The organism is Vibrio sp. HENC-03, from assembly GCF_000305755.2.
GTDB lineage: Bacteria > Pseudomonadota > Gammaproteobacteria > Enterobacterales > Vibrionaceae > Vibrio > Vibrio owensii.
The window spans coordinates 288357-346027 of record NZ_JH976064.1; the positions used below are offsets into that span (position 1 = coordinate 288357).

Annotated in this window: 46 protein-coding genes, 1 tRNA gene and 1 pseudogene (2 of these 48 cut by a window edge); 30 read left to right on the forward strand and 18 right to left on the reverse strand. The window is 44.0% G+C overall.

Going from position 1 to position 57671, the window contains the following annotated elements; genetic code table 11:
* Positions 1 to 1205, reverse strand: the 5' portion of a protein-coding gene (locus tag VCHENC03_RS21860; protein ID WP_009704656.1) for a CoA-acylating methylmalonate-semialdehyde dehydrogenase. Its footprint begins 289 nt before the window's first position; only the first 1205 of its 1494 coding nucleotides appear in the window; the start codon lies at positions 1203 to 1205; its stop codon lies off the left edge, out of view.
* A 36-nt stretch (positions 1206 to 1241) separates the two neighbouring features.
* Positions 1242 to 2453, reverse strand: coding sequence for a thiolase family protein (locus tag VCHENC03_RS21855; RefSeq protein WP_009704657.1), 1212 nt, complete (start codon positions 2451 to 2453; stop codon positions 1242 to 1244).
* Positions 2454 to 2743: 290 nt separating this feature from the next.
* Here VCHENC03_RS21855 and VCHENC03_RS21850 point away from each other — a divergent pair, with 290 nt between their 5' ends.
* The 5 genes from VCHENC03_RS21850 (at position 2744) to VCHENC03_RS21830 (ending at position 7818) form a co-directional block, all read left to right on the forward strand.
* Complete coding sequence (locus VCHENC03_RS21850; protein ID WP_009704658.1) at positions 2744 to 3127, forward strand: MerR family transcriptional regulator; 384 nt, start codon at positions 2744 to 2746, stop codon at positions 3125 to 3127.
* Between the two features lie 115 nt (positions 3128 to 3242).
* Entirely contained in the window at positions 3243 to 4412 is a 1170-nt protein-coding gene (locus VCHENC03_RS21845; protein ID WP_009704659.1) for an isovaleryl-CoA dehydrogenase, read from the forward strand.
* Positions 4413 to 4433: 21 nt separating this feature from the next.
* The gene (locus VCHENC03_RS21840) at positions 4434 to 6038 is read left to right on the forward strand and encodes a carboxyl transferase domain-containing protein (protein WP_009704660.1); all 1605 of its coding nucleotides are present in this window, start codon (positions 4434 to 4436) and stop codon (positions 6036 to 6038) included.
* A gap of 41 nt (positions 6039 to 6079) precedes the next feature.
* A complete protein-coding gene (locus tag VCHENC03_RS21835) occupies positions 6080 to 6925 on the forward strand; it encodes an enoyl-CoA hydratase-related protein (protein WP_009704661.1) in 846 nt (281 codons plus the stop codon).
* Entirely contained in the window at positions 6922 to 7818 is an 897-nt protein-coding gene (locus VCHENC03_RS21830) for a hydroxymethylglutaryl-CoA lyase (RefSeq protein WP_009704662.1), read from the forward strand. Before VCHENC03_RS21835 ends, VCHENC03_RS21830 begins: the two co-directional genes overlap by 4 nt.
* Here VCHENC03_RS21830 and VCHENC03_RS21825 read toward each other — a convergent pair.
* Positions 7815 to 8366 (reverse strand): DUF2301 domain-containing membrane protein, encoded by a 552-nt coding sequence (locus tag VCHENC03_RS21825; RefSeq protein ID WP_009704663.1) that lies wholly within the window; start codon positions 8364 to 8366, stop codon positions 7815 to 7817. The genes VCHENC03_RS21830 and VCHENC03_RS21825 overlap by 4 nt on opposite strands.
* A gap of 74 nt (positions 8367 to 8440) precedes the next feature.
* Complete coding sequence (locus tag VCHENC03_RS21820; RefSeq protein ID WP_005440674.1) at positions 8441 to 9319, reverse strand: DMT family transporter; 879 nt, start codon at positions 9317 to 9319, stop codon at positions 8441 to 8443.
* Between the two features lie 343 nt (positions 9320 to 9662).
* On the opposite strand from VCHENC03_RS21820, the gene VCHENC03_RS27705 reads away from it, so the two are divergent.
* From VCHENC03_RS27705 to VCHENC03_RS21800, 5 genes are all read left to right on the forward strand, one after another.
* On the forward strand, positions 9663 to 9833 hold the full coding sequence (locus tag VCHENC03_RS27705; protein WP_009704664.1) for a hypothetical protein: 171 nt from the start codon (positions 9663 to 9665) through the stop codon (positions 9831 to 9833).
* Between the two features lie 386 nt (positions 9834 to 10219).
* On the forward strand, positions 10220 to 10582 hold the full coding sequence (locus VCHENC03_RS21815; RefSeq protein WP_009704665.1) for a c-type cytochrome: 363 nt from the start codon (positions 10220 to 10222) through the stop codon (positions 10580 to 10582).
* Positions 10583 to 10597: 15 nt separating this feature from the next.
* Positions 10598 to 12007, forward strand: a complete 1410-nt coding sequence (gene ccoN / locus VCHENC03_RS21810) for a cytochrome-c oxidase, cbb3-type subunit I (RefSeq protein WP_005440667.1) — start codon at positions 10598 to 10600, stop codon at positions 12005 to 12007.
* 1 nt (position 12008) lies between these two features.
* On the forward strand, positions 12009 to 12620 hold the full coding sequence (locus tag VCHENC03_RS21805; RefSeq protein WP_009704666.1) for a cbb3-type cytochrome c oxidase subunit II: 612 nt from the start codon (positions 12009 to 12011) through the stop codon (positions 12618 to 12620).
* Complete coding sequence (locus VCHENC03_RS21800) at positions 12617 to 14773, forward strand: c-type cytochrome (protein WP_009704667.1); 2157 nt, start codon at positions 12617 to 12619, stop codon at positions 14771 to 14773. Before VCHENC03_RS21805 ends, VCHENC03_RS21800 begins: the two co-directional genes overlap by 4 nt.
* Before the next feature lie 95 nt (positions 14774 to 14868).
* Here the strand turns inward: VCHENC03_RS21800 and VCHENC03_RS21795 are convergent, their stop codons facing one another.
* Positions 14869 to 16062, reverse strand: a complete 1194-nt coding sequence (locus VCHENC03_RS21795) for an acetate/propionate family kinase (protein ID WP_005440661.1) — start codon at positions 16060 to 16062, stop codon at positions 14869 to 14871.
* 363 nt (positions 16063 to 16425) lie between these two features.
* Between VCHENC03_RS21795 and VCHENC03_RS21790 the strand changes: the two genes are divergently transcribed.
* Positions 16426 to 17964 (forward strand): putative bifunctional diguanylate cyclase/phosphodiesterase, encoded by a 1539-nt coding sequence (locus tag VCHENC03_RS21790; RefSeq protein WP_009704668.1) that lies wholly within the window; start codon positions 16426 to 16428, stop codon positions 17962 to 17964.
* A gap of 50 nt (positions 17965 to 18014) precedes the next feature.
* Here VCHENC03_RS21790 and VCHENC03_RS21785 read toward each other — a convergent pair whose 3' ends face one another.
* A complete protein-coding gene (locus VCHENC03_RS21785) occupies positions 18015 to 19949 on the reverse strand; it encodes a DEAD/DEAH box helicase (protein WP_009704669.1) in 1935 nt (644 codons plus the stop codon).
* 380 nt (positions 19950 to 20329) lie between these two features.
* Here VCHENC03_RS21785 and rnb point away from each other — a divergent pair, with 380 nt between their 5' ends.
* Together rnb and VCHENC03_RS21775 are read left to right on the forward strand one after the other, a co-directional pair.
* Positions 20330 to 22333 carry an exoribonuclease II gene (rnb, locus tag VCHENC03_RS21780; RefSeq protein ID WP_009704670.1) on the forward strand — a complete coding sequence of 668 codons (2004 nt, stop codon included), beginning with the start codon at positions 20330 to 20332 and terminating at the stop codon, positions 22331 to 22333.
* Positions 22334 to 22405: 72 nt separating this feature from the next.
* Positions 22406 to 23200: an AraC family transcriptional regulator gene (locus VCHENC03_RS21775; RefSeq protein ID WP_009704671.1), complete on the forward strand. Its 795-nt coding sequence runs from the start codon at positions 22406 to 22408 to the stop codon at positions 23198 to 23200.
* 38 nt (positions 23201 to 23238) lie between these two features.
* On the opposite strand, the gene VCHENC03_RS21770 is transcribed toward VCHENC03_RS21775, so the two are convergent.
* The gene (locus tag VCHENC03_RS21770) at positions 23239 to 23595 is read right to left on the reverse strand and encodes a DUF3024 domain-containing protein (protein WP_009704672.1); all 357 of its coding nucleotides are present in this window, start codon (positions 23593 to 23595) and stop codon (positions 23239 to 23241) included.
* A gap of 299 nt (positions 23596 to 23894) precedes the next feature.
* Between VCHENC03_RS21770 and VCHENC03_RS21765 the strand changes: the two genes are divergently transcribed.
* Positions 23895 to 24722: a phosphate ABC transporter substrate-binding protein gene (locus VCHENC03_RS21765; protein WP_009704673.1), complete on the forward strand. Its 828-nt coding sequence runs from the start codon at positions 23895 to 23897 to the stop codon at positions 24720 to 24722.
* Between the two features lie 64 nt (positions 24723 to 24786).
* Here VCHENC03_RS21765 and VCHENC03_RS21760 read toward each other — a convergent pair whose 3' ends face one another.
* Positions 24787 to 25467 (reverse strand): MaoC family dehydratase, encoded by a 681-nt coding sequence (locus VCHENC03_RS21760; protein WP_005440645.1) that lies wholly within the window; start codon positions 25465 to 25467, stop codon positions 24787 to 24789.
* 330 nt (positions 25468 to 25797) lie between these two features.
* Here VCHENC03_RS21760 and VCHENC03_RS21755 point away from each other — a divergent pair.
* The 8 genes from VCHENC03_RS21755 (at position 25798) to VCHENC03_RS21725 (ending at position 36679) form a co-directional block, all read left to right on the forward strand.
* Positions 25798 to 25888, forward strand: a tRNA-Ser gene (locus VCHENC03_RS21755).
* Between the two features lie 84 nt (positions 25889 to 25972).
* A complete protein-coding gene (locus VCHENC03_RS21750; protein WP_009704674.1) occupies positions 25973 to 27235 on the forward strand; it encodes a tyrosine-type recombinase/integrase in 1263 nt (420 codons plus the stop codon).
* Between the two features lie 190 nt (positions 27236 to 27425).
* Complete coding sequence (locus tag VCHENC03_RS21745) at positions 27426 to 28577, forward strand: hypothetical protein (protein ID WP_009704675.1); 1152 nt, start codon at positions 27426 to 27428, stop codon at positions 28575 to 28577.
* Positions 28578 to 28867: 290 nt separating this feature from the next.
* A complete protein-coding gene (locus tag VCHENC03_RS21740) occupies positions 28868 to 30028 on the forward strand; it encodes a tyrosine-type recombinase/integrase (RefSeq protein WP_232310312.1) in 1161 nt (386 codons plus the stop codon).
* A 217-nt stretch (positions 30029 to 30245) separates the two neighbouring features.
* Complete coding sequence (locus VCHENC03_RS21735; RefSeq protein WP_009704677.1) at positions 30246 to 31736, forward strand: hypothetical protein; 1491 nt, start codon at positions 30246 to 30248, stop codon at positions 31734 to 31736.
* Positions 31737 to 31804: 68 nt separating this feature from the next.
* The gene (locus tag VCHENC03_RS0125365; RefSeq protein ID WP_232310313.1) at positions 31805 to 32719 is read left to right on the forward strand and encodes a hypothetical protein; all 915 of its coding nucleotides are present in this window, start codon (positions 31805 to 31807) and stop codon (positions 32717 to 32719) included.
* A gap of 339 nt (positions 32720 to 33058) precedes the next feature.
* Positions 33059 to 33391 (forward strand): GapS6a family protein, encoded by a 333-nt coding sequence (gene gapS6a / locus VCHENC03_RS21730; RefSeq protein WP_009704679.1) that lies wholly within the window; start codon positions 33059 to 33061, stop codon positions 33389 to 33391.
* Between the two features lie 12 nt (positions 33392 to 33403).
* The gene (locus tag VCHENC03_RS21725) at positions 33404 to 36679 is read left to right on the forward strand and encodes a tetratricopeptide repeat protein (protein WP_009704680.1); all 3276 of its coding nucleotides are present in this window, start codon (positions 33404 to 33406) and stop codon (positions 36677 to 36679) included.
* 144 nt (positions 36680 to 36823) lie between these two features.
* Here the strand turns inward: VCHENC03_RS21725 and VCHENC03_RS21720 are convergent, their stop codons facing one another.
* A complete protein-coding gene (locus tag VCHENC03_RS21720; protein WP_009704681.1) occupies positions 36824 to 38998 on the reverse strand; it encodes a hypothetical protein in 2175 nt (724 codons plus the stop codon).
* Between the two features lie 717 nt (positions 38999 to 39715).
* Here VCHENC03_RS21720 and modF point away from each other — a divergent pair.
* Positions 39716 to 41164 (forward strand): molybdate ABC transporter ATP-binding protein ModF, encoded by a 1449-nt coding sequence (gene modF, locus VCHENC03_RS21715; RefSeq protein WP_009704682.1) that lies wholly within the window; start codon positions 39716 to 39718, stop codon positions 41162 to 41164.
* Positions 41165 to 41168: 4 nt separating this feature from the next.
* On the opposite strand, the gene VCHENC03_RS21710 is transcribed toward modF, so the two are convergent.
* Positions 41169 to 42635: an EAL domain-containing protein gene (locus VCHENC03_RS21710; RefSeq protein ID WP_009704683.1), complete on the reverse strand. Its 1467-nt coding sequence runs from the start codon at positions 42633 to 42635 to the stop codon at positions 41169 to 41171.
* A 447-nt stretch (positions 42636 to 43082) separates the two neighbouring features.
* Between VCHENC03_RS21710 and VCHENC03_RS21705 the strand changes: the two genes are divergently transcribed.
* The 3 genes from VCHENC03_RS21705 to VCHENC03_RS21695 all read left to right on the forward strand — a co-directional run bounded on the left by VCHENC03_RS21705 (position 43083) and on the right by VCHENC03_RS21695 (position 47963).
* Entirely contained in the window at positions 43083 to 43817 is a 735-nt protein-coding gene (locus tag VCHENC03_RS21705; RefSeq protein WP_005442559.1) for an IclR family transcriptional regulator, read from the forward strand.
* Positions 43818 to 43823: 6 nt separating this feature from the next.
* Positions 43824 to 44663, forward strand: coding sequence for an arginase (locus VCHENC03_RS21700; protein WP_009704684.1), 840 nt, complete (start codon positions 43824 to 43826; stop codon positions 44661 to 44663).
* 327 nt (positions 44664 to 44990) lie between these two features.
* Positions 44991 to 47963, forward strand: a complete 2973-nt coding sequence (locus VCHENC03_RS21695) for a DUF6701 domain-containing protein (RefSeq protein WP_032802075.1) — start codon at positions 44991 to 44993, stop codon at positions 47961 to 47963.
* 60 nt (positions 47964 to 48023) lie between these two features.
* Here VCHENC03_RS21695 and VCHENC03_RS21690 read toward each other — a convergent pair whose 3' ends face one another.
* On the reverse strand, positions 48024 to 49316 hold the full coding sequence (locus tag VCHENC03_RS21690; RefSeq protein ID WP_009704686.1) for a DEAD/DEAH box helicase: 1293 nt from the start codon (positions 49314 to 49316) through the stop codon (positions 48024 to 48026).
* Between the two features lie 289 nt (positions 49317 to 49605).
* On the opposite strand from VCHENC03_RS21690, the gene VCHENC03_RS0125370 reads away from it, so the two are divergent.
* On the forward strand, positions 49606 to 49848 hold the full coding sequence (locus VCHENC03_RS0125370) for a hypothetical protein (RefSeq protein WP_032802076.1): 243 nt from the start codon (positions 49606 to 49608) through the stop codon (positions 49846 to 49848).
* A gap of 209 nt (positions 49849 to 50057) precedes the next feature.
* Positions 50058 to 50321 (forward strand): hypothetical protein, encoded by a 264-nt coding sequence (locus VCHENC03_RS21685; protein ID WP_009704687.1) that lies wholly within the window; start codon positions 50058 to 50060, stop codon positions 50319 to 50321.
* 78 nt (positions 50322 to 50399) lie between these two features.
* Here VCHENC03_RS21685 and VCHENC03_RS21680 read toward each other — a convergent pair whose 3' ends face one another.
* The 4 genes from VCHENC03_RS21680 to pcp form a co-directional block, all read right to left on the reverse strand.
* Complete coding sequence (locus VCHENC03_RS21680; protein WP_009704688.1) at positions 50400 to 52016, reverse strand: sensor domain-containing diguanylate cyclase; 1617 nt, start codon at positions 52014 to 52016, stop codon at positions 50400 to 50402.
* A 165-nt stretch (positions 52017 to 52181) separates the two neighbouring features.
* Entirely contained in the window at positions 52182 to 53168 is a 987-nt protein-coding gene (locus VCHENC03_RS21675; RefSeq protein ID WP_009704689.1) for a CobW family GTP-binding protein, read from the reverse strand.
* Between the two features lie 64 nt (positions 53169 to 53232).
* Positions 53233 to 53496 carry a hypothetical protein gene (locus VCHENC03_RS21670; protein WP_009704690.1) on the reverse strand — a complete coding sequence of 88 codons (264 nt, stop codon included), beginning with the start codon at positions 53494 to 53496 and terminating at the stop codon, positions 53233 to 53235.
* A 176-nt stretch (positions 53497 to 53672) separates the two neighbouring features.
* Entirely contained in the window at positions 53673 to 54311 is a 639-nt protein-coding gene (gene pcp, locus VCHENC03_RS21665) for a pyroglutamyl-peptidase I (protein WP_009704691.1), read from the reverse strand.
* 172 nt (positions 54312 to 54483) lie between these two features.
* Here pcp and VCHENC03_RS21660 point away from each other — a divergent pair, with 172 nt between their 5' ends.
* Positions 54484 to 54732: a hypothetical protein gene (locus tag VCHENC03_RS21660; RefSeq protein ID WP_005442576.1), complete on the forward strand. Its 249-nt coding sequence runs from the start codon at positions 54484 to 54486 to the stop codon at positions 54730 to 54732.
* A gap of 510 nt (positions 54733 to 55242) precedes the next feature.
* Entirely contained in the window at positions 55243 to 55581 is a 339-nt protein-coding gene (locus VCHENC03_RS21655; protein WP_009704692.1) for a hypothetical protein, read from the forward strand.
* A gap of 162 nt (positions 55582 to 55743) precedes the next feature.
* Here the strand turns inward: VCHENC03_RS21655 and VCHENC03_RS21650 are convergent, their stop codons facing one another.
* The 3 genes and pseudogenes from VCHENC03_RS21650 to VCHENC03_RS0125385 form a co-directional block, all read right to left on the reverse strand.
* On the reverse strand, positions 55744 to 55986 hold the full coding sequence (locus VCHENC03_RS21650; protein ID WP_009704693.1) for a hypothetical protein: 243 nt from the start codon (positions 55984 to 55986) through the stop codon (positions 55744 to 55746).
* 41 nt (positions 55987 to 56027) lie between these two features.
* Positions 56028 to 56141 (reverse strand): annotated as a pseudogene (locus tag VCHENC03_RS26620) (putative quorum-sensing-regulated virulence factor); the annotation flags it as partial.
* A 1172-nt stretch (positions 56142 to 57313) separates the two neighbouring features.
* Positions 57314 to 57671: the 3' portion of a hypothetical protein gene (locus VCHENC03_RS0125385; RefSeq protein ID WP_032802080.1), read on the reverse strand. Its footprint extends 44 nt past the window's final position; only the last 358 of its 402 coding nucleotides appear in the window; its start codon lies beyond the right edge, outside the window; its stop codon occupies positions 57314 to 57316.

The window sequence follows — 57671 nt, forward strand, 5'->3', positions numbered from 1 at the left end:
AGATCTATCGCTTCTTGTAACGTGTCGACCTCAATACACACCAAAACAGGTCCGAAGATTTCTTGGGTGTAAATCGACATCTCGGTGGTGACGCCACTGAATAAGGTTGGACCAACCCAGTTACCCTCTGGGAAGCCTTCGACTTTGCATTGGCTACCATCAAGTTCACACACCGCACCCTGTTGTTTGCCTTCTTCAATCAAACCGAGCACACGCTGTTTTGCTTGTGCGCTGATCAAAGGACCATACGCGGCATTCTCGTCATCCCAAGCACCCGGATGCACTTTCGCCATTTCTTGTTTTAAATCGGCAATCCACTCTTTCGAACTGCCTACAAACACAGCGACGGATATCGCCATACAACGTTGCCCTGCCGCACCAACCGAAGAGCCAACTAAGTTGTTCACCACTTGGTTTTTGTTCGCATCTGGCATTACTACCATGTGATTTTTCGCGCCAGCAAAGGCTTGAACACGCTTGAAGTTCTGTGTGCCTGTGGTGTAAATGTATTGCGCTACAGGAACAGAACCAACGAAAGAAACGGCTTGGATATCGGGATGCTTCAGCAACAAGTCGACCTGCTCTTTACGACCGTGCACGATTTGCAGCACACCTTTTGGCGCACCCGCTTCTTCAAACAACTCAGCCAAGCGAATGGACGTGAGAGGCACTTGCTCAGAAGGTTTAAGGACAAAGGTATTTCCGCTCGCAATCGCGATTGGGAACATCCACAAAGGGATCATGGCAGGGAAGTTAAACGGCGTAATACCGCAGCACACCCCAAGCGGTTGAATCAGCGAATAGCTGTCGATATCGGTCGCAACGTTCTCGACGGTTTCTCCCATCATGTTACTGGCGATGTTGGCAGCTTGCTCGACGACTTCGATACCACGCCACACATCCCCTTTTGCATCCGCAAAGATCTTGCCCGTCTCGTGAGAAAGTAACGTCGCCAATTCATCATGATGTTCTTTGAGTAGATGTTGGTAGCGCAGCATTAAACGCGCACGCTCAGACACGGCGACATCTTTCCAACAGGTAAAAGTGGCTTTTGCACTCTCAATTGCCGCGTGCATCTCTTCATCCGTTGCGCATGGCAAGCGCGCAATCACGTCACTGGTGGCAGGGTTTGTCACTTCTACCCAATCCGTTGCTTGAGATTCACGAAACTCACCATCGATGAATAAGGGAACCGTGCGAGTCATAATCTAGTCCTTTGTTAACGTTTGTCGTAATTGGAATTAAAGCGGTATCTCGATACCAATAGCAGTGGCTTCACCACCACCGATACAAAGTGATGCAACACCTCGCATCACTTTTTTATTGTTGTTGTCACCATCTACACCAAGCGATTGCAGTTGGCGCAGGCTATGAATGAGGGTCACAAAAATACGAGCGCCACTTGCGCCAATTGGATGCCCAAGCGCACACGCGCCGCCTTTGATGTTTACTTTGTCTTTATCGATGCCTAATTGGCGTACCGCGATTTGCGTGACAACGGCGAACGCTTCGTTGATCTCCCAAAGATCAACCTCGTCTACTGACCAATCGAGTTGAGATAACAACTGCTCTATTGCAAATACTGGCGCGAGGGTAAATTCGGCAGGCTTTCTGGCATGGGTTGAGTGTCCTTTGATGATTGCTAATGGCGTTAAACCTTGATGCTGTGCCACCTGCGAGTCCATTAACACCAAGGCTGCAGCACCATCGGATATCGCACTTGAGTTTGCAGCCGTCACCGAGCCGTTCTTATCGAACGCGGGTTTGAGTTGGGGGATCTTGTCGAGCTTGATGGAGCGCGGATGCTCGTCATAATCCAATGTTGAAGTGCTATGACGAGTCGTGATTTCTATCGGCGAGATTTCGTCGTCAAACAGACGCTGCTCTTGCGCTTCCAATGCTCTTGTCGCGGATAGGATTGCCCATTCATCCATTTGTTCACGAGTAAACTCAGAGCGGTCAGCCGTTTGCTGCGCATAGACTCCCATCAAGTGCCCTTCATACGCATCTTGAAGACCGTCGAGAAACATGTGGTCGTGAGTAGATTGGTGACCCATTCGCATGCCGTTACGCGCTTCTTTAAGCAGATACGGCGCATTTGTCATGCTTTCCATACCACCAGCGATGGCACTGCGAATGCTGCCCGCTTTGATAAGGTCGTGAGCCAGCATGACGCTTTTCATGCCAGAGCCACACACTTTGTTGATGGTGGTACAGCCTGTCGTCAGTGGAAGATCTGCACCTAGCGCTGCTTGTCTGGCTGGTGCTTGTCCGCACCCCGCAGGTAATACGCAGCCCATATAGACTTCGTCGACTTCGTTAACGCCGCTCGCATCCATTGCCGCTTTGATAGCAAATGCCCCTAATTGAGGCGCTGAATAACCTTGTAACTGACCTTGAAAGCGCCCGATTGGCGTTCGCTTTGCACTGACAATCCAGATGTCGTTTCCCATGATCTCGTCCCTTCTGACGATAATTCACAGTTCACAAACTCATCCCTCACACCTGCTACCACGGAGCTTTCACACAGAATGTGGTGTCACTCCAGCCTCTCATAAAACGATGAATTTTCGCACTGTGATTTCTTGACGTTTACGTAAGCATAGCACTAACATTTACGTTAACGTAAAGAAACACATTAATAACAACACAAATTTACTCTCATGCTTTTAGCTAGCCCGTTTAGTTCAAGGCTTGAAGGGATTTTAAGAAGCCAAAACTATTCATTAGAGGGAAAAACCGAGTGGATAAATTCAAGATAAGTGACCTCGCCAAAGAGTTCGACATCACGACCCGAAGCATTCGTTTTTATGAGGATGTGGGGCTGATAGAGCCGGAACGAAAAGGCAACATTCGCGTATACCAACGCAGAGATAAGATCCGCCTCAAGTTGATTTTACGTGGAAAGCGATTGGGCTTTTCGCTTGCAGAAATTCGGGAATTGTTCGAGCTGTACGATACCCAACAAAGCGATGGTCAGCTCCTTAAAATGCTAACCATCATTGATGAAAAACAAGCGCACTTACAGCAGCAACTGGATGATATTAGCGTTGTAATGAACGAGCTAGAAACCGCCAAAGAGCGATGCAAACAAGCGCTAAGCGACAATAAAACTAACAGCCAATAACTAAAAACTTATAACGACTAAAACAAACAAGAACAACCATAGTTTCCAAGCCCAAGCAGTGTAACTCGAACCTTATCCGTACTAATAACCGCAGTACTTTCAACAGGGAAATGTTATGAAAAGCAGCTACACCCCACTCAACTTTGGGCTTGGTGAAACCATCGATATGCTCCGAGACCACGTCAACGCGTTTGCCACCGAGCATATCGCCCCCATCGCCGCAGACATCGACCGTGACAACCAATTCCCCAATCATTTGTGGTCCAAGTTTGGTGAAATGGGTTTGCTCGGCGTAACCGTCGACGAAGAGTTTGGCGGTGCAGGCATGGGCTATCTTGCTCATGTTGTTGCGATGGAAGAGATCAGCCGAGCTTCGGCGTCTGTCGCACTCAGTTACGGCGCACATTCCAATCTTTGTGTTAACCAAATCTTTCGCAATGGCTCCCCTGCTCAACGAGAAAAGTACCTACCTAAACTCATCGATGGTTCTCACGTCGGCGCACTAGCCATGAGTGAGCCGAACTCAGGTTCTGATGTGGTTAGTATGCAGCTACGAGCTGAAGACAAAGGTGACCACTTTCTGATGAACGGCAACAAAATGTGGATTACCAATGGTCCTGATGCCGATACCTTAGTGGTTTACGCGAAAACCGCTCCCAATAGTGGATCTCGCGGCATCACCGCTTTCATTATTGAGCGGGAGTTTGAAGGCTTTAGCCATGCGCAGAAGCTCGACAAACTTGGTATGCGCGGCTCCAATACCTGTGAATTGGTGTTCCAAAATTGTGTCGTTCCAAAAGAGAATGTTTTGGGAGAACTAAACCGTGGTGTCGAAGTGTTGATGAGCGGTTTGGATTACGAACGCGTGGTATTAGCAGCCGGTCCACTTGGCATCATGCAAGCCTGTATGGACGAAGTGGTTCCGTATGTTCATGACCGCAAACAGTTCGGCAAATCCATCGGTGAATTCCAACTCGTGCAAGGAAAGCTCGCTGACATGTATTCACGAATGAACGCTGCCAAAGCTTATGTTTATGCTGTTGCAGCCGCCTGTGACCGAGGTGAATGTACACGTAAAGATGCCGCTGGCGTGATCCTTTACAGCGCCGAACTTGCCACACAAATGTCGCTCGATGCTATTCAACTTTTAGGCGGCAATGGCTACATCAACGAATACGCGACCGGGCGTTTACTCCGCGACGCCAAACTGTATGAGATTGGCGCTGGCACATCTGAAATTCGCCGCATGTTAATTGGACGAGAGCTGTTCGAAGAGTCTCGCTAACCCACCGACAAGGAAGTCACTATGGCAATCATTAAAAGTAAAACCAAGCCAACCGACGAGCTGTTTTTGTCGAATAAAGCGGTCATGACCGAGTTGGTAAACAACCTTAATGCCAATATTAAAGCCATCAAGCAAGGTGGCGGACAAAAAGCCATTGACCGCCAACGTCTGAAAGGAAAACTGCCCGTTCGTGAACGTGTTATGCATCTTTTAGATGAAGGCAGCGAGTTTCTTGAAGTCGGACAATTCGCCGCGTGGAACGTCTACGAAGAGTCTATTCCATGCGCAGGTGTCGTCGCGGGCATTGGCACCATTGAAGGTATTCAATGCATGGTGATCGCCAACGATCCTTCCGTCAAAGGCGGCACCTACTACCCGCTCACCGTGAAAAAGCATCTACGCGCGCAAGAGATCGCCCAACGTTGTCAACTGCCTTGCGTCTATTTGGTGGACTCTGGTGGCGCGAACCTTCCTCATCAATCTGAAGTCTTTCCTGATAAAGAGCACTTTGGGCGGATCTTCTTCAACCAAGCCAGAATGTCTGCGCAAGGCATTCCTCAAGTCGCTGTTGTGATGGGGCTTTGTACCGCAGGCGGCGCTTATGTACCTGCGATGGCAGACGTTTCCATCATGGTTAAAGAGCAAGGCACCATCTTCTTGGCAGGTCCACCGCTAGTAAAAGCCGCTACGGGAGAAATCGTCACCGATGAAGAATTAGGCGGTGCCGACGTGCATTGTCGCAAGTCTGGCGTTGCCGATTATTACGCAGAAAACGACCAACATGCATTACAGCTTGCTCGCGAAGCTGTCTCCAATACCAATCAATCACTCCCCATTCAAAGTGACAAACCGGTTTTACCACCGCGTTACGACGCCGAAGAGATGTATGGCATCGTCAATGCGAATCTGCGCTTGTCTTTTGATGTTAGAGAGATCATCGCTCGTGTGGTTGATGACTCAGACTTCGATGAATTCAAAGCACTTTATGGCAAGACCTTAGTATGTGGCTTCGCACGAATTCACGGCCATCTGATTGGCATTGTGGCGAACAACGGCATCTTGTTTTCTGAGTCCTCACAGAAAGGCGCGCACTTTATTGAGTTGTGTGCCAAACGCAAAATTCCCCTACTGTTTTTGCAAAATATCACTGGGTTTATGGTGGGCAAAAAGCTTGAAGCAGAAGGCATTGCCAAACACGGCGCGAAACTGGTGATGGCAGTTGCGTGTGCAGATGTTCCCAAGTTCACCGTGATTATTGGCGGCTCTTACGGTGCGGGCAACTACGGCATGTGCGGTCGTGCTTATGACCCAACCATGATGTGGATGTGGCCAAACGCACGAATCTCGGTAATGGGCGGAGAACAAGCCGCAGGCGTGCTCACTCAAGTGCGTCGAGAAGTGAAAAAACGCCAAGGTGAAGAATGGCCAGAGCCCGAAGAAAGTGCATTCCGAGAATCTATCGTAGACTTGTATGAGTCTCAGGGGCATCCCTACTACGCCAGCGCACGTTTATGGGATGACGGCATCATCGACCCGAAAGAGACACGTCAAGTATTGGCTCAAGCCTTAAAAGCCGCGCTCAATGCGCCAATTCCTGACAGCAACTTTGGCATATTCAGAATGTAGAAATGTAGAAATGTAGAAATGTAGAGAAGAAAGGACGTCACATGCAGGATCATCAACCGAGTATCATCCCCAATACCCAACGACAAGATGAAGTACTTTGGAACGTCGATGAATTCGGCGTCGCAACGCTTACGCTCAATCGCACAGAGAAGCACAATGCGTTTGATGCTTGCATGATTGATCTGCTGATCCACAGGCTGGATTACCTCGCTTTGCGTACCGATGTTCGATGCTTGGTGCTTCGAGGAAACGGCAAACATTTCTCCTCTGGGGCTGATTTGAATTGGATGAAATCCATGGCAAGTAGCACCAGAAAGCAAAACCTAGAAGACGCGCAGAACCTTGCGCGTCTAATGCATACATTGGACGCTTTCCCTCAGCCTACTATTGCGGTTGTGCAAGGTTCCGCTTTTGGTGGCGCATTGGGCTTGATCTGTTGCTGTGATATCGCAATCGCAGCGGAGAATGCGAACTTCTGCTTGAGTGAAGTCAAACTGGGACTGGTTCCAGCAACCATCTCTCCTTATGTCATGCGAGCAATGGGCAACCGACAAGCTCGTCGTTACATACTCAGCGCGGAAGTGATTAACGCAGACAAAGCAGAAAAGTTTGGCATTGTGCATGAGGTTCATAAGCTGGATAAAATCGAAGCCGTAGTAGAAAGCTTGATTGATTCTTTGCTGCTCAATAGCCCAGATGCGATGCGAAAAGCCAAAGCGTTATGCCATCAATGCCACCAAAATCCGATTGATGGTCAGCTTATTCAATACACGAGCCAGCTTATCGCAGACATTCGCGTATCGCCGCAAGGACAAGATGGCTTGCAAGCCTTTCTAGAGAAACGAGAACCGGGTTGGATAAACAAGCCAGCTAAGGGCAAGAAATGAATTTGCCAAACAAGGTAAACATTGTCGAAGTAGGTGCGAGAGACGGTCTGCAAAACGAATCACCGGTGTCCACGCAAGCCAAGATCCGCTTAATCGACCTGCTCTCGGATACAGGACTTACCCATATTGAAGCAGGATCTTTTGTCTCGCCTAAATGGGTACCTCAAATGGCGGATTCACTCGATGTGATGAAGAAAATCACCCGCCGCCACAACGTCATCTACTCAGCACTAACGCCTAATGTGCAAGGCTTTGAGAAAGCATTGGAAGCCGGCGCTACCCAAGTAGCCATCTTCACCTCCTCATCGGAGGGCTTTTGCCAACACAACATCAATTGCTCGATTGCAGATAGTCTTACCCGCTTTGAACCGGTAATGGAATTAGCAGCAAAGCATAACATTCCCGTTCGGGGTTACTTATCTTGCGTGGCAGATTGCCCGTACGATGGACCAACCAAGCCCGAGCAAGTCGCAAGAGTCGCCAACCTGCTGATGGAATTAGGCTGCTATGAGGTTTCACTTGGAGACACCATAGGTACAGGCACGCCGATACGCATCGCTAAAATGTTAGAAGCCGTGCAAGTAAAAGTCCCAACCAATAAGCTCGCGGTGCATTTTCACGACACATGGGGACAAGCGTTGGCGAATATCTACCAAGCCTTAACGATGGGCATCAATACCATCGATAGCAGTGTGGCAGGGCTTGGGGGCTGCCCTTACGCTCATGGCGCTTCAGGTAATGTTGCTACCGAAGATGTGCTCTACCTTTGCCAAGGCTTAGGAATCGAGACAGGAGTAGATTTGGAGTTGCTCGCCAAAGCAGGATGGATGATCAGCGAAGAATTAAACCTCCAGCCGACCTCAAAAGTCTCGCTGGCGTTAAAGCAGCGTTAGATCTCGTAATTCGCTTTGATACCGATATCAAAATGCAGCGGCATACGCCACTTAGCAAAAGACAGAAAGCCCATGACTAATCCAGCCAACAACATAGTAATGGCAGCAAGTATTGGAAGGTTAAACCATAACGCAAACGTTGCGACAGCGAGAAACGCAGGCACCATCTTTAAGCCTGGCACTTTAAAGCAAAAAGACTCTTTAAGCGCAATGCCCGAAAAGGTCACAAAGATAAAGCCAAGCCCTAACCAAGTGCGCTGAAACTCCAAGTCACTCACCATCAATACCAAGCCAATCCAAGACGCCCAACTGATCACGGCACGTACGTGTTTGCTGTAAACGTGAACGTTCGCGGCAGACAACGCACCGGCCATACAAAGCGCAATGACTGAGGTTTGGTAAACCAACGGTGAACTAGAAATTGCATCAGAGATAAGAATCGAAAAAACAAGCAGCGCCATTGCAAACAAAGTAATACCAAAGCGATACAAGCACACGCTGATTTTATCGAGTGAATCCAGCGTCTCTTGATGTTCTGTGTTTGCCATGGAAAGCATCCTGCCTAAAAATGAAAAGGAATAAAAAGCCAACGAGGGTGAAATCGCTGGCTCTATAAACTTAATTACGCCCGTTTTGGAAAGCGGAGTTTACCGCCAGTTCGGTAGATCACCAAAGAGAATAAGATAAGCGCACAACCGACGAGTTTATTAGAGGTCAGTACTTCGCCATACCAAATCACACTCAGAATTACAGTCCACACGGGTTCAAGGATCATAATCAGTGCAGCGTTACCCGCTTGGACAAACTTCTGCCCCATGGTTTGCATCACGTAACGTAGACTGGTTGCCAAAAGCGTGCTCAACGCAAACCAAATCCAAATTGATGTGCTTACCTCTGTTGGCACCGTTTCGACCAAAGATGAAATCAGCAAACCAATCAAGCCCGTGACAAAAAGCTGGATACACGTTAGCAACAACACAGGCAATTTTTGCGAATACTTGCTGTTTACGTTGAAGTGCAAAGCGAGCATCAAAGCCGCGCCCAAGAACCAAAGTTGGCTGCTAGATTGTTGCCAACCACCAGCCAAAGACAAACATCCTAGGCCAAGAATCGCGATCGGTAGTGACACCCAAAATATTCGCTGAGGTCTTTGACGAAACATAATCCACGCGACAATGGGTACGAACAGCATTGAAAGGCTCATGATGAATGCGCCCTCACCCAGCGTGTCACTGATTGAAATCGCGTAGATCCAACACATCAGTGCGCCACCTAAAAGCACACCCACACCTGCCGCGGCAAAAATATCTTTCTTATTGGCAGCACGAAGCGGTTTGATACACAGGGGCAGCAAACACAGTGAAGCGATGGTGAATCGCAGACCGATAAACCCGAATGGTGGAAGACCTTGAATGGTTTCTTTGGAGAAGATCCACCCTAATGCCGCGATCATCGTAGTAGCGACGAGCACGAATGCAGCTTTGCGTTCTGAGTTAAACATAATTACTCACAAAAAAGACCCTGCGAGGGATTCGTCAGGGGTTTATTTATCATTGATTTTAATGCGTGATAGCTAGTTATATTTGCATCGCAAATGCTGACAGGATGTGTAATTAGATTGGAAGAAGTTAACGTTTGCGAAACGCTCACAGTATACATTGTGACATGCTTCTCATCGAGTAAATTGCTGTGAAATCCCTTCATTATTTTTGTCGTTTATGTGGTTAACGAAAACGCTCACAATCAGGTTTTAGCTCAAATAATATACGGAATAACCTCATCATCTGTTGGTGTTCAAAATGCTAAAATCGAAACACAGTAGAACAGACGACAGGAGGTGCTTTATGAGACACTCAACCGTACTCTTTTTCATTCTGATCGCCCTACTAATTCTCGCGCCAATGGTGCTTGGTTCGTTGTTTAATCTTGTCTCTTCATTACGCATCGGAAGCATCGAGGCTGACCCAATTTCTATCACTCATATCTACGACATGATGATGTACCGTGGACGTTAGTTTGTTTTTATAACTCTCTCTTTCACAACCGCTCTTGCCTCAAATCATGAGCGGTTTTCAATTTCACGCCTTCTTTCCAAAACCGCCGCTTAACGCTTCTAATTGAATAAAACTCACCACTTTTGACATGTGTATCGCTAAGCGATTCTTTTCACTTTAGTTTTATTGAGATTGATTTTGTCCAATCCACAAGCCTCACTCGTATTAGTAATTAAAGTCACAACTAAATCGGCTCGTACGTAGCGATATTGCCAGTACCTGCTTACTCTTTAACCTACAACTATAAAAAATACGCCAGTGCATTCACGCCACCAATAACAGTGAAAATCTGGAATATCAGCGCCCAAGTTAGTGAAACACGCATTCAAATTACTAGGGAACCAGTGATGAGATTAAAGAACACCCAACACATGAGCGCAGCTTTAAGGACGGCTCTCGTCGCCGCTGTGTGCTTCTCTCCCCTCACCTTTGCTGCAGAAGGTGATGAGCAATTCGAAGTCGGCAAAGAAAAAGCGAAAGTTTGTATGACTTGTCATGGTGTCGATGGCATATCGACCATTGATGCGTACCCAAACTTACGCGGGCAGAACAAAACCTATCTGATTTCTTCCCTCAAGGATTACAAAGCAAGGGAGAGGACCAGTGGTCTCGCGGTGCTAATGCAACAACAAGCCGACGCCCTTTCTGATCAAGACATTGAAGACATTGCCCACTATTACTCTCAGCTAGGCAAAGAAGCTCAACCTTAAACGAGGAGCGTTCTTATGGAACAAGCAGCAACTCAATACAACACCAAAGTTGTGAAGTATTTTGTGTTGGCATCGTTAGTTTGGGCTATCGTCGGGATGATCATTGGTGTGATCCTCGCGGCACAGTTGTATTGGCCAGTACTCAACTTCGATTCTCAATACTTCCAATTCGGTCGACTCAGACCGCTACACACTTCCGGCGTGATATACGGCTTTGTAGTCAACATTTTGATGGGTACCTCTCTCTACATCGCTCAACGCACCGGACGCTGTAATCTCTTTAACCAAAGCTTATCTTGGATGGTGTTCTGGGGTTGGCAACTGGTACTCTTTTTGGCGTTAATCAGTTTGCCCGCAGGCTACACCACATCAAAAGAGTACGCTGAGTTAGAGTGGCCGATCGACCTGTTGATCGTCTTAGTCTGGGTGCTCTACGCCGTGTTGTTCTTTGGCACGATTGCGAAGAGAAAAGTTGACCATATCTTTGTTGCCAACTGGTTCTTCGCCGCCTTTATCATTGTGATTGCGATGATCTTCATCGTGAACAACCTTGCCATGCCCGTCTCTTTGATGAAGTCCTATTCTGTCTTCGCTGGAGCGCAAGACGCCATTGTACAATGGTGGTGGGGTCACAACGCCGTGGGCTTCTTACTTACCGCTGGTGTGATTGGTATGAACTATTACTTCATACCAAAAGCCGCTGACCGTCCTATTTACTCTTACCGTTTATCTGTCATCCACTTTTGGGGCTTGGTTGGTTTTTACACATGGGCTGGTACCCACCATTTAGTTTATTCATCGGTACCTATTTGGGTGCAAAACATCGGCATCATCATGTCACTCATTCTTTGGCTTCCATCTTGGGCTGGCGCTTTCAACAGTGCGATGACGCTGCTTCAAAACAAAGAGAAGCTCAAGTCTGACTACATTTGCCTGTTCTTCTTCTCGGCCATTCTTTACTACTGCTTGGCCACATTTGAAGGGCCTCTACTGGCGATTCGTTGGTTCAATATGCTCGCTCACAACACAGAATGGGTCATCGGCCACGTTCATTCCGGTGCTTTAGGTTGGGTAGGCATGTCTGGCATAGCGGTGTTCTACTACTTCATCCCTCGTTTATGGAACAAAACCGAGTTGTGGTCGAAGCGTTTGATCAAATGGCATTTCTGGCTCGCGCATGCTGGTGTTGCGATTTACGCCATCGCACTGTGGGTTGCTGGCATTGGCGAAGGCTACATGTGGCTAACTCAGAACGAGAATGGCGAACTGGTTTACAGCTTTATTGAAGCCATGAACTTTAAAGCACCATGGTTGTTCCTACGGTTCTTTGGGGGCGCACTCTTTGTACTTGGCTTATTCCTGATGGCATTCAACTTGTACAAAACCGTGCGTTCTCCATCGGTGTTAGTGGCAAAGGAGGCATAAGATGAGCAAAGACTTTACTCACTCAGTGGTCATCTTGATCATCACCACGGTGGTTGTGGCCTCCTTCTCACTCGCGGTTTGGGTTGTGCCGAATATTCTTCGCACCGACGATATCGCCAAAGGCAGCTTGGCCAAGCCTTTGACCGCCATTGAGCTTGCGGGTCGCGATATCTACATCAGTGAAGGGTGTCATGTCTGCCACACGCAGATGGTTCGTCCTCTAGAGCCTGAAACCAAACGTAATGGTCGTGCAAACAAAGAATCAGATGACATTTATGAATTCCCTAACCTATGGGGTTCAAAACGCACAGGTCCGGACTTGACCAACCTTGGCCGTAAATACTCTGACCAATGGCATGTATTACACCTCATCGATCCTCGTCAGGTCATTCCAACGTCCATAATGCCGGCCTACCCTTGGCTGTTCGAACAAACACTCTCGGGCGATGCAATTGGCGACAAGATGGAGACACTACGCATATTAGGGGTTCCATACACAGACCAAGAAATTTCCGATGCGCGCTTACAAGTTCGCGGTAAAACCAAAGGCGAAGCGCTGATCCGCTATCTTCAAAGCCTTGGTCAAGATACAGCACAGGAGGTGGCACCATGAGCACATTCTGGAACTGGTGGGCCGTTGCCTGCACAATAGTCTTCTTTGTTCTGATGGTGGGCGTTATCGTCAAGTATTGGCGAAGTAACCACAAAGCAGACCAAGACCACACCATCGCCTCTTTTGATGGGATCGATGAAAAGGACGCGCCACCACCTAAGCTCCTCTTCATTAGTTACGCTGTCGCGTTTTTGCTCTCCGCAGGCTATTTGGTTCTGTATCCAGGGCTTGGTGAGTGGAAAGGCTTGGCGAATTATGACCAAGCGGACGACAAACTTAGCTCGCCATCAACCACACTCGATCAGCAATTCAGCCAAGTAACCGACACCTCTTTGGCGGCACTTGCGCAAGATGCCGACATTGTCCGTAGCGGTCGTATGTTATTTCAAACCCATTGCGCAGCCTGCCATAGAGATAATGCACAAGGTCAAAAACACTTCCCTAACCTTATCGACAAAGAATGGATGTACGGCGGAGATGATGAGGCCATCATTCATTCCATCGCAAAAGGCCGTAACGGTGCTATGCCCGGCTGGGTTGAGGTGATGAGAAAAGACGAAGTGGACAAGATTTCTTACTATCTTGCGTCGCTCAATCAACGCCACAGCAACGTACCTGAAGTGAAGATCGAATTGGGTAAAAACCTATTCGCTCAATACTGTTCTTCTTGTCACGGCGATGGCTCACTTGCCAATCAACAAACTGGTGTTCCTGATTTGTCAGACAGTGTATGGCTTCATGGCGGCAGTATTGAAGAGATTCAACACACCATCAATTACGGTTTGAACAACTTGATGCCAGCGTTTGAAAACCAACTCTCAGAACACGAAATCCTCGCGATTGGTGCCTACATCCGCAAAGCCGGCGAAGAGGAAGAGCAGAAACTTGCAGCACTTAACGCTCAATCTGTCGAGCGTGGTGAATATCTGGCACACGCGGGGGACTGCGTGGCTTGTCACAGTGCTGAAGGTGGCGAACCTTTTGCCGGCGGCCTACCGTTTGTTACACCATTTGGCACCATCTATTCGACCAATATTACGCCTCACGCCAGTGAAGGGATTGGTGAATACGATTACGACAACTTCCGTGATGCTCTAGTACACGGTAAAGGCAAACATGGTTACTTGTACCCGGCGATGCCTTACACCTCTTATCAATACCTCACGGAACAAGATATGACGGATTTGTGGGAGTTCATGCAGTCTATCCCTGCCGTGGCGCGTCGTAACGATGAAAACCACATGATGTTCCCATCAAACATTCGCCTTGGTCTCCTTGGCTGGAACATTGTCTTTATGGACACCGACCCTATCGACTACAGCCTACCTTCAGAGCTTGAGGGTACGGTGGATGATGTAGAGAAGTGGCAGAAAGGCAAATACTGGGTTGCTGGCTTAGGACACTGCTCAGAGTGCCATACGCCGCGTAATATTGCGCAAGCATTGATTCCTGAGCGCATCTTCCAAGGTAACTTGATAGACGGCTGGAATGCACCTGACATTACGTCTACGGAGCTGTACGTGGGCGGTTGGGATGAAAAGACACTGACCGACTTCTTGCACACAGGTCATTCAGACAAAGGCACTGCTTTTGCTGGGATGGCTGACGTGGTCAAAAACAGTTTGAGTTTAATGACTCGCGAAGACGTTGAGTCTATGTCCTACTATCTGCTCAATGGGGACATAAACAACTTCATTGCCGCAGATGCAGTTCCTTTGGAGCCTAAAGGGTTTGATGAAGCGGCTTACCAAGAGCCAATCTATGCCACCTACAAGCAAACATGTGGAGCATGCCATGGTAACGATGGTAAAGGACGAGATCCGATAGCACCAACGCTCTTGAACAACGGCATAATCATGCACAGCGACCCGTTCAACACTATCGCGGTAACCGTACGTGGCTTACAACCTACTTACATTGACCCGGAACGTAACTTCATGCCAATGGCAAGCTTTGAGGACATCCTCTCTGACGCTCGATTGGCAGAGTTGATTACCTTTGTGCGCAAACACCTTGGTGACCAGCAAACACCAGTCACAGCTGCTGACGTTCGTGATGTGAGGGAAACCTTGGAAGAAGCGGGTTACGCAGGCGGTCTACACACCACACCGGAAATGTACGACAGACGCGACAACAACATACACATCAAGTAACACACCACCGAAAGAACGTGTTGTTTCGCTTAACATAAAAAAAGCCCTTTCCAACCGGAAAGGGCTTTGACTTAGTTCCCAAAATTTTTGCCGTTTTACAGCAGTTCCACCGACTGTTGAGCGATAACCCACTCTTCATTGGTAGGAATAACTAGCGCTTTCGCACCAAGCAACTCAGATGTAGCAACAACACCTGCGTTACCAAATCGAGCGTCTTCGTTACCTTTTACATCTTCAACGAAACCTAGAAGTTTAAGGTTCTTCAGGATTTCACTACGGATTGGCATTGAGTTTTCGCCGATGCCGCCTGTGAAGATGATGCCGTCGAATGAATCAAGAGCAGCAAGGTAAGACGCAATGTATTTAGACACACGGTATGTAAATACTTGGAATGCTAGAGTTGCACCTTCGTGACCCTCTTCCATCGCTTCCAAAATACCGCGTGCATCGCTTGTTAGGCCAGAAACACCTAAGAAGCCAGAAGCTTTGTTCAAAGAGTTGAACACTTTCTCTTGAGACCAACCTTTCTTAAGAAGGTACTCAATGATGCCTGGGTCAAGGTCACCACAACGTGTGCCCATCATTAGGCCAGACAGTGGCGTGAAGCCCATTGATGTATCAACAGACTCGCCGTTGTTAATTGCACAAACAGAAGCACCATTACCTAAGTGAACAGAAATGAAGCTAGATTCTTCCACTGGCTTGTTAATCATCTTCGCAGCTTCACGGCTTACGAAGTAGTGGCTAGTACCGTGGAAACCGTAACGACGTACGCCGAAATCAGTGTAAAGTTCTTTCGCGATAGCACCAGTGAATGCGCGTTGAGGCATTGTTTGGTGGAATGCAGTGTCAAATACAGCAAACTGAGGAAGGCTTGGAAACGCTTCGATAGCAGCGCGAATACCGATAGCACCTGCAGGGTTATGTAGTGGAGCAAGATCTGCAAGTTTTTCGATTTCAGCGGTTACTTCTTCAGTAATGCGAACAGTTTGTGTGAACTTCTCACCACCGTGAACGATACGGTGACCTACAGCCACGATGTCTTGAGCCAGACCTAACTCTTCGGTTAAACCTACCAGCTTACCAATAGCGATCTTGTGATGGCTATCGTCGCCTTCGATTGCGACTTCCTTTTTCTCACCGTTGAATTTCCAGCTCATACGAGCGTCTGATAGACCAAAGCATTCGCCCAGACCACTTAGCACAGCATCGCCAGATTGAGAGTCGATTACTGCAAATTTTAGTGATGAGCTACCAGAGTTGATCACCAGTACAAACGAATTAGACATGAAATAGTTTCCTGTTGTGGAGCAGAGGTTGTAATTGCGCTTCCGCGCTGCGTACTTCTTGTTTGTGCCTTCTATTATTCAATAATTTTTTAATCTTTCAACTATCTTTTAGTAATAGTTTTTTAGTTGAACATTTTTTGTTGATCTATGACAAGTTTGGATTTTATTTGAAGACTAAAAAATATCTCTTATTACAACAAATGTATGAATAGTCATATTTGTACAAAACCTAAAGTATGAGCTACGTTGTTTAATGAGAATGAAAAACTAACAAACCTATCAATAGGTCGGGATAATAACGTGCCCACATTTGCCTTTGTATTGGTCATCATAGGTCTAATTTTGCTCTGCTGGGGATGGCAGATGACAAAAAGTATTTGCTCGAAGACAGACGTTCCGGGTTGGATCGTGTTGTTAATTTTAATCACCGGGTTCATATTTGCCTACGCGGCCTTTCTTCATGAGATCATCAACAAACCTGTTGCTTCGCTACTAGAGACAGGATTGGCGCTACTGCTATTTGGTGGGAGCGTTTTTGTTGTGCTCGTTATCAAATGGAGTAACGATTCAATAAATGAGCTACACAAGGTCGCAGAGCGAGAGAAACACAATGCTGTTCATGACTCTCTTACCGGACTCCCAAATCGAAAGTTCTGCTTTGAACAAATTGATGACCGCATCCAAGAAGGCGCCCCCTTCTCTGTTATTCTTTTTGATGTGGTCAATTTCAAACAGATCAACGATGCGATGGGCCATTTCAGTGGTGACCTACTGCTGATTCAAATCGGGCAAAGACTTCAAACAGAATTGACCGGAGACGACGAAATTTTTAGAGTGGGCGGCGACGAGTTCGTGATTCTCACTTCTTGTGCGGAACACAGCGCAGGCTCAAACCTCGTCGGACGACTAGACAACGCAATGTCTCAGCGTTTCAATCTCGGTGAATTTCAAGTCTCTTCTCGTGTCGTTTTTGGCATCAGTACATTTCCTTTTGATGCGGACTCAAACGATCTTCTTATTAAGTGTGCAGATATCGCGATGTACCACGCCAAACGCAATGGACATTTGATGGCGTTTTACAATGAAGACATGAACGTTGGTGCTAAATACCAACTCGAAATCTCATCACGTATTCAATGTGCTTTAGAAAAAGAAGAGTTTCAGCTTTATTACCAACCTTTGATTGATGCTCACACCAACCTTGCAGTCGGCTTTGAAGCGGTAATTCGATGGCGTGATGGCAACGGAAAAAACATCTCACCGAATGACTTCATCCCAATTGCAGAACGCAGTAATCAAGTACACAACATCACAATGTGGGTGCTGGATCAAGTCGAGAGAGATCTATTGAGCCTTATCGAACAGGGTATTCGCTTGCCTGTACACGTAAACCTATCGGCCAAAGATTTATCCTCAAATTTACTTTTCGCTAGGCTCGATAGGATGCTTAGCGAAAATCCTAACTTTGCAAATCTCATTAGTCTCGAGATCACAGAAACGATGGCGATTGATCGCGTGCTAGAGCTCAACCCGCTTATCAATCAAATCAAAGGGCTGGGCATCAAAATTAGCTTAGATGATTTTGGCACCGGTTATTCTTCCCTCTCCCTATTGCGAGACTTGCCTGTCGACCAAATCAAAATCGACCGCTCCTTTTTGAGTACCGCAAGCAAAACTGAAGGCACTCGCTCTATTGTCGAAAACACCATAGCGCTCGCTCACGGCCTTGGTTACTCAGTGGTTGCAGAAGGCGTTCAAGACATGGATACACTTCACTTCTTACGCAGTCGAGGCTGTGACATCATCCAAGGCTATCTATTCTGCCCTGCTCTACCGCTAAACGAAGTCATCAGCTGGGTGAACAATCACGACGAAGAACAACATCGAATTCGACGCGCATAAAAAAACCGAGCACTTGGCTCGGTTTTTAAATTCACTTAATGGTTAAGCAATTATGCGTCTTGCGTGCGACGACCACGGCCGTGACCACGTTCACCACGGTGCGCACCACGGTGATCACCACCACGGTTGCGATCGAAGCGACGTTCGCCACCTTCACGGTTACCATCACGATTGCCATCGCGGTTACCACGGAAGCCACCTTCGCGACGACCGCCTTCACGACGCTCACCACCACGGTTGCCGCCTTCGCGGTTGCCACGGTAACCGCCGCCATCACGACGACCACCATCGCGACGACCACCGTCACGGCGACCACCACGAGACTCGCGGAAGTCATCGAAGTCACATACTACAGCACCAACATCTTGTTGACGGATACGTAGCTTGCTTAGCTTGTTCGCAGCATCTGAAGTCATTGCTTTAGGTAGCTGAACGAATGTGTGACCTTGCGCTAGCTTGATCGCACCGATAGAACCTTTACCAAGACCTAGTTCGTTTGCTAGAGCGCCAACGATGTCTTTAACTTGAACACCTTGCTCACGACCAACTTGAAGCTGGTAAGTATCCCAATCTTGAGTGTTGAAGCTACGGCCGCCTTCACGACCACCTTCACGGCGCTCTTTACGACGTTGCTTATCACGCTCAATCGCTTCAACCATTGGGTCTTCGCCAATGTAGAATAGAGGACGTTTACCTTGCTGACGCTTAAGAAGCATTGCAGCAAGCATCGCTGGGTTGATCTCTAGAGAAGTTTGTAGTTTCTCTACTAGCTCAGCGAATTTGTCTAGTGACTTGTGCTCTTTCTCAGCTTCCAGTTCAGCTGCTAGCTTGCTTAGACGAGCTTCAGCAACTTGGTCACGTAGAGGAAGTTGGATTTCTTCCATAGATGACTTAGTTACGCGCTCGATAGTGCGAAGCATACGGATTTGGTTAGTGCGAACTAGAAGGATCGCTTTACCTTTACGTCCAGCACGGCCAGTACGACCGATACGGTGGATGTAAGACTCAACATCGAATGGGATGTCGTAGTTAAATACGTGAGTAATACGTGGAACGTCTAGACCACGAGCAACAACGTCAGTTGCAACTAGGATGTCGATAACACCTTGTTTGATGTGATCAACAGTACGCTCACGTAGAGACTGAGGAATATCGCCGTGCAGTGCAGCAGCTTTAAAGCCACGTGCAGATAGCCAATCAGCTAGACGCTCAGTGTCTTGACGAGTACGTACGAATACGATTGACGCGTCAGTTTCTTCAGTTTCAAGAAGACGAGACATCGCTTCATCTTTCTCTACGCCCTTCACTACCCAGAACTGCTGTTGAACTTTGTCTACAGTGTGGTTCTTACCAGCAACGTCAACTGTTACAGGCTCACGTAGGAAGCGCTCAACAATGTTTTTCAGCATTGGAGGCATAGTTGCAGAGAATAGAACGCGTTGAGCTGATTCAGGAGCGTGCTCCATGATCGCAGTTACGTCGTCCACGAAACCCATGTTTAGCATTTCGTCCGCTTCATCAAGTACGAAAGTATTTACTTCGTCAAGATGTAGACGTTCACGGTTGATAAGGTCTTGAACACGGCCAGGAGTACCAACAACAACGTGTGCACCGTTTTTAAGAGCACGCATTTGATCAACGATAGATGCACCACCGTAGATTTCTAGAACTTTAAGACCCTTGATGTTTTTACCAAGGTTTTTCATTTCAGCCGCAACCTGGATCGCTAGCTCACGAGTTGGAGCAAGAACGATTGCTTGTGGTTTACGTTGATCAAGATCTAGCTTGTTTAGAAGAGGCAGAGAGAATGCTGCCGTTTTACCTGTACCCGTTTGTGCCTTGCCCAGCGCGTCAGCACCTTCCAATAGGTGTGGGATTGCCGCAGCCTGAATTGGAGTTGGTGACACGAAACCCATTCCGTCTAGAGCAGAAAGGATAGAATCATTCAGAGATAAATCGCTGAATTGAATAACAGAATCTTGCATTGGGATCCTACTTAATTAAACAAAAAAACAGTCCCATATGCTCTTCCAATTCGATACTGATCCATCCAGTTACTAAATCCATTCAGACAGGAATTAGCACAGTACACAACCGCGATAAGCCATTAGGGACGACTAAGGGAGGCGGATTATTCCTTAAATGCATAAAAAAAGCTAGAAAAAATTGAATTACATCACAATTTATTCTCACTAATGGTATTATTCGCATAAATTTCCACCTCTCCCCCGATTCTCCGGAGAGAAAAGCACCAACAAGCTGTTCAATTCATCAATAATTCACAGCGAATTTGTGTGCTTTAGGTAGTAATAATAGTGCGCAATGATTATAGTGTGCCCAATTCCATTGGTAAGTTAAAAAAAAGATGTTTCAAGATAATCCGCTATTAGCTCAGCTTAAGCAGCAAATCCAAGAAAACCTGCCTAAAAAAGAAGGCTCAATCAAAGCAACTGATAAAGGCTTTGGCTTCCTGGAAGTGGACAGTAAAACCAGCTTCTTCATCCCACCAGCGTACATGAAAAAGTGCATGCACGGCGACAAAGTAGTTGCCATTATCCGCACAGAAAACGAACGCGAAGTCGCAGAACCACAAGAGCTGCTAGAACAAGCCGTAACTCGCTTTATTGGCCGAGTAAAAATGTTCAAAGGCAAGCTAAACGTAGCACCTGATCACCCGCAGCTGAAAAAGCTTTCTCTTAAAGCGAAATTAAAGAAAGGTCTAAAACCTGATGAATTCGCAGAAGGTGACTGGGTTGTCGCGCATCTAATTCGCCACCCACTTAAAGGCGATAACTCTTTCTTTGTAGAAATTTCAGAGAAGATTACCGATTCAAACGACAAGATTGCACCTTGGTGGGTAACGCTTGCTCAAAATGATCTACCAAACTCTGAGCCAGCAGGCATCGAGAACTGGGAACTGAAAGACGACGCGGATCTAGAACGCGTAGACATGACACATGTTCCTTTCGTGACTATCGATGGTGAATCAACCAAAGATATGGACGATGCACTGTACGCGAAGAAAACTGAATCTGGCGATTTCGAGCTAACTATCGCAATCGCAGACCCAACAGCGTACATCACACCTGAAGACGATATGGATAAAGTCGCTCGCGAACGTGGCTACACTATCTACCTACCAGGTCGTAACATCCCAATGCTGCCTCGCGATCTAGCAGATAACCTATGTTCTCTGATTGAAGGCGAAGTCCGCCCTGCTATCTGCTGTACCGTAACAGTAAGTAAAGATGGCGTGATTGGTGATGACATCAACTTCTTTGCAGCAAACATCAAATCACACGCTCGTCTAGCATACGACAACGTATCTGATTGGCTAGAAAACGGCAGCTCGGATAAATGGCAACCATCAGAAGAGATTGCGACGATTGTACGCGACCTATTCGACTTCTCTCGCGCTCGTGCTGAATGGCGTGAGAAGAACGCAGTTGTGTTCCCAGATCGTCCTGACTACCGTTTCGAACTAAGCGAAGACAACGATGTGGTAGCGATCCACGCTGACATGCGTCGTAGTGCAAACCGCCTAGTTGAAGAGTCGATGATCACGGCAAACATCTGTGCAGGTCGTACTCTGCGTGAAAAGTTCGAGACTGGCGTATTTAACACACATGCAGGCCTAAAAGCAGAGAAGATCGAAGAAGTGGTTGAACTGGTTAACCCAGAAGGCACACTAGTTTTCACTGCCGAATCTATCGCAACACTAGAAGGCTTTGCCGCACTTCGCCGCTGGCTAGGTGAGCAAGAGACGTCATACTTAGACAACCGTATTCGTAAGTTCCAAACGTACAGTGAAGTAGGTAATCAACCTCTTCCTCATTACGCTATGGGTCTTGATATCTACGCGACTTGGACTTCACCAATTCGTAAATACGGCGACATGATCAACCACCGCATGCTGAAGGCAGTTATTTTGAACAAAGAACCTGTTCAAAAACCAGATGATGAAGTGGGCGAAGAACTGGCTCTGCACCGCAAACATCACAAAATTGCCGAGCGAAACGTGTCTGATTGGCTATATGCACGCACTCTAGCGGACGAGCCAAACAAGAAAACGTGTTTCACAGGTGAGATTTTCGATATTAATCGTGCTGGTGCACGTGTCCGACTTCTCGAAAATGGCGCAGCAGCCTTTATTCCTGGTAGCTTGATTCTTGATAATAAAGAAAGAATTGAGTGTAACGGCGACAACGGTACCATTTCTATCGACAAAGAAGTGGTATACAAGTTAGGTGACACATTGGAAATCGTTCTAGCAGACGTGAACCAAGAGATCCGCAGCATCGTTGCAAAGCCGACCCAGGTATTCGCTGATAAACCAGCACCACAAACAGAAGAAACTGTGAGTGAGTAATACCGATTGAAGTTTAAAGGCGCTCAAATGAGCGCCTTTTTTGTATGTCATACAAGAAAGATAAGAACGAATATGCCGAACATTGAGATCATTCGCTTTAATCACTTCACTGCTCGCAAAAGTGAACGCTACACCGCTACACACAACGGCCTATACGTTGTTGAAGAAGGCTCACTCGTTATCAATCAGCCTAGTGGTGAACAAATTGAACTAAACGCAGGAGACTTTACGCTTTATAACTCCGCAGATTTGCGCAGTGCTGAAGCCAAACCAGGCAATTTCAAAGCGCTCGCACTCGTCTTTGATATTGGTTTGTTTAGCGAGTTTAAATCTGTGCATCCTAATGTGCAGTCAGAGACAGAAGAACGCCGCTTCTACCCTTTCTCTTCTGAAAGCCAATCATCAATTGCACAGCTTAAAGACACGTTAATTGAGTTAGCGGACAATAAAGCGCCCCAGTATGCTCAAGGTCATATTGCCCTTGCCCTACTCTCATTAATGGTCGAAGTGCAGCCGGACATTCTGTCAATCATTGATGATGCAAGCAGCCTAACCGCCTCTCAGAAGGCAATTAAGTACATCGAAAAGAACATCGAGAAAGACATCACCTTAGAAGCCTTAGCCACGCACATGAGTATGTCTATCGCGACGTTAAAACGTAGACTAGCAGCGGAAAACCTCTCGTTTTCTCACATTTTGAAGGTGAAACGTATTAACCACGCTGCGACACAACTGCGCGTATCGCAGAAATCGATCACCCAGATTGCATTTGAATCAGGCTTTAAGAGTGCAGCCCACTTTAGTACAGCATTTAAATCGATTTACAGCATTACGCCAAAAGAGTTTCGTAGCCAAATCGCAAAGTAACGCTTAGCACGTTACGCATCAGCAGGTTGAGAAATCTTTTAATCCCAGAAACACGCTTGAGGGTCGCTTTCTAATTCGGCGAGAAGCACCTCAAGCGTTTCACTACTCGGTAGCTTTTCATAAGGTACCCAGACCAATTCTTCTTCACGATAGATCGGCACATAAAAGCACCAAAGCTGAGTTTTAGCATCAAATAGGATTTTAGCGATGGGAGATGTGTATTCACTGTGTTGTGAATCAAGTAAGAAGTGCGCATGATAAAGCTCGACACCGTTCTCTATAGGCTCGTATAAGCACTTCCCTAGCGCTTCGACTGGCAAATTGACATTGCGCCTAGCGCAGAGCGTTTGAACCAACTTGTGCAAGCGACTGGTCGCCATTTGAGACACGGACATGAGCGTACTCCTGATATGTTGTTCTTAGTATATACCCAAGTGCCTGAGAGAGGCAGAAATCACCTTCGGGGCATGCGCCCGCTCAAACCTAGAATAGCATCCCATTTGATGCCGAAAAGCTAACTACGTCACCTCTTTCGCTTCAAATCAGCAAAACCCACCCACCCGATATTATTGATAGTTATCAACATAAAGCGAGCGCAATCGATCATTCGCTATGGATATCAATCTGCATTCACAAAAGTGTAACCTGAACGAAATATGATGAGCGCTGCTATATACCGTATATGGAGTTAAATATGTTACGTCTTTCTGTGGCGACCTTACTGGCCATGGCTCTGTCCCTTCCTTCTGCTATGGCAAAAGAAGTCAATATTTCGGGTTCTACCTCTGTTGCACGCGTAATGGATGTATTGGCTGAAGAGTATAATAAAACGCACCCTGATGATTACATTGCCGTTCAGGGTATTGGCTCAAGCGCAGGCATCACGATGGTGAACAAAGGCGTGGTTGAGATTGGCATGAGCTCGCGCTACCTAACGGAAAGCGAGAAAGGCGAAGACCTCAACGTATTCCCTATCGCTTATGATGGTCTTGCCGTTGTTGTTAACCGCACTAACTCTGTAGCCAACCTTTCGGAACAACAACTGTTTGATATCTACAAAGGTAAAGTCGACAACTGGAAACAAGTTGGCGGCAACGATCAACCTATCGCCGTGGTAACACGTGAAGCTTCTTCTGGCTCTCGTTACAGCTTTGAAAGTTTGCTAGGTCTTACCAAGATCATCAACAACCGCTTGGTTTCAGACATTAACCCAAACAACCTTGTGGTAAACAGCAACAGCATGGTGAAAACCATTGTTAACCATAACCCACATGCGATTGGCTTCATCTCGGTTGGCTCTGTTGATCGATCAATAAAAGCCATTCAGTTTGAAGGCACGGAACCAACGGCAAGCAACATCGCTAACCACAAGTACAAATTGGCGCGTCCATTCTTGGTTTTGTACAAAGTCGATGGTTTAGATAAAGCCGGTAAAGACTTCGTGAAGTTCCTGAAATCGGAACAAGGTCAAAAAGCGATTGCAGATTACGGCTACACACCAGTAAAAAGTTTTAATCAATAAACCGCAGACATAAAAAAAGAGAGCCAAATTCGGCTCTCTTTTTTGTTTGAATCTTAGAATGCAATTAGAAGTGCAATTGAATCACTGAAACAACCACAGCGCCTGGTCGACGAATGCCTTCAATTTCTACTTTGATTTCACGCTCAATCTCAAGACCTTTCTTGATTGGCGTGATTTTAGTTAGTGTGCTCGATGCACGTACATTGTTGCCTGCTTTCACTGGGTACGGGAAACGTACTTGGTTCAGACCTAGGTTCACCACCAATTTCGCTGTTGGGAACATTGGATTTTCTGGATCAACAGAATCGGTCAACTTAGGCAGAAGCGCCAACGTAAGGAAACCATGAGCAATCGTAGTCTTAAATGGAGACTCTGTTGAAGCACGCTCTGGATCAGTATGAATCCATTGCATATCTTCAGTTACCGAACCAAATTGGTTGATACGCTCTTGAGATACATGAACCCAATCACCCACGTGGATCACTTCGCCTACTTTCTCGCTTAGCTCATCAAATAGAACTTGCGCTTCAGGTTTTAGGACAATTGGATCTGGTTGAGAAATGACTTCCTCATTCACAGCAGGTTGTTGGTGATCACGTACTTTAGAAAAAAGAAAGCTGCTTTGTGCTCGACCTAAAAAGTCACCCCAATAATCGCGTAGCGTTGGAGACATCCAATTCATAAACTCTGATTGGTGAGCGGAAATCGCACCAACTTTGTCTTTAAATAGATTCGTGACTTTCATAAAAACCCTTCGATAAATTCAAGCACAACTGGCTATACCAGTTAATTTTGAATTAACTCACACTATGTTGCAAATACTTTCGGGCGAACACATGTATACTCAAAGTCATTTACTTCTTACTTTTCATAAAGATAGCAATAAAACACTATTTTATTAAGTAACCACAACATAAAGTAAATACTCTACAAAATACTGTAACAACTGTCCTTTTTGATGCCCTTTCGCACTAATCCTCTCTATGGATGTGACCACAAAACAAGCAAACAGTTCTTTTTCATTAAAACAATGCTTTACAACGTTTCTACCTCACCCTATTATACGTCCCGCAACGGAGAGATGGCTGAGTGGTTGAAAGCACCGGTCTTGAAAACCGGCATACGTTAATAGCGTATCTAGGGTTCAAATCCCTATCTCTCCGCCACATTTAAAGATTAAACCGCTGTTTTTACAGCGGTTTTTTCGTTTTTATAACTCAAAAGTCGACAAATACAAGAGGATGATACAGATGTATTTGTTTCGACAACCCAATAGCGTGTACTACACACGCGTTGCAATCCCGACTTCCCTTCAAAAAAACGGTTTTCCTAAGGAAATTCGCTTATCCCTAGCCACGCGTGATCGCCGTATGGCTTACAAACGCAACCTTGACCAGACAAAAGTAATTTTCGAGCTTTTCGAGTTAGCACAGACAAAGTTTTTACCCTTTCCAGATTTTAAGCAAAAGCTTAATGCTGAGATTAACAAGCTTAGAGTCTCTTTTAATAAACAAACAGGTGATGGTGACTCAACATGTCGTCTGCTCTCGGAAACGTATGAGCCCAAGCCAAATAAACAGATACCATCCATCACTAATGATGTTCTTGATCGTTTTATTGAATCTAAGCGCCTAGAAAAAGTCACTAACCTCACTCTTAAGCAGTTAAAGCAGCGTAATGGGGATTTTTTAAAGTTTGTAGAGCAACAGGAAGGAACGAGTATCACCAGTAGCGTTGCTATGGCTTATCGAGATAAGCTCTTAGGTCGAGGATTAAGCCATAAGACTTTAAGGGACTATCTCGCGGCCATCAAACAATTCATGAACTGGTGTGTCGTGCAAGAGCTGATAGCCACCAACCCATTTGCACATGTAAAGCTACCCTCCCAAAACACCTCGTCTCATTCCCAGCGCCTACGCTGGGGCGAAAAGGAGCTAACACGCCTGCTTTCCAGCCGTGCTTTTCAAGAGCAGGATTCATCCTTCCAATGGGCCACTAAAGTCATGATGTTGCATGGCTGCCGTCCTTCGGAAGCTTGCCAACTTCGAGTAGCTGATATCCACATAGATGGCCCGATACCAACCATCTCTTTTACCGACAACGGAGAGCAGCAACACCTGAAAAATGCATCTTCTAAACGGAAAGTTCCAATCCATAAAGAGTTAATAAAAATGGGCTTTCTCGAATATGTGAAATCTCGGCAAGATAAAAAACAAATGCAGCTCTTTGATTTTACCCCTCGGGGTAAGGATTCCGATTGGTCAAAGGATTTCAGAGACAGCATGGGTGACGTTCTGACTGCTTGTGGGTTTAAAGCAGGTAGTCGCCCCACTGCATACTCTTTCCGACACACATTCGTCGATGAGCTAAAGCAAGCCAATATTGAGGAACATGTAGTAGCTCAAATCGTAGGGCATAAAAATACCAGCATGACTTACGGACACTACGGTAAGCAACTTCCAGCAGAGAAGCTGATGCATGCTGTTAATGCATTTACGCTTAATCCGTTTTAAATTTCTTGCACTGAAAATTTAGAACGGATTACAATGAGCGCGGATGACATACATGGGTTGCTGGCGATACCTACCTCTGTCCGTACTCAATTTAACTTAATTTAAAGTCTTTGTGCTGAAACCCTAGTGCCAAAGCAAGCTTTTAGTAAACGCCAGCCATTTGCTTGTTTTGCACGTTGGAGAGACAGCTATGCGTTTACGCAACAAATCGACTTACACTAAGTTAACCAACGCCTTCAATGAACACCTGCGACGCAATTTAGAGTTAAGTATTCCCTTCAGAAAACGGGATGACATGCTCGCGCACATTTTGTTTAATCTCAGCCCTAATGAAGTCCACCAAAGGTTAAGTCGAAATAAAGATGTATTGGTGGATTGGAAGCAAGAAAGTGACACCGTTTTAGAGGCTCGCTTTCAAAATACCATCTGGCCTCGCGTTATGAAAACATTCCAAGGCTACCAGCTTTCCGAATCGCAACTTATTGAGTTGATGGCAAGCACTATCAAACCTGCTTTACTCGACTTAGAGCCGTCCATGGTCTCAATGAGCTTTCAAAACGCCCTTGGGATTGAGTTTGTTTTGGTCACAGATGAAAAGGAAACGAAGGCATCAACAGGACATCACCTGTTAAAGTGGCACTTACCATCACGAGACAATGTAATCGTGCCGAATAGTTGGACAGGACTCGATAATATGCGTCTTTACACTCCCAGCAGTGTTAAAGAGCGTTATTCTGCTTTTGATAAACAGACCTTTGAGATCATGTCACTTTCATGTAACGAGGTTCTAATTGATGCTTATCGGCATGCACCTAAACTGAATAGTCAGTACTCTTCCCTTTATAACGAACTTCATCAATTGCGTGACTGTCATCTTTTGCTCTTGTTTGTACATGAGCATTATCGACTTGCAGAGATAATGACGCAGAGTATTGTTGATCACTATGAAAACGAGTGCCGTTTTGAAAAAAAAGGAGAATCAGGTATTGGTGACGATATTAGTTGGTTTTCTGAGCTTCAAGCGATTAATTTCTCGCTCTACAGCTTGTGGAATATCGTTGAAGAAGAGTATGAGGAGTTTGCTTATAAGAACCACATACCAACCAGGAACGATTACGTTGATGAGCTATATCTGCTGATAATGCAGTACCTGTTTGAAACGGGTTTGGTAAATCAACAAAATAAAGAGCTGTGTGATGACGTTACGCTGACCTATGCAGTGAATGATGCCGTGAAGAACTCAGTATCCAGTTTGCATCACCAGTTAACAAGAGGAGTTCGTTTGCTGACTCATGGTAATCCTAGCAATTTTCTACTTAGTTTAATCCCAGAAGTGAATTAAATAGCCAGAGTTGCAGCGACAAGTTTACAAAACCTATGTCGCTGCTCCTTTATCATCGGTGCAATTAGCCTTTCGGGAACATCAGTCCGCTCAATGGCATTTAGTACTGCCGACGGTTAATCAATTCGACTCAATTAGGTTCAATGAGAGGAAGGCAGTCAGTTTTCCTCTTTTTTTTAAAAAAATTCAAATTCTCAACTGATTGATTAAGAACGAAAGTGCTCTGGTTTTATAATAAGTAACTAATAATATTAGTATTTTTAGTATAGATTTTCTAATTTCGCCTAGATATGATGCTCTCAAATAGAAGAGCAGCAGAAGCTGTCAAGTTGAGAAAAATGGAAAATGGGAACACAAAAACACTAGAACAATACATTAAAAGCTACATGAAAAGCTTCCAGTTTTTGGCTGCTGAATCGACATTCAAATCTGACAACTGTAAAGCAAACCGATTGATAGATTCTTATGGTCAGATACCCATTCAGGATTTCTGCCATAGCGACATTCTCGACATTATAGATGACCTGCATGAATGCTACGCCAACAAAACTATCAATGCATTCCTGACTATATTAAGAGCAACATTTGCCATTGCAAAGCGTGATGGTGCTATTGATACCGATCCTATGGCTGGGATCAAGACTCTGAAGAACGGTAAGAGTAAACCTTATCCTTTTACTAAAGCTGAATTGAAAAAACTGCACAACACAGCATCGTTGTGCGAAAGCGGTAAAAATGCCGCTGAGCTTAACGTGTTAACAGGTTTACGTATCAGTGAAATTCTTGCGATTGGCTGGGAAGATATCGATTTCGAGAAGCGTAAGCTATATGTACGACGAGCCAGAGTTCTGACCAACTACAAAACACCGAAAAATCCAGAATCTGTCCGCACTGTTGAGCTCAATACATTAGCCATAAGCATTCTGAAACAACAATTAAAGATTACAGGTAAAAAGCCAGCGCTGAATGTTTCTGTTGTGCAGGAAGATAATAAAACACGTACTCAAGAGCACGTTCGATTTGTTTTCTACAACAGCAAAAATGACGCACCGTTTCTTAACGCCGCGCAATATAACAAAGCATTTTTTAAAGGGTTTCTTGAAGACGCAGGTGTAGACCATCGAGGTGCTGGTCAACTACGGCACACATTCGCTAGTCAAAACCTAACCGCAGGGATTTCGAAAGACTGGATTGCAATGCAAATGGGTCATACTGACACTGCGATGATCGATAAGCACTATGGCGAATGGATCACTGACGATTCCCCCGATTATGCGAATGCATCTGCGAAACACCTCGCAGGAACGTTTGGACAGTCGTTACCTGCTGATGAAACAGAGGTATCTGGAGAGGTCATAATTCAGAACGATGAAATGGCGTTGGTCAAAATCCTTCAAACTAAACCTGAGCTTCTCGCTGCGGTCAAAATGCTTGTTGGGAGCCAATCATGATAGCTTCCTCAACGATTGGCATTTGTGGTGTCAGCCTTGGCAGTTTCACTGCCAAGAATGGCACCATTGGTGCCAAAGTCATTCACTTAAAAAGTGAGATGACTAAGCAACCCGCTGCGCTCCCGTCACACTTTTGCTGCGCAAAAGATGAACGTGAGCTGCGGGCAAGAGATGGCTCTCTTGACTCTCTGCCATACTCACCCCTTCGGAGTTGAGTATGAAGGAAATTCGATTCTTTTATCGACGCTTTAACTTCACGTCAAAACCTGGTGATAGAGTTAAATGCGAACACTCGCTTGCCCATTCATTGCGTATTGCTCCACCAACAGCCGCTAATAAAACTAAGAAGTTGGAGTGGAATGAGGAGCTTGCAGATTCCAACTTGATCTGGCTTGGTTCAAACATTTTGCCTTTGAACTCAGTGTCTGAAGAGGAGCGTCTGGAGCTGCTATATCAATTCGCACCAGAGCCTAAAATTCGTAATCAGTCCAAACTGCAAACTCAGCAGCGGCAATATCGCCTCAAAATTAAGAAAGCTATAGAGAGTGAAACGAACAAAGGTAACGTCGATGCTGCTAAGTTTTTGCAAGATGTCTTAAATACAAAAGGTCATGTTTCGTACTCTCGCATAGAGCAGTTTAAAAAGCTTCCAATGCAAAGGAAAGGTCAACGCATCAAAATGCTCGAAACGTATTTGAACGCATACAACCAATTACAACAGCGACCTGCCGCTAATCATGTCTTTCTGCAAGAAGGCATCTTTAAAGTTCCGCATCGGTGGGATGTTGGCACTGATGTTATCAGCGTTGAGGAATACATACTCTTTACGCAAAAATTTTTGGACGACCATTTCCCTGACTATCCTGTTCGCGCAATCATTGCGCATGACGATGAGCGTAGCATCGAAGTAACTACTGGAGCACATACTCACTATTTTATATCGGGGCAAAATAACCAGACAGGTAAATATGACTTAAGGAAGACTCAGATTAGAGTAGTTAATGAGTACATCAGTTCTAGTTTTCCCGATGAGGAGTTGCTACCTGATGATGGGAAACTAAGCAGAAAATTAACCAAAAAATTCGGCCACTACTTTCAATGCATGGTATTGGATTACGCGAACGAGCACTTGTTTAAAAGTAAAGAGCTAAGAGCAGACTTTGCACCTGAAACGGAGCAGAAGTCAGAGCTTCGCAAGAAAATGGACAGAGAAGCAAGCCTACCCAAATCTGAACGTAGCCATAATCATTACACTCATCAATTAGAGCTTGCTCAAGCAAAGATTCAATCGGCAGAGCAACAGTATGACAAGTTGCTAGAAAATACCCAGTCACTAGAAGGGCAGTTTGAAAAGTTACTTGATGAAGTCACTGAAGTACAAATTAATCTCAGCGAGCTGCAAGTTGAAAAAGATACTGTAATGACAGAAGTATCGGAGCTTCAGGCTCAAAAGTCGCGTCTATCTCAGCTAACGAAAGAATTAACAGAAGCTATCATGCCAAAGTTGGTCAGTGTGTTTAAGAAAGTACTGCTTGCTCTCAATGCTCGTGACCAAAAAATGGCAACAAAACAGATTGAGTATCTTGATTCCGCTTTCAGTGCCGCGTTGGAGCTTCCTCCTTCGGTAGCACAAGGGATTAACAGAGAAATTAAGGCTATTAAAAAGGCCAATACTACAATTGAAGCCGAAGCTTCAATGGATAAGTAAGTTAGTTCACGTAACTAACTTACTGTACTAACTAACCTGAAAATAATAACTAAAACATAGGTAAAACAATGGCTAGACCAAAATCGTATACCGATGACGATGTCATCAAAATTGCTACTCAGTTGATCAGCAAGGGAAAGAAACCTTCAGGCTGGCATATAAAGGAAGTTCTTGGTCGAGGGAAAATTTCCACGATTAAGGCAGACTTAGATCGGCTGATACAAAATGGACATATCTCGGTTGAAGCCCTTAATGCGCAAGACTATAAAGAGTGTGAAGCTACCCGTGCTTTTCTGTCATATGATCTTCCAGTGGAGTTGCAGGAACTTTTAGCTAAGCGGGAGGAAGAGCTTTGTAAAGTAATGCGTGATATGACGACTGCTTTGAATAACAAGGCGCACGAGCATTATGAAACCATGATGGCTATTCGTGTCAGAGATCTCGATGCAAAATACAACCTAACGTATCAAGCAAAAGAGCAAGCTGAAGCTGACTTTACTGATATTGAAGAACGTCTACAAAAGCAAGTTGAAGAGAAAGAACACCTTGAAGACAAGATTGAAGAGCTAGAGTGTGATTTGGCTGAGTCAAAACAAAATAATTCTGAGTTACTACAGCACAACCTTCACCTTACGAATAACTTGAGCGCAGCGGCAGAGAAATACGAGGCGCTTCAAGGTACACACCAAGACCTGAATGGGCAGCTTTCAGCACTACAAAACGATCATACTGCTGTAGCAATAAAACTGGAGTTCGCGATAAACGAAAACGAAAGCCTTCAATCACGCGTTGATGAGCTAACTGTTGGGTATGAGAAAGCAAAAGAGCAATTAGCTGAAGCTAGAGCAAAGCTAACTGCCTACCAGGACGCATTACGTGCGTCAGAAAGGAAGCGTGATGTAGAGATAAGTGAAGATGATTGTAATGCTAAAGTTGATGATTCATCAGACAATAATCAGCTTCCAGACCTGGATGTTGTTTGATCTGACAGGTCGCTCCAACACGAAAATGCCCAAATGTATTTGAGGAACGGTTCGCAAAGTACGGTTCGGGTTTTACGAACTAAGAAGCTTTTGCCCCTAAATGATTTAGAGAGAAAGCCCACAGCTATGGGGGCAGTGTATCTCCCTCCTAGAAAAACAACTAAATTAGATGAATCCAAGAGTTTCGTCGTTTTGTGTTGTATAACTTCTTACCATGTTTACCTAACGACTGTTTAAAAATTGAGGGTTCACTAATGATTGGACATAATAACCCCATGAAAAACATTATCTTTTCTGATATAAGAGAATAACCGTTTTCGCGTTAATTAAGGGATATATATGGACTTTTTAACAAGCACTTTGCTGTCGGGTGTGCTGTATGACGGCTTTAAAAAAGGAGCCGCAATAACATCTGATTTTTTGAAGGAAAAGCTACAGGGGTGGCTTATTGATGATGCGCTGTTGGAAAAGTTAACAGAGAAAGTTAATGCTCTTGAATTACAGGACTATGGTGAACACGTAATTGAGCGTAAGTTGAGCGAGTCAGGGGAATTACAAGAGATTTTAAAACTTATTAAACCTGATCAAAATACCAATATTGGTTCAGTGACTCAGAATCATAGTGGTTCAGGTGACAACGTTGTAGGAAACAAAACTGTTTACCATAAATAGGTAGGTTGTGTGATGGTGAATCAAGAGCATAGTGGTTTGGGCGATAATGTGGCGGGTAACAAATACGAAAGTATAATTCGTAGCGTTCAAGCTAGAGACCTTATGGGTGTGACAGAGAGCATCATGCGTGATGTTTGTTATAGAGATTTAGATAAGGCTCATGAAAAGCTGAATGTTCTCTTCGGAATAAGTGCCCTAGAAGCCGATGTCCAATTGTTACTGAAAGCTTTGAGAGTAAAGGTTGAACTCACCAATGCTCTGGAATCACCATCAAAAAATGAGCTCGTAATGCTGCTGGGTCAAGGAACTCTCCCCGATGGCGTTCGAGAAGTTGTTACTTCGATTTTAATTGATTTGGAGTCTAGAGCTTATGAAAGCTTAGCTAGAGACAGATACTCTGATTTGCCAGTTAGTGGAGTGTACACAAAAGAAGTTTTCTACGAACGTTTAGCATCCAAGGAAGAGCTCAATGATAGTTACCGAGCTGCGAAAGTTTATGATTTGTCCGAGCAGGAACTGACAGGTTTAGTTCGTGGTGCTGTCAGGGTTGAAGATTTCGTATGGGCCTTTGAATTGGTTCAACGTTTACATGAGTATTTTCCATCAAGTAATTCAGCAACACTTTTGCTTTATACAGAAGCTTGTCTACTCGCGACCCAAAACCAGCAAAAGTACTACGTATCCCTGAGTAAACATGAGAAAAATGATGTAGATAGACTTGTAAATCAACTGTTAATTAGTATCGCTGATTCAGACGATAATAGGCACCTTGCCACCCTAATAAACTTACTTAGCGTGACTCATTTTTCTGACAATCGGTTGTTTGAGCAGGGTAAGTTGCACCTTGATAAGATTCGGAAAATGAGCCCAGTGTGTGCAGAATACATCGAGCAGCTTTCTGATGGTGGAAGTGGCGTAGAAACTAAATTTGAATTAGTTTCTGACTCATTAGATTTAGAACAATTCGCACGCTTAGATTTTGCCCTTCAAAACGATCATATTAAGGTTAATACGGTAAACAAATGGGTGGATCGTGGTGGAGCAGTTCATACAGGAGATGACTATGTTAACTCTTTCTTTGATTTGTACTTGAGAGCCTCAGTTTGCTCAAGTGCTAATAAGAAAGCAGTGCAGCTTTTGGATGAGAGGGCGCAGCGCTTTTTTGAGCTAGACGCAGAGAGGTTTCTTCGAGTTAACCCGCACGCAATGTTACGGCTATGCGAAAAATTTATTGAGCTGGGGTTGCCTCTAAACGCAGTTAAGTATTTGGCACCTTTTCTATCTGGCGAGGCTTGGGTGTCCCCTGTTTTCCAATGTTATCTTGATGCTCTATTTGAAAGTGAGAAATTTGACTTGTTCCTATCCAAAATTAGGCACTTGGAACCTAGTGATAAAACCACATCAATTCATTTGAGAGAAGCTCAAATATATGAGCGACTGAACCAGTATGATTTATCTATAGAATCAACTAGATCTGCAATTAAGATCTCACCGAATTACCCTTACTCATGGCATCTATTGTTACATGTGTCCAGAGCAAAAGGACTCAATAAACAAGAGCTAAGTGACATTGTCTTCGAGATACCTGAGGTCATTTTCTCAAGTTACGATGAATCTAAAGTGCCGTTGGTTAATGAAATTGCGACCCATGTAGACATTAATCTTGCAGACAGAGTTCTTGTTGACTGGTTTGCCCAGAGCCCAGATAAAGTAGCAACAGCTCTAACGCAAATTCATCTCAATTCCTTACGCAATCGTCCAGAGGTAACTAACAACCCATACATACCACTACATTGTTGTGATGGTGTTACATATAGCGATGGGTTTGAAACATTTACAAGACTTCTTGTGCGTGATGTTGATTGCACTCATCCATTATTGCTCGATATTGAATCACCGTTAGGGCAAACACTTAATGAGATGCAAGAAGGAACCACCTCAGGTGTTTATACAATGCTTGAGCGCTTGCCTTCTTATGTTGCTGCTTATAGGCATGCCGCAGATATACGTCATAAAGGAAACGACGGCACAGATGCTTTTAGGATGTTCACTATTCCTTCTAACGAAGGAGAAATGATTCCTTACGTTGAAAATATTTTGAGGCGATATTCTTCCGAAGAAAAAAGAAGGGATGAGGTTTTACAGAACCCTAACGTACCTTTGATGATGAGAGGTCATTTTACCGACAAGGGAAACCCTGTTCGGGGAGCTATAATGCACCTTTCATCAAGTGAGTCCACTCAGTACATGAAACTGTTTAATGGCGGTGAAGAGCAGTTTGATAAAGTTATTGTTGATGTATACACAGCGGTCTATCTAGCTCTCATGGGGCTTGCAACGAGCATTGTTAATCTCAATCTTAAAATAGTTTTATGCCAGCAAACGAAAAAGGCTCTAGAGTCTTGGATTGAGGACATTCTAAGAGATGATTACATGTCTATGGGGGTCTCTGAGAAAGGGATGTATAGAATTACATCTGAAGATATTCAAAGAGACTGCTTGGATTTGATTCAAGGGCTTAAAACACTACTTGAATGTGCTCAGGTAGAGGCTTTAAAACCTGCTGACACACCAGATCTTTTGGTGAAAATGAGAGATATGGTAGATGACACAGTTTATTCTACCTTCCAACTTTCAGTTGCTAATGATATCCCGTTACTTTGTATCGATCATTTAATGATTGAGCTGGCACATCGTTCAGGGTGTCCTGCTGCTAATATGAACTCTTTTGTTGAAAGAGCTCTTAAGTCGTTGTCATTTAAGGAAAGAAAGAAAAGTATTCAATACAATTTGTTCTCTGGTACTCCAGCTTCAATCCTGTATCAGGATATTATGGAACTCAGTTGCTCATCAGAACCTTCAGATACCTACTTGGTGTTTAAGTTAATGGAGAAATATGGTGAGGCTATTGATGGAACTGGCGCACCATTGAAGTTCTTAACCGATATTGTAAGGAACGTAACAGCAGTAGCGTATATTGATCGCACGATTTTAAGTGGCGGTAGGACAATCAACCCTCAATATGATGGGTATGCAGAGCATGTTTTTAACTCTTGTTGTCGTGTTGCAATGAAGACTCTTACTGGCGATACAGTAGAGCAAAGATTTGCGACACTGATTTTTAGCGTTGTAAACACACCTAGCCGAGTCCGTAAATATGCTCAGTTGATCTCTTATCTTGCTTCAGAGTTTGCCTTGGGGCATTTCTTGGATTTTGACGCATGCAATAAAGCTTTGGCTTCGTGCCAGATGAACTCGGAAGAAAAAAAGAGAACAGAAGAGACCTAGCTTAAATTGCTGAATTGTTATCTATGCAACATTTCCTTTTATGAACCAAAGACTTATTACCATGAGGTAATGTTTTATGGGTGCTAAAGCAGCACCCATTAAGAAAGTCAATTGATCGCATCTTGGTCAAAAATTTTACTTTCCTTACTCTTGACCGTTTACTAACTCTTGTATGTCAGAATACAACTGATACAAGCTATGAGCGGACATATCCAAGATTGGTTCATACATGAATGAGTTCAAATGAATGTTCTCTGGAGTCATCAAGTTAACTTGATCAAGCAAACTAATGGTGTCTTGCTCAGCTTGGTGTAGCTCAATGAACTTGTCGTAAAGTGCACGAGTTTGGTTCGAACTAATCCCCTCAACAAAAGCTGGATCGGCTATTCTTGTGATCATAAAGTGCTCAGCTTGTAACCTGATAGCCATAGCCAAAATAACTTTACATTCAAGCTCGGGTGATTCTTGAGGGTCAGCTACAAGCGCATCACTATGCTCTAAGATCTTATCAAACACCAACGACTCACTATTTGGCAACTCTAGTGCAGGCTGATCAACGAAGATCTCACGATACATCGCTTGCATATCGCTAACTTTGATGTCTTTAGTATCTGCTTTTAGGTGCAAAAGAGATGTCAAACTGCTGTAGTGATCTTCATGACCACAATACTCTGCAAGATTTCGAGCAAATGGGATACTAGCTAACAGGTAAGCTTCATTTGTAGCTAAGCTTTGCTTCCAGGCATTAAATACATCTTTTTGATATTTTTCTGGCTTTAGGGCAATTTCCGTTGATGATTTTGTTGCCATATGACGATTCTGACGTTTCGCACCGAGTCGACTACTCACAATTCGATGAAAATCGAAGTTGTGAGTAAGCAATAGCAAGCTGAAATGAGCCACTTTTGCAATATCACGGAGATACTCAACAATGGCATACTTGTTCTTGTAGTCAAAAGAATCGGCAATATCATCGATCACAACCAAGAGTGGCTGAATATTGTTTCGTTTCACTTCAATTTCAAAAAGTACGTTAAGGATATAAAGTGCACGCTTTTCGCCTTGACTCAAAGCGTCTACCAAACTTGATTGACTAACGACCTCTGACTCACCTCGTCCGTCATCAAATTCGAACTTTATAGCTGGAGCAGCGTTATTTAAAATCACCTCATCCTGATTTTCTACGCTAAGTTTAAATGGAACCTTGAAGCGTTTATTGAAAGTATCAACGACGGTTTCCCAAGTTGTTTTTTGTTGCTGTGCTTGATAGACAATATTCGCCACCAGTTCCTGATTAGACTTGTATGTTGCAACTAAGTCATCCCAAGCAGATTGGTTAGATTGTAAGTACCCGATTAGAACTTTTCTTTTAAACTCATCAACATCGGTAAATTCACCTAGCAAATCTTGATGTTCTGAAATTAGATCTCGAAAAGCTTGAGTTTCTTTGTTTTTCAACTTGCTATCAACACGGCTAAACTTTTCTTTTAATTCGGGATTTTGTAGTACTTTATCTTGCTCGGATTGTAGTAAGTCATTTAGCTCTTTTTTTGAAGACACCTCTTGCTTAGAACCATCGACTGAAATATTGACGCTGTGCGAAGCATTGAAGAAGCCGTTATCTGTTAAACTTTTTGAAACAACATCAGCCTTTTGGTGATTAAAAGTTTTGGATAAAACTGTAGAGTTTTCAATCAACTTGTCATAGGTGTCGACATAGTCTGCAAGGTCTTTGCTTAAGTCTTCTGAGGCAATTAGCTGGAGAGCTTTTGGATTAAACAAAGTATCGTACTTATATTCTCCATATTGGGTATAGTCAGGGTTTGTCTGCTCAGAAAGTGTCACAAGTAACCCTAAAAGTTCTTTTTGAGGAACCGCAAAAGCTTCATTGAATAGACTCGGGACATCTCGTTTCCCCGACTTTTTAGCAACTCCGCTTATGAGAGTTGAACGTTTACCATCAACTTCCTTTAGAGCAGTGTCATATTGTTGTTTCAGCTCCTCGTTAACCAATAAAGTTGAAAGTTGTTGAGAGCTATAGCTTTCATTATAAGAGTCAATCACCATCACTTGGCTTGAAGCTATATCGGTACCATCAATTTTAATATTTCTTACCGTTGTACGACTTGGAAAGATAAGATCCTTTGTATCCTTGTTTTCTTCCACATCCTTAAAGGTCTTAGCTAGCGAAGTTTTTAACGTTCCGTTTGGGGCGTAGAGCGAATTGATGCCATCGTTAGTAGCTGACTTTGTAAAGTCTAACTCTTTAGATAGTTGGTTGATGCCATAACAGTTAGCCAAATCAAGCTGAAGTTTCATGAATGATCCTCAATTTATCAGTTACTACTGAACATTTATTGCGGTGTCTTTAATACGAGATATGTAGCATATTGCCATGTAATGCCCTTTATAACCACAATAAAAGTAAGAGAAAATTATTGCCTCAAAGGAATATGGTGCTATCCGTCTTTAGAAGGCATGCTTCTTCATAGTGATTGCCTTTTCCATAGAAAGATCTCTGGTTTATTTGCTTTTTTAGGATCATTTTGGTTAGATATGTATCTAACAAATGGCTAAGTCGACTTTTGATAACTTAATACAAGTCACTGTAAAATAAGCATTTTAATCTTGCGGATATAGCTTTCAAATCCCTATCTCTCCGCCACATTCCAGTAAAGAGCCCGCTAAGAGATTAGCGGGCTTTTTCGTATTTCAGTGCTTTAAAGGGATTAGCCCAAATCCCTCCTTGAATGCAAGCCCAGACTAGGCATCCCCGAACTCCCCACATTTAAAAAGCTCGTTGAGAAATCAACGGGCTTTCGTCGTTTTGAATCTTGTAAAATATAGAACTGCTTGTTCCCTAGTGGTTTGCTCCCCCACTACATACTCTTCCCTTTCACCTTCTTCTAGATTTACTGACCAACTCCGCACTTATCGCAATCGACGAAAAAATCCGCACATCAATTCGTTCTATGCAGACTCAAGACTTGTTATAACTAAGAGCAAGATAACAATAAATCATGGAAGACAGACACAATGCCGATTCAATTTCATCAGCTTACTGCAAAGGAAAACACTTCTACTCTCTCTATCGACGATTGGCAGATTGAAGCCCGACAGTCATGGGGTATTTTTAGCTCTGAGGGCGATATTGGCTCGATGCTTGGTGACTTATTGTGTGGAGAAATTAAGCCTGAATCCGGTCAACTGAACATCGAGGGTTGCCATATTGCTCAGGTCTCCCTTTCCGAACAACAACGATTGTTGGAACTGGAGATAGAAAAGGATGATACCGATTTTCTTGACCGTATTGACCAAGGTAGTTCCGTTTACCAGTTAATTTTTGAAGTCTGCCAAGATGAAGCCTTCACACAGACTCTGATTGAAGACCTCGACCTTTCACACTTAACTGAAAGCGGCTTTCGAGTGCTTTCTACCGGCGAAACACGACGCGTTATGCTTGCCCGAGCCCTTGCGACCAAGCCTGATCTCGTTCTGCTAGATAATCCGTTCACTGGTTTAGATGTCGCTCACCGCGCGTCATTGGCGACTTACCTTCAAACACTCTCACAATCAGTACAAATGCTGATTACCTTCTCTCGCGAATCTGACATGCCTGACTGGATAGAGCGCATTGCGCTGTTTAATGGTGGCAAACTCGATAGCACCATGGACAAGCAAAGTTGGGATAAACACCCTATCATCGCACAGATAAAATCCCAGTCAGAAAAACAAAGCGAAGAGATGATGACGTTGATTCGTCAGCATCAACATTCAACGCACTTCGATAATCCAATCTTTGAGCTAAAAAACGGGAAGGTGGAATACACCGAGAAGACCATTTTTACTGACTTAAACTGGCGTATCGATAAAGGTCAACACTGGCAAGTGAAAGGACCAAATGGTTGCGGGAAAAGCACGTTGTTAGGACTGATATTTGGCGATCATCCACAGTGTTATAGTAACGACATCCATATCTTTGGTAAAAAACGCGGCACTGGCGAGACCATTTGGGAAATCAAACAACATATTGGTATGGTTTCTTCGGCATTACACCTCCAATATCGCGTCAATTGCAGCGCTCTAGAGGTGATCTTATCTGGATTTTATGACTCAATTGGTCTGTATTCCCAACCAAGTAAAAAAGAAATAAACGTCGCGAAAGAATGGCTGACGATTCTCCACATGGAGCAATACGAGAAAACCTCTTTTAAACAACTTGAGTACGGGCAACAACGTTTACTACTGATTGCACGAGCCATTGTAAAACAACCGACGCTGTTGATTTTGGATGAACCATACCAAGGCTTGGATTACTTGGGACGAGCGCTGGTGAAAAACACGCTAGAGCTGATTGCCAAAGAGAACCTAAGCCAGCTTCTTTATGTTTCTCACTATCAAGAAGATGGCTTGGATAGCATTCAGAACTATCTTGAGTTTAAGTTCGACGATCAAACACAGTGCTATAAAGGTTACATCGATTAACGCCCTATTTACTGCCGGCCACTTCCGCGTATGGGAGTGGTTTGGCATACAAATACCCTTGATGCAGTTTCACGCCGAGCATATTTAAATGTGCTGCCTGCTCTTGGGTTTCTACACCTTCGGCAATTAAATCGACTCGTAAATCCCCTGCTAGACGCACAATCGCATTTAATACCGTAGAGTTCACGCTCTCAATGCCAATTGTGTCTATGAAGCATTTATCTATCTTCAGATAATCGACCTTCATGTGTTGAAGCACCGCTAGTGCAGTCTGCCCTGTACCAAAGTCATCAATGAGCACTTGAATACCATGTAACCTTAACGCTGCAATATGGTTCCGTGCGTTGCCATCAATCAATTGCCTTTCGGTAATCTCAATGCTGAGGTCAACGTTATACGCTTTCAACTTGCGATGAATCGTTTCAATTTTTCTTATTATATGAGAACCCCTGAAATAGCCAGGCGGGATATTCACACCGAGATGAATCGGGTGATCAAACTTTTCTTTTGAGAAATCCTCACAAGCTCTATCCAAGACAAAGTCGGTAAGCAATTCAACCAAGCCGCTCTCTTCTGCCGCAGGTACAAATTCATCAGGAGAGATAAAACCACGCAGTTTATGCGGCCAGCGGATCAAGGCTTCATAACCAAACGTTTTTCCCGTACTGGTATCCACTTGAGGTTGGTAATACAAGACTAGCTCTCGTTTCTTCAATGCTTTTCTAAGTTCGGAAACAAGACTCCGCTGAGGATCGATGAAACGATTAATAATGAAGATCAAAAGATAGAACGCTAACAAGATAGGAATCGCAGAAACGATATAAGAAAAACGTTTTTGCTCTACATAAACATCACTGGCTTCGACCAAAGCTTCATAATCAAACAACTGGGATTTCGCCATAGAAATAGCGTTCTCACCCTTTTGAGAAGCATCGACAGGTGCAGATGCATTGCCAACAAACATCGCAGAGCGCTTAAGGCGCACATCATTGCGGTATCCTATTGTCGCGCCAAAATAGTCTCGATCTACGATGGTGATGGCTTGATAATTTGGATGTTTTTCACTTTGCGTGACAAGAAATAGAACTTGGTCGGCATAACCTTGAATGTGCCCAAGCGAAAGCTGACCTTTGCGGTAGAGATTCACATAATCATTTAACGGGCGAGAAATCTCCCCCAGTTTAGACGAGCAAGTAATGGTATCGCCTTTTACAATTAGCATCTCATCAATGTCACGCTCGAACATAAGGCTTTGTTGCAAAGCCTCACAGCGATCTGGATTAATCAACGCCGTTCTATTCTCAGTTTCAATTTGAGAGAGGATCTCGTCAGCAACTTGCAGGTTTTTATCAAGAATATGATCTAGATTTCGCTGGACGCTTTGATGTGCTAAATAGAACACCTCCGCGGCGATAAGAGGTAACGGAAGCAAGTATATGATGGCTTTTTTTAAAAGCTCTTTATTTATCATCTAGAAGTTATCTCTAATCTTTCAGAACAAGGAAGAAGAAAGCCATTAATACTTACCCATCAACCACTTAAAAGCACTCCAGGGTAAGCAAAGGCACTAATGAACGCCACAGATTGAGTATGGTTAACAAGCTACAAAGGTGCAAACATAACAATGAGTTATTGATACATGGCTCATTTCAGAGACAGAGTGTATCAACATTCTTGCTTTCATAGAGATAAGTGAAGAGAAATTCACACAAAATTTGCCTATCTCCCCTCTTCCCAACTCGTTCATAGAGGCATGGATACCTTGTCAGTCAGATTCCCGTTGGCACCCAACTCAGGCAAAAAACATTAATAGGCTATTTTCTCACTATATGAGAATATCCATTTCTAATTATTTTCCTTTTCTCAGCTATTAAGAATTATAGTTGTTGCCTACCCATTATCACGTTACAACACGCTCATGACGACAAACAAAGCCAACGCTAATCAGGTAAACGAAAAGGCGCTGCAATTGCTAATGCAAGTCGCAGTTAGTCAGTTCCCAGTCTCTGCGAAAACGCTCAGTGAACAACTGAATGTACCTTTGAGCAGTCTTTATAGACACTTGAAGCTACTTAAAGAGTGGAACCTGATTGAAGAAAGCGTACACGACAAAACATTTGTAGTTGGTCCTGCCGCCCTGCTGTTAATGCACAGCTATGAAACCGCTCAGCACGGTTTAGATATGGTGGAAACCATCCTTGCTCGTTTGGTTCAACAAACGGGTGAGATGGCGGCTTATATGGTGCCATCTGGTTATCGTGCGCTTTGTGTCAGACAAAAAGAGAGTATGCAGGCGCTTCGATGCAGCTACGTCCAGGGTCAAAGTCAACCATTGCTTCGTGGCGCCTCATCTAAGGTGATGCTGGCTTTCATGCCTCAAAGCCGTTGCGAAAAAATCTTGCGTCATTTTGGGCAAGATCATCGTCTCAGCGAGTGGGAACAAGAGCTCAGCACCATCCGTAAGAACGGATACGCTGTTAGTACATCAGAAATTGATCCTGGTGTATCTGGCATCAGCGCACCAGTCATGAAAGGAAGTAAGTTGATTGGTGCAGTCTCTGTGATGGCTCCGGCCCACCGAGTCGAAAAGGATAAGCAGCGTATCATTTTGCATGTGTTGCAGGCAGCGAGGGCGTTGCCGCCAGAAAGGTAATTCACCATGTTGAGCTTTTTCAAACGTTACAAACTTCATCGAGCTAGTAAACCTATCCACCACTACCCTTTTTCTTTTATGACGGTATGTGAGCATTTAGCCCCGATGAGCCATGGAACGTTTGAATTAGCTGACCAGAGTTTAGAAAATGCCAGTGATTGGCTTTACCAACAACATGATCAGGTCTCTGCCGCTAACCTTGGCCATTTTTCTCATCACCAAATCGATAATGGTGACTTTCAAGAAGCCCTGAGCTTATCTTTGTCACGCCATTCTATTCCGGTTGTTCTATCAAATTGCACTGAAGCTATTCTGTCGATGTTACCGGTCGTTGTTTGTGATAACGATGAAATAGGTATCATCAATATTGGCCATAAAATAAACCTCAATGCAACACTGGAGCCGCGAATTGGCTCCGCCTTCCACTTTGCCTTGTCTCGTTACCAAAATGTCCGTCTATTTTTCGCAGGTGTGAGCGAACAAGAAACCAAGCAAGAAGCATGGGAATACGCCGAAGACCAAGGTTGTGATTGGGTAACAGACCGAGAGTTTACTTTCCGCTACCGCAATCATCTTAAGCAGCATGTGGGCAACTATCTTGATCATTGCGATCAAATCGTCATGTCGATTGATTTAGCGTCACTATTAACGAAAAACAATTTAGACGGCACGCCTGCGTTGGATATTCAGATGGTACTTCGTACCATTCGGCTGTGTTTGGTTTCAGGAAAGATAAAAGCGATTCAGTTAGTCGGTGATCGAGATCGCCTGATTTACTCAAAGCAAACCAAAGCGATTCTTGAAGAGTTGTACCAAATGGCGCCGTTGATTGACCATGCCGCTTAGTCAGCTTTATAGAGATAGAGCCATCATCCGATTTGGCTTTATCTCTAACCTTTAGCTACCACCTCTAACATCACCCTTTCTTATTATTTTCTAACAATTTATTCCCTCAAAAGTGCGACACACTTCAGCCTCAAAGCTTGAACTAAGATCACATTCAAGCTTTAATACCTGACATATGAACTTGGTATGACATACGAATAAAAAAACACCTCAGTTCAATAAGTAAGCGACACATAAAATCAAAATAAGAACGCTTATGCCTTTTCTGTGAGTACTTTACTCACTCTCGCTTGGTGCCATTAAGTTCCACTAGATTTAGGATACTTGATGATGCGCTTTATTAGCCTTTTAGGTACAGCACTTCTCTTCCCAGTTTATGGTCAAGCAAAAATTTACGACCTAGCTGACATCACAAGCTTAAATGAGATTTGTTATCAGAGCTCATTTACTAAAACAGGCCGAACACTTTACTGCCCCACCAGTATATTGTTACCTCATGGTTCAAGCATCGTTTCGTCATTACCCGGCGCTTCCCATTCGATATTGGAGTCCTTCAGCAGCATTACTCTATTAGGTAACAACACAATTGGCAGCCCAGAAAAAAAAATCAATCTACGATCTTTATCTGTAGGTGTTAATTCTCAAAATAACCTTGGGGATAACGCCGAGTATTCACTGATCTACGGAAGTATAGACTCGCAATATTCGGTTGTTCTGGAAAACACTCTCATTGACGGAATGGTCGATTCTGTCGGGGGCATGGTAACTACTGTTGGCGACTTTAACGTTATAAACGGTAAAGTATCAGGTAACAGTACTGTCACACTAAACAACACAAACGTCTGTGGTGATGTCGAGGCCATAGGGCATGAAATCTCAGTCAATGCGAGTTCAAACTTTATAGTTGGCAATATTAACTCGCACAGTATTATTGAACTTTCTGGAGCTGATGTTTATGGAACAATTCATTCTCAAGGTGAAAGTGGACTATTTGATTTAGGTTCAAGCTCAATATTTGCGAAAAAAGAAGCCATCAGTTCATTCCATGCGACCAGTATTCAAAATGGTACTATCTGCGGCACGATAAACGCCCACGAAGAGAACATTCGAAACGTTGATCGTTATTGCGGCATATCAGAACCCAATTGTTCTTACGTTACGCCTTCGAGAGCATGCCCCGTGCCCGATGTTATTCCTATTTGTACAATTGAAAGGCCATCAGAAGATGACTTCGATCTTGTTGTCACACCAACAGAAGACATGGCGTTGATGTGTGGTGATGAGTTGCCTCAGTTTACTGTAACCACAACCAACAATGGTGAAGTCACCAGTGCTCAGGTATTAGCCTCCCTCTCCCACCCGGACTTATTCACACTGGAGATGGTTGAAGGAAAACAGAAAATTGATGATTCTAACTTCATCTCAAAAGACGACGGTACACTGATAGTCAAAGTCGTTCCTAACAACATTGATGCTATCGCTCTCGATGCAAACTATACCCTCACCTTTACCATGGTGGATGACACAAACAAAATGCAGACGGTACAGTTTATGTTTACGCCATACATGTTCGAAGCTTATGCAGAAGATCTGAGCTCACTTGATGAAATCCATGTTGTTGCTGGTAAATCAAAAACCGTGAACACACGTTTATTGGCTTGTGCTGCAACGGGTGAACAGATTATTGCGACAAATTACGACGGAACGCCCCAAGCCACCCATCCTCTCATCAAACCTGTAGGCGGCAGTGAAGGAAACTTCAGTTACTCTGCGGAGTTCAAAGACGGCCTCTCTAGCCATGGTTTAATTACCAATGAATCAGGTCTGTTCTCCGTCAGGCTCTCCGATACGTTCGAATGTACAGGTTTTCAGGAGTGTCCAGATGAAGGTTCGGTAGAGGTTGTAGGTACATTTAATGTGAAGTCACGACCTTGGACGCTAGCCATCTGTGATGGTTCAATAGCACTGGCCTCCGGCACTTCCGAAAGTGGACCGGGCTTTATTGCTGCTGGCGAATATTTCTCTCTCACAGTGAAACCGATCGTCTGGCAAAGTGGCGGTTCATTAACTGGAGAAGTTAATACAGAAAGCTACTGCAGTGCCGACGTCACCCATAACTTCATGTTGGAAGATGCCCCAGCAGCCAGTATCGTTTTAAGCAGTAAGCAAAAAACTCCCACTGAAACCGCAAGTCAGACGAGGAAGTTATTGGAGAGTAGTTCATCACTCACTCGTAGCCATACCGAAAGCGAGAACTCTCAATACACATTCTCTAACTTATACTGGGAAGAAGTAGGTAGCTTGAAGATCAAAGCGAAATTAGATAGTCAATATTTAGATATGACCGTCAACACCGGCTATCGAAATGTTGGCCGCTTTTACGCTAAATACTTCAAGGCGCGTGAAGCCAAATGGACATACCCAACAAAGCAAGACTTCATTTACATGAATCAGCCATTTGAGCGCGTAAGTTATGACGTGGTCGCTCTTAATGCAAAGAAAGAAGATATTCAGAACTACGTGCATTTCAATGCCAACCTTCGTGAACATTTTCATTTAGGTGAACTTAGTAACTACGTTGACCGCTTTATTCCACCAGTTGCTCACTCAGTCGAATGGAACTTGGTCGGAGACGCTAGCGTTGGCAGTTTCACTATCGAAAAAGCCGCAGTAAATCCGAGTTGCGACAATAGCCCTTGCTGGGAAAAAGATGCAACAGATGGGAAATACCCTGACGGTCCATTCAACAAAGATTCGAAATCAACACAGAGTGAAATCGGCCTGATTCACACAAATGTCGTCGACGAAATACACTTCTTTGATGAAAGGCATATCCTAGAACAGCAACCAGATGTCCGTTTTGGCAGACTCAACTTTAAAGACGTTGGTGGTAATCAAGGCATGACAATCAAAGTTCCGCTGGACGTCGAAGTATGGCAAGACGGTCGCTTCGTGACCCACTTTGAGGACAGTGCAACCACAGCCAATGGGCAGCATCATACGCGCACGCCAATTTGGTCTAATTCTCCTGCTGATAACACTTTATTATCCGGAGAAGGCACCATGCTTGCGGGCAGAACCTACGATATCGTTGCTAGCCAAGTCGATTCAGCACGAGAGCAAGTTCGCTTCCATTTAGACTTGAGCAGCGCAGGCAATAATTTACCTTGGCTCAAGTACAATTGGGATAAGAGTGACGCGGACGAAGATAACCCACCGACAGTAGTCACGTTCGGAATTCATCGTGGGAATGACCGCATTATTTATCGCGGAGAACCCAACTTTATTGGGATGAATTAAAAGCTTATCAGCACAAACAAAAACGCCCCTCTCGTGAGGGGCGTTTTTATAATTTGTTCGTTACTTAGTTGAACGACGCGCTTTCAAGCGTTTAACCATGGCTAGGCGACGCTCCGCAGAACCTTGATCTGTTGCCGATTGGTTCGGGTTGTTACGACGACCTTGACGGTTCTTGAAAGCTGGTTTTGAGTTTAGCTTTTCAATGTAAGATTCACGTTGCTTTGGTTCATAGCCCGCTAGTTCAATACGACGGATGTGTTGTTGAATTAGGTTTTCAACCTGCACTACCGTTAATTCTTCTTCACGGTTAACAAACGAAACGGCATGACCTTGTTTACCAGCACGGCCCGTACGACCGATGCGGTGAACGTAGTCTTCTGCGAGGAATGGCATGTCGTAGTTCACTACGTGTGGTAGATCTTCTATATCCAAGCCACGCGCAGCGACGTCTGTTGCAACCATCACGCGTACTTTGCCTGTTTTGAACTCTTCAAGAGCACGACGGCGAGCACTTTGCGCACGGTCACCGTGACACACGACCGCTTTAATGCCATCGAGTTTCAACTCTTTTACTACGTCGTTTGCGGTTTCTTTGTAGTTCACAAACACCAGTACCTGTTTCCAGTTTTTACGGCCAATAAGTTCAGATAACAGCTCTGTTTTACGTTCTTGATCAACTGGGTAAAGTACGTGAGCAACGGTTTGCGCTGTTGTGTTTGCACGCTCGACTTCGATACGCTTTGGCTTACGTAGAATATCTCTTGCTAGTACGTTCAATTGGGTAGAGGTTGTCGCAGAGAACATCATGATCTGTGGATCGGTATCCACGTCTAGCATGATTTTACGAACGGCATTGATAAAGCCCATATCCAAGATTCGGTCAGCTTCATCAAATACAAGAAATTCAATGTTTGCTACTGAAACGTTACCTTGTTCAATGTGCTCTTCTAGACGCCCTGGTGTTGCAACCAGAATATCTACACCGTTTTCAAGAGCAGAAATCTGAGAAGACATTTTACGACCACCAAAGATCGCCGCAACTGAGAGGTTCGTGTACTTAGTGTATGCTTTGATATTATCTGCGATTTGCTCTGCTAATTCACGAGTCGGAGCCATGATAAGTGCACGCGCTGTCTTGCGAGAAGCATTACGGCCACTATCCAACAAACGTTGAATCATTGGCAAAGAGAAGGCCGCGGTTTTACCCGTACCTGTTTGTGCAGTAGCGAAAATATCATGACCTCGACGAGCCATTGGAATCGCCTTCTGTTGGATTGGCGTTAACTTCTCATAACCGCATTCTGCCAGTGCTTTAACCACTTCTGGCGCAAAACCTTGAGATGAAAATGACATTGAGCGTATTCCTTAAACAAACCACTAGATAGCTTTGAAAATTTAGCCGTGCACTATACCCGAATTCAAGTGATTTATCTCACTTTTTCTGCTTCACATCCTTTAGATATTCACTTCTTTTGAACTTCTAAATTAATCAATAGCCCATCCCTTATTCATAAATTAGCATTTTATAAAATCTTTTTTCATAATGCCTACCACTTGATAAATATCAAACTAGTTGTACATTTAAAGACATACACTGCGCGCAATTTAATCACTAACTCATATATCTTACGAGAAAGAAACCATGAAATATTATCTATTAGCTCTCGCTGTTTTTTCATTGAATACTTACAGTGCAACTGTTCCACTAACTTGGTCTGGCGTTGTGCCTTCAATTGGACAAGCCCCGGCTAATGTTGAATTACAAAAAGATAAGGTGAACTTTGTTCTGTATAACGAACACATTGAATTATCAGCAAAAAATTTCGATAAGGAACAGATTATAGTTATGGAGTTAGGCATTCCGACGTTATCACTAGATCTATAATTTTCTGCCAAGGATTGGCTACTTTCCCTTCTGCTACTCGCATCTATCCGACTATTAACACATAAGTCTTTAACTTTCTCTCGTTCCCTGTCGCCTCAAATACACACGCCCATTACCAGTTACTTACCTCTAACTGATATCAAATTTATCACTTAAGGATTTTTGTTTTCAGCCGATGTAGAATCGTAAGACAAACAAGGAGAGTTATCATGAACAAAAAACTTTTAGCCGCAGTGCTAATGAGCCTTTCAATGAATGTGACCGCCGCAGGTATAGCATTAAACTGGTCTGGACAAGTTAAATCGGTTGCTACATCCCCTACTAACGTTGAAGTTAAATCTGGTTATATTGATTATGACCTCGACCAAAGTCATGTCCGAGAGAACTTGGAACTAAATAATCCTAAATCAATGGAGAAAGATCAGCTGATCGTCTTCGAATCAATGGTACCGATGTTATCTCTGGCACTTTAAACATGAGCACAGAGTCTGTGCCGAACACCGAAGGCGTATAAACCTTTCCCATACTTCATACGCCTTCTCATTCTGGCTTCAAATAAAGAAGTATTGATTTCTACCCGCCTTCTTCGCCTCGTACATTGCCGTGTCTGCCTGATGCATTAACTCTTCTAGAGTGCAATCTTGCCCTTTTGTGTAACAGCCGCCAATCGAGGTTGTCACTTGATGGAAGGTATCAGGTAACACTTCAATTGGATCTTGAATCAATTGAATCAAAGACGCCGCATAGTGCTCTGGGTTTTGCATATGCTCTTGAGAACTCAACAAGATAGCGAACTCATCACCGCCCAAGCGTGCTAGTAACGCTTTGCTTCCAAATATACGATTCATGACAGATGCGACATGTTCTAAGGTTTTGTCGCCTGCGGCATGCCCATATTCATCATTGATGAACTTGAAGCCATCAAGATCAAGATAGACCAAACAAACCTTCTTCCCAGTTTTAACACTCTGCGATATGGTTTCTGTCGCACCAGCTTGAAACGCTGCTCGGTTCAAAAGCCCCGTTAGACTGTCATGATGAGCCAAATGATGAATGCGTTGGTTGTCTATAAATGCGCGAAGCTGAAAACGCGCTATAAAGTAAGCCAGAATAATGCTCATAACCACGCCAACTTGCATTAGCCATTTTCGCTCGTATTGCGAACTGGCAATTTCTTTCCTTTCACTGAAATCGACGTAAGAAACCAACTTCCATGCTGTCGAGCTGTTCTCGCTGACGTGATAATCCTGAAAGCAGTATGGATTTATGCGGTCTACGGCACCAACAGACTCAATCGTCATAATACCTTTATCAGTTTCAATCTGCCCTGACAGCGTATTACGAATTTGTTCCGCCAAATCTGGAAATCTATTGTAGATCGTCTCATCACTTCGATGATCGTACATAAACGCAAATTCAGTATCGCGATGTTCTTTGTTAAACAAGAAGTAGCCGTCTTTATTGAGCAGCATGTAGTTGGTGCCCATATCAAGATTAAACAGCGCCATACCTTCCATAAGGTACTTCGCAAGATAGTTAACCATAACGATCCCGCGCTTTTTCCCCTCCTCATCGAAAACAGGTGTGGCCAGACGAATCATAGGCTTAAGCGGTACTTCAATCTGACCATGCTCGACGTTCAGATCTAAAGGCGATACGTAGATTTTTCGACAACCTAACTGCAATGCTTTATTGAAGTAATAACGGTGACGTTTATTTTGTAGCTGCTCTTCGGGTACAACCTGAGAATGTCCGTCATTAAAGTTGATACGAACCACCTCATTGCCCTCCAAGTCCAAGTAACGAAGTTGGTCATACACTTCTTTTCTTTGGCTAACGGCCTCCAAGATTGTGCTCAATCGCGCTAGTTCGACATCCCTTTTAGCTTCAGGAAGCAGCTCAACCATGTTATACACTTGTCTTGCTTCCATAATGTCGGAGAGCAAAGCGGTTTCTCTTACAACAGAGCCCATCACCCACTCAATGTATTGTTTCTTGCCCTCTAGAAGCGCTTTTTGTTGAACACGAATATTGCTCTTCTCTGCTTCTTCTGACGCGGATTTGTCGTAATGGATAATGGCACCAAATACGGTGACAAGCAGAAAGAAAATCGCGACAAAACGCAAACAAAAGAACTTCAATTCAGAGAAAGTAAAGGTAGGATTCAAGTGGTCTCCGGTTTCTTGTTGTATGAGAAAAGCCGGCGATTATAGTGATACAAATCACATATATATAGATTTGACACGATGATAGTTTTCTATCGTCTCAACAATGAAAATTTATAGAAAAAGGCCCAAGCATCTGCTCGGGCCTTGTTAGATATTCATTCGTGCTTATTCAGCAATGCCACAAAGTTTGAGTAGGATCGCTTCCAACTGATCCCAAGGCATCAATTGTGAGTCAATCACTTCGATGCGAGATTCAAACCCTTCTAGGCTCATCTGATTTACAGATACGATGCCGTTCGCAACATTGAATGCGTAGCAGCCTTGGTCTGTATTCATTACGGCTTTGATACGCTCTGCCGTAAGGTCAGACAGCATTGAGAACAGTTGATCGAAGTTGAAGGTGTATTCTGCACCGAACAACCAACCACAGCTAAAGTAGCCCTGCCCTTTGTTCTCTTTACGGATAAAGGCTTCACCTGGAGGTAATTGGAATTGTGGCTCTTGATGCGCATGGTCGTGATGATGAGCTTCAATGTGGGAAGATGCACTGCCGTGTACGCGTTCGATGTCCAACACTTCAATTGGTAGGTCACCATCATGAATCAGTTTGCTGAACACTTTAGAAGGCGTTTGATCGGTTACCCAGTCGTTGAATACGTCGATGTCATGGCTGGTACACAGGTCAACCTTACTACCAATAACCACATCGGCGCTGTCTAATTGATCAACGAAGTTCTTGTTTGAAAGATACTTTTCGTCACTTAGGTTACGTGGATCCACCAGCGCGATCGTTGCTTTAAGATCAACATAAGGCAGATATTGCTCAGACGTTAATGTCGCAACCACTTGCTTTGGGTGTCCCAACCCCGTTGGCTCGATAAGAAGACGATCTGGATTTTGACGTAGCAAAGCAGTGATACCGACAGACATAGGAACGCCCGCTGTACAACACATGCAACCACCCGGAACTTCTTTAATCATCGCTCCTTGGTCAGTCATCATCGCCCCATCGATACCTATCTCACCAAACTCATTCACTAATACAGCCCAGTTTTCGTTTTCTGGTTTGTTTTTCAGTAAGTTCAGAATAGTTGTGGTTTTACCGACGCCCAGAAATCCCGTCAGTATGTTGGTAGGTACTCGATGTGACATGCTTTTCTCCGACAAGCTTGTGCTTTAAATGCTTTGCCAAAGTATACGGAGAATGTGACATGCTTCAACGCTTTTTATCGCGAGGGTCTAAGCCTTTATGCAGTGCTTTCGCTTTGGTTTGTTGTGATTGTTGGTAATAACCAAACGCATCCGCATTTTTAACACCAGAGAGGTGCATGCTGGTATGAATCACGCAAGTAAAGAATGCGACAATCGCAACGAGGATCGGTAGTAGTCCGAGGGTGTTTTCGAATTTTAGAGCGGCAATAGCCAAAGCGAAAACAACCGCAGAGGAAAGGGCAATGATCTTACTTCTATTGCTTTTCATGATAGTTCGCCTTTTTTATTGAACGAGAGTTCGAAGTGAATACATGTAACTTTTCACTTTACAGCTCGATGCTACTCCTTTCATAACACACAAAATTTGAGCGACTTAACAGATACAAAAACACCGAGCTTGATGGTGCTCGGTGTTCATCTAAGGATTTAAATTTGGCTTGTGTATCAACAAATTTGGCCTGCGGTGACTGCGATGTCAGATTCGTTATCAATCGCAACTTGAGCCAAGAGTGCTAACCCTTCGACAATGACATCTAACGACATGGTTGGCTGGTTGCCTGAAGCATCTTGTTCTGGCAAAAGAGGAATATGCACAAAGCCGTGACGTACCGATTTATCACGCAAGTAATGTTGGACACCATAAAACAGGTGATTGCATACAAACGTCCCTGCCGTATTTGATACTTGGCATGGAATGCTCGCGTTCTGTAAAGCGTTTGCCATCGCCTTGATGGGCAGCGTTGTAAAGTAAGCGTCTGGGCCATCTTGAACCACTGGCTCATCGATTGGTTGATGACCGCCATTATCAGGAATACGGAAGTCGTCTACATTGATTGCCACTCGTTCTGGTGTAATCGCAGCTCGTCCCGCAGCCTGCCCTACTGTGATGACAATGTCTGGTTGGTATTGCTCGATAGCCTTAACCACGGTGTCAATGGATTCATAACGGGTTACTGGCACTTGGCAAATCACCACTTCACCACCGTTGAGCTTTTTGCCTTCTAATCGTTTTACCGCTTCTAATGCAGGGTTAACTGACTCGCCATCAAATGGCTCAAAACCGGTGATTAACACTTTCTTCATCAATGTGACTCTTTGTAATTTTTGTCCGATGTATGATTGGAATTCGAATTTACAACAATTTAGCGTGATAACGCCAAGCATTATTGTATGCAAATCCTTCCTTGGTTTCTGCAAGCAACTTAGGTAGAGTACGCGACCATTGAATATCGACAATTCGAAGAGATTGAAGACGATGAACATTGATAATCACGTAATCGAAACATTGGAAGAGCTAGAAGCTTTCCTACACCTAATTGAAAGTGGCGCACTGGGTCTTGAAGGCGTAACAGGTGTCGCATTGGCTACAACCAACACCGACGGCCGCCCTTTTGTCGCAGTACTAGGTGACCAACACCAACTCATCATGGGTCGCTGGGTTTCTCAGCACGTTTACGACAACGGTAAAGACATCGTTCGTAACGGCCCACAACGCAAACATTAATTCGCGTTTCTGACCTGTCCTGATATGGGTTGACATTTTTAGTTAAAAAGCTCGCTCAAATAGCGAGCTTTTTTTATGCCATTTGTAAGCGTATTAAGCGCATTCCTACAATGCTCGCCTGCTTTATAAGCTATTGTTCAAAAATAAAAAATAAGCTTGTCAGCATGGTATCGAGTCGTGACATTTTGCTGACAAAACCGCACTAGAAACTCCTAGAATTTATCTCGGAAGCGATGCTAATTTTCGTTTCCGGACACCATCGCAGAGCAGTTATCCTAGTTGCTCTGTTTGCCCCGTTTAGCCCGCTTGACAGCCTTGGACTAAACGGGGCTTTTTTAGAGGTGTCTATTACTTGTTGTTGTAACTTACTGTCGGAAGCAAACGTGTTTCCAGTTGGCTGGCCAAATGTCAGTAAATGGCGCAGAATTATCGCCTTTAACAACTAAATTTCTCCGACGCTCTGCACCTGATAATGATAGAATCCCCGCATCAAAATTATCGAGCAACTCTATGTTTATCCATCATGTTAACGGCATCGACTGGCTGGTGATTACAGCTTTTGAAGAACTGAAACCTATATTCATCGAAGACGCTGGTGCGATCCCCTCTTGCTTCTCTATCGACAGTGAATTGAGCCTGATTGATCAAGCCAAACGGACTTATGGATATTTGCCTGCACTCGACGGTGTAATCACGGATACCGGCACGTTTGAAAGCCAAAATAACGAAGAAGATTTAAACCCACAGCTAGCATGCTTAGTCGAGGGACGCGGGCGAGTGTTTATCTATCACGGCGGCTTTGTCGCTTTTGTGGATGATGAGCAGACGTTTATTACCCGAATGAACTGAAAATTATTCCATGAGAAGGGCAATGCTGCGGTTAACTGGCGAGCAGCATTACTTGCAATGGATAGGATAAAAAAGAGTCAGCCTGATAGTCTGACTCTTTTGTATGAAACCGAGGGTATTGCGAGAAAAATTGAAGGCAGTTGAATCGGTTGAATCCGCTTATTATTGAGGCTGGTGACCAGTCTTCTTTGCAAACGCCTGCATCGCTTCGGCAAACGTTGTGGTCCCGCCTTTAGCTTGAACCTGTATCACTTGATACCCCATCTTTTCCAACGCTTGGCGTTCTGCCAAAACCGCTTTGTCATCTTGCTGACTGCCCTTTGCAGGTTGATGAAGGTAGCACCCTTCTAGTTGACCATCTTCGACCAGTTGGTGGTGTTTCAGTGCATTAATATCAAAATTCATGGTAATTCTTTAAATAAAAAATAGGGAGTTTCTGTGGTGGGTTACATGCGCTTTAGAGGCTTAACAACACTATCTAAGCCTTCAATTTTTAGTGCGAGGCAGAGTTTTAGCAGTTCACCTAGCTCCCCTTCAGGAAAGCCTTTTTTATCAAGCCAAAAGAAAACAACTTTCTTTGGGTTTTTAGTGTCTCTCTAATGCAATTCAAATTGAGTATTGGTTTTAATGCTATGAATATCAGACTCCAAGCTACCATCAGTGCCATTCGCACCGTGCCAAACTACAAACCCTTGTTTTGCTCAATATCAGTTTGGAGTAACATCGTCGATTGGTAGAAAGGCGTTCTACGATCACAAAAGACTTCTCGATAATCGGCTCGAGATTGAGCAACAAAGATCACTCTCAAGTTCTCTATCGAACGGACTGTTAACCAATTCCGCAACCAACCTGCAAAGTTTGAATCCTTGAGCGCCTCAACACCGTAGAACCATATCCATTTAGGGTATCCATCGTCTTCGAGATATTTAATTAGAACCTCGGATGACCTAAAGTTATTCTTATACATATTCAGATCAATAGTTAAGACAGTGACTCCCAAAGATTCATTGATTTGATTGATGTTCTGTATAAAAATATCTGACAGGTTTGTGCGAAATACATGATGTCGATACATATGCAAAGTCCAAATGCACCTAACATATCGTTCAGATCCAGCCTTATAGAGATGATAGCTAAAATCAATATCTTTAAGTTTTTTTGAATGCATAGAGTTCCCATTAAATCAATTACTTTACAATCGACTAATTTACTTCATCTATTTATATTTTTGCCAAAAAGTGAATTATTAGAGTTTATCGGGTAGTGACTTTACGTTAGTTGGTTGTCTAGGGTAATTTTTCAATAAAATATAAGTAAATCGATGGGTCAGTGCTAACCAATATACGGAACTAATTAACCATTAAAAGTTATATAATTTCGATTCTCGACATAATGCCTCGCAACAATATCGACGAACAATGCCTCCGACATATACCCATAACCGTTAGCGGCATCATTCCCGTACTCCATACTTGTATCAAAAATTTTAAAGTCCAACTCATGGTAACCAATTAAATCACCAATCTTATCCACAACCTTAGCACGAAGCTTATAATCGACACTTCTCAAGAGAAACACTCCAATAATTAACGATATTGATATAAATTCCGAATCTGACAATTTTAGATACTAATTATAAAGGCAGAACAACTTTATCCATGAAAATTCCATTTCTAAAATAAACCTCTTATCAGTAATTAAATGAAAACCAATTAATGACACTAAGTCAAAATTAAACTCTAAAAAATTCAAACTCATCTTTATATTTCTTCTCAGATATATTATAACTTGCTGCCAAATCGCATGGCTTATCATACGCTGAGAATGGTATTCCATACTGCGCCGTAATCAGTGCTATTGATGAAATAAGGCTCTTATCTCGTGTAACTATTCTAATTGAGTCTATATTATTGACATTACGAGCTAAGAGCATTGATATTCTCGCAACGATGATAAAATCTGTGGCATTCTTAAATGTTGGCACCGTTTCTCCAAATATCTTTCCATTGAAAATTGGCAGCCTCTTTGAAGAATTAGCTACAGCAATAACTTTATGTCGTAACCTTTTTCCTAGCCAATTTATGTCTCTG

What these genes read in the sequence shown, in the direction of transcription:
- VCHENC03_RS21855 (WP_009704657.1), bottom strand. Translation starts at nt 2,453, where the DNA reads ATGGGAAACGACATCTGGATTGTCAGTGCAAAGCGAACGCCAATCGGG.
- VCHENC03_RS21845 (WP_009704659.1), top strand. Translation starts at nt 3,243, where the DNA reads ATGAAAAGCAGCTACACCCCACTCAACTTTGGGCTTGGTGAAACCATC.
- VCHENC03_RS21840 (WP_009704660.1), top strand. Translation starts at nt 4,434, where the DNA reads ATGGCAATCATTAAAAGTAAAACCAAGCCAACCGACGAGCTGTTTTTG.
- VCHENC03_RS21835 (WP_009704661.1), top strand. Translation starts at nt 6,080, where the DNA reads ATGCAGGATCATCAACCGAGTATCATCCCCAATACCCAACGACAAGAT.
- VCHENC03_RS21830 (WP_009704662.1), top strand. Translation starts at nt 6,922, where the DNA reads ATGAATTTGCCAAACAAGGTAAACATTGTCGAAGTAGGTGCGAGAGAC.
- VCHENC03_RS21825 (WP_009704663.1), bottom strand. Translation starts at nt 8,366, where the DNA reads ATGGCAAACACAGAACATCAAGAGACGCTGGATTCACTCGATAAAATC.
- VCHENC03_RS21820 (WP_005440674.1), bottom strand. Translation starts at nt 9,319, where the DNA reads ATGTTTAACTCAGAACGCAAAGCTGCATTCGTGCTCGTCGCTACTACG.
- VCHENC03_RS27705 (WP_009704664.1), top strand. Translation starts at nt 9,663, where the DNA reads ATGAGACACTCAACCGTACTCTTTTTCATTCTGATCGCCCTACTAATT.
- VCHENC03_RS21815 (WP_009704665.1), top strand. Translation starts at nt 10,220, where the DNA reads ATGAGATTAAAGAACACCCAACACATGAGCGCAGCTTTAAGGACGGCT.
- ccoN (WP_005440667.1), top strand. Translation starts at nt 10,598, where the DNA reads ATGGAACAAGCAGCAACTCAATACAACACCAAAGTTGTGAAGTATTTT.
- VCHENC03_RS21805 (WP_009704666.1), top strand. Translation starts at nt 12,009, where the DNA reads ATGAGCAAAGACTTTACTCACTCAGTGGTCATCTTGATCATCACCACG.
- VCHENC03_RS21800 (WP_009704667.1), top strand. Translation starts at nt 12,617, where the DNA reads ATGAGCACATTCTGGAACTGGTGGGCCGTTGCCTGCACAATAGTCTTC.
- VCHENC03_RS21795 (WP_005440661.1), bottom strand. Translation starts at nt 16,062, where the DNA reads ATGTCTAATTCGTTTGTACTGGTGATCAACTCTGGTAGCTCATCACTA.
- VCHENC03_RS21790 (WP_009704668.1), top strand. Translation starts at nt 16,426, where the DNA reads ATGACAAAAAGTATTTGCTCGAAGACAGACGTTCCGGGTTGGATCGTG.
- VCHENC03_RS21785 (WP_009704669.1), bottom strand. Translation starts at nt 19,949, where the DNA reads ATGCAAGATTCTGTTATTCAATTCAGCGATTTATCTCTGAATGATTCT.
- rnb (WP_009704670.1), top strand. Translation starts at nt 20,330, where the DNA reads ATGTTTCAAGATAATCCGCTATTAGCTCAGCTTAAGCAGCAAATCCAA.
- VCHENC03_RS21775 (WP_009704671.1), top strand. Translation starts at nt 22,406, where the DNA reads ATGCCGAACATTGAGATCATTCGCTTTAATCACTTCACTGCTCGCAAA.
- VCHENC03_RS21770 (WP_009704672.1), bottom strand. Translation starts at nt 23,595, where the DNA reads ATGTCCGTGTCTCAAATGGCGACCAGTCGCTTGCACAAGTTGGTTCAA.
- VCHENC03_RS21765 (WP_009704673.1), top strand. Translation starts at nt 23,895, where the DNA reads ATGTTACGTCTTTCTGTGGCGACCTTACTGGCCATGGCTCTGTCCCTT.
- VCHENC03_RS21760 (WP_005440645.1), bottom strand. Translation starts at nt 25,467, where the DNA reads ATGAAAGTCACGAATCTATTTAAAGACAAAGTTGGTGCGATTTCCGCT.
- VCHENC03_RS21750 (WP_009704674.1), top strand. Translation starts at nt 25,973, where the DNA reads ATGTATTTGTTTCGACAACCCAATAGCGTGTACTACACACGCGTTGCA.
- VCHENC03_RS21745 (WP_009704675.1), top strand. Translation starts at nt 27,426, where the DNA reads ATGCGTTTACGCAACAAATCGACTTACACTAAGTTAACCAACGCCTTC.
- VCHENC03_RS21740 (WP_232310312.1), top strand. Translation starts at nt 28,868, where the DNA reads ATGATGCTCTCAAATAGAAGAGCAGCAGAAGCTGTCAAGTTGAGAAAA.
- VCHENC03_RS21735 (WP_009704677.1), top strand. Translation starts at nt 30,246, where the DNA reads ATGAAGGAAATTCGATTCTTTTATCGACGCTTTAACTTCACGTCAAAA.
- VCHENC03_RS0125365 (WP_232310313.1), top strand. Translation starts at nt 31,805, where the DNA reads ATGGCTAGACCAAAATCGTATACCGATGACGATGTCATCAAAATTGCT.
- gapS6a (WP_009704679.1), top strand. Translation starts at nt 33,059, where the DNA reads ATGGACTTTTTAACAAGCACTTTGCTGTCGGGTGTGCTGTATGACGGC.
- VCHENC03_RS21725 (WP_009704680.1), top strand. Translation starts at nt 33,404, where the DNA reads ATGGTGAATCAAGAGCATAGTGGTTTGGGCGATAATGTGGCGGGTAAC.
- VCHENC03_RS21720 (WP_009704681.1), bottom strand. Translation starts at nt 38,998, where the DNA reads ATGAAACTTCAGCTTGATTTGGCTAACTGTTATGGCATCAACCAACTA.
- modF (WP_009704682.1), top strand. Translation starts at nt 39,716, where the DNA reads ATGCCGATTCAATTTCATCAGCTTACTGCAAAGGAAAACACTTCTACT.
- VCHENC03_RS21710 (WP_009704683.1), bottom strand. Translation starts at nt 42,635, where the DNA reads ATGATAAATAAAGAGCTTTTAAAAAAAGCCATCATATACTTGCTTCCG.
- VCHENC03_RS21705 (WP_005442559.1), top strand. Translation starts at nt 43,083, where the DNA reads ATGACGACAAACAAAGCCAACGCTAATCAGGTAAACGAAAAGGCGCTG.
- VCHENC03_RS21700 (WP_009704684.1), top strand. Translation starts at nt 43,824, where the DNA reads ATGTTGAGCTTTTTCAAACGTTACAAACTTCATCGAGCTAGTAAACCT.
- VCHENC03_RS21695 (WP_032802075.1), top strand. Translation starts at nt 44,991, where the DNA reads ATGATGCGCTTTATTAGCCTTTTAGGTACAGCACTTCTCTTCCCAGTT.
- VCHENC03_RS21690 (WP_009704686.1), bottom strand. Translation starts at nt 49,316, where the DNA reads ATGTCATTTTCATCTCAAGGTTTTGCGCCAGAAGTGGTTAAAGCACTG.
- VCHENC03_RS0125370 (WP_032802076.1), top strand. Translation starts at nt 49,606, where the DNA reads ATGAAATATTATCTATTAGCTCTCGCTGTTTTTTCATTGAATACTTAC.
- VCHENC03_RS21685 (WP_009704687.1), top strand. Translation starts at nt 50,058, where the DNA reads ATGAACAAAAAACTTTTAGCCGCAGTGCTAATGAGCCTTTCAATGAAT.
- VCHENC03_RS21675 (WP_009704689.1), bottom strand. Translation starts at nt 53,168, where the DNA reads ATGTCACATCGAGTACCTACCAACATACTGACGGGATTTCTGGGCGTC.
- VCHENC03_RS21670 (WP_009704690.1), bottom strand. Translation starts at nt 53,496, where the DNA reads ATGAAAAGCAATAGAAGTAAGATCATTGCCCTTTCCTCTGCGGTTGTT.
- pcp (WP_009704691.1), bottom strand. Translation starts at nt 54,311, where the DNA reads ATGAAGAAAGTGTTAATCACCGGTTTTGAGCCATTTGATGGCGAGTCA.
- VCHENC03_RS21660 (WP_005442576.1), top strand. Translation starts at nt 54,484, where the DNA reads ATGAACATTGATAATCACGTAATCGAAACATTGGAAGAGCTAGAAGCT.
- VCHENC03_RS21655 (WP_009704692.1), top strand. Translation starts at nt 55,243, where the DNA reads ATGTTTATCCATCATGTTAACGGCATCGACTGGCTGGTGATTACAGCT.
- VCHENC03_RS21650 (WP_009704693.1), bottom strand. Translation starts at nt 55,986, where the DNA reads ATGAATTTTGATATTAATGCACTGAAACACCACCAACTGGTCGAAGAT.